A 56,456-nucleotide genomic window follows, 5' to 3' on the forward strand; every position below is an offset into this window, starting at 1 on the left:
AGCACCCTCCCGTCCTCGAGCAGGCCCAGGGAGCGGCGCCAGCCCGCCGCGATCGCGACGACATCGCGCCATCCGTCGACGTCGCACTGCCCGTCGTCGTTCCATCCCGTCGCCAGGACGCGCCCGTCGGCCCGCAGACCGAGGGTGTGGGATCTGCCCGTGTTCCTCGCGGTGTGCACGGAGCCCGCCGCAACGGCGACGACCCGCGCCCACGAGCCCACCCGGCGTTCCCCGGCGCCGTCCGCGCCGGCCGCGAGCACCGTGCCGTCGCGGCGCACCCCGACCGAGTGGCGGCGCCCCGCCGCCACGACCGTGCTCTGCTGACGCATGGTGCCTCCCCGTCCCCGAACTGGGAGATCCACGATAGCCACGGCACACTGGAGCCATGACAGATCTGCACGACCCCCGCGTCGCCGTCTATCTCGACTTCGACAACATCGTCATGTCCTGGTACGACCGCGTCCACGGCCGCAACGCCTACAGCCGCGACCGCCAGCGCATCATGGACGACGTCAGCGAGCCCGAGATCGCCGAGCGGCTCGAACGGGCCACCGTCGACGTCGGCGCGATCATCGACTACGCCGCCTCCTTCGGCTCCCTCATGCTCACCCGCGCCTACGCCGACTGGTCCTCCCCGGTCAACGCCGAGTACCGCTCGCAGCTGGTCGCGCGCGCCGTCGACCTCGTCCAGCTGTTCCCGGCCGCCGCCTACGCGAAGAACGGCGCCGACATCCGCCTCGCGGTCGACACAGTCGAGGACATGTTCCGCATCCCCGACCTCACGCACGTCGTGATCGTCGCGGGCGACTCGGACTACGTGCCGCTCGCCCAGCGCTGCCGACGCCTCGGCCGGTACGTCATCGGCATGGGCGTCGCCGGCTCCACGGCGCGCTCCCTTGCCGCCGCGTGCGACGAGTTCGGCTCCTACGAGACCCTGCCGGGCGTCACCGCGCCCGAGCCGGCGGCCAAGTCCCGGGGGCGTCGCGGGCACGGCTCCGCCGCCAAGGAGCGGACCCCCGAGCCCGTCGTCGAGTCGATGGAGACGCCGGGCGCCGGCATCGAGGAGGCGGCCGACGACCCGCAGGAGCAGGCGACCCGTCTGCTCGAGCGGGCGCTGCGCCTGAGCGACCCGGGCGACGCCGAGTGGCTGCACAGCTCGGCGGTCAAGACGTACATGCGCCGCATGGACCCCTCGTTCAGCGAGAAGACCCTCGGCTTCCGCTCGTTCTCGGACTTCCTCAAGGCCAACGACGACATCGCCGAGCTCGAGGAGACGGGCCACGAGCGCCTCGTGCGGCCGCGTGCGACCGGGAACGAGGAGCAGGCGCGCGCCACCTCCCGCCGTTAGGCGATCCCGAGCGGCGCGACCTTCGCCCCGCCTCGTCCGTCCGTCACATCGCCGAGCTCCGCGAGCACCGGACCACGACATCCCCGGTGCGGCGGGAACGGCGCCTGGCTCTGACTGCGATGCCTGGGGGGAAGCTGGTGCCCGCTCACCCGCCGTCCGCGGAGACCGGGACGGCGGGATCGAGCGACGGTGCCGGGCCCCGACGGCTGCCGCGCTGGGCTGCGGCCCCCGCGAGCACGACGAGGGCGATGCCGCCGAGCTGCACGAAGTGCGGCGCCTGCCCCAGGACCACAAGGCCGACGAGCACGCCGAAGCCCGGCTCGATCGCCAGCAGGGTGCCGAAGGCCGTGTGGTTCATGCGCCGCAGCGCGAGCATCTCGAGCCCGAAGGAGATCACCGGCGTGAGCAGCGCGATCCCCGCCGCCGCGAACAGCACCCCGGCGCTGAGGTGGCCGCCGACCACCTGGGGGAGACCGATGATCCCCGTGAACACCGCGGCGATCGGAATCGTGAGCGACAGCCCGCTGATCCCCGAGAAACGGTCCCCGATGCGCTGGGTGAACACGTTGTAGAGCCCCCAGCAGGCCCCGGAGGCGAGAGCGAAGACGACGCCGACGAGGTCGATCTCCCCGTGCCACGGCTCGGTCATCAGCACCACTCCGACGAGCGCGAGCGCGGGCCAGGCGAGGGCGCCGAGCCGTCTGCCGGCGATCCCGGCCACGGTCAGCGGACCGAGGAACTCGATGGCCACCGCGGTGCCGAGCGGGATGCGGCCGATCGCGACCAGGAAGAACACCGACATGAAGCCCGTGGCGAGTCCGAGGATGAGCAGCGCCGGCAGGTCCTTCAGACGGACCGACGACAGGCGCGGCCGCGCCACGAGCCAAAGGAGGAGCGTGCCGAAGCACATGCGCAGCCACGCCGTGCCCGCCGTGCCCACGGCGTCGATAAGGCCGACCGAGAGCGCGTTGGAGAGCTGGACCCCGAGCATCGCCCCGATCGCCATGGGCCACGCGGGCATGCGCGCGAGCACGTCGCCACCGATCACGGTGCGCCGATCGTTCGCCGCGCGATCGTCAGATCCGCTCCCAGGGGGCGCAGCGCGTCGATCAGGGCGCCGGCCGCCGCCTCGAGCGCCGTGTCGGGGAGCGGGGCGAGGGCGTCGAGGACGAAGAACGCGGTGCGCGTGGCACGGGTGAGCCCGGTGCGGCGGCACTGGCGCCAGTTCCACCTTCGGCACGTCACCCCGGTCTCGTCCGCCCACACCACCTCGCCCGGCTCGGGGTGCTCGATCGTCGTCTCGCCGCTCGCGACGGTGTCGAAGGGCTCCTCGCCGGTCGCCCGGTGCAGGCGGGCGGCGCCGCGGTAGGCGCTCAGGTCCTCTCCGCCGAGCGGGATCTGGTGGAGCACGGAGATCGCGTTGTAGGCGTCGGTGAGGGCGTTCACGCGAGGAAGGCCGCCGCCGGCGCGACGGGTGAGGGCCTCGAGGCTGTTGCGGGTGCGCTGCGGCTTGGCGCCGAAGGCCCGGTACGCCTCGCGCCATGCGGCGATGTGCGGGAGCTGATCGGCCGGAGAGCTCGCGAGCAGCTCGCGGGCGTGGTTCTCGGCCGCCGCCATGAGGGGATCGGTCGCGCCGCCGCCGTGGCGCGCGCTCGCCGCGGGGGCCAGCCCGTCGACGACGAGCAGCGCGGCCCGGTAGTCGGGACGCAGGGCGAAGACGGCGGGATCCACGGTGCACGCGGCGAGGAAGGCGTCGGCGTCGCAGGCCTGGGGCATCAGGGGGTCTCCGTTCGAGGGGCGGCTCCGACTCTGGGCTCGAAGACCGCGAGGACCAGACATACGGGGCGGGCGTGGGGATTGGCGTAGGCGTGGGCGACGTCGCCGCGGAAGGTGAGCGCGTCGCCCGCGGAGAGGTCGATCGCCTCGCCCTCGACGTCGATCGTGACGGTCCCGTCCTGGACCTGTAGCAGTTCGCGGGTGCCGGGGGAGTGGGGCTCGCTCTCGTGCCGCTCGCCCGGCAGCACCGTCCATTCCCACAGCTCGACGACATCGGGCCCTTCGGTGCCGGCCACGAGGATGCCGCGGCCCCCGTGCTCCCCGCTCCACAGGACGGCGCCCTCGCCGTGGCGGATCACGTGGGTCACGCGAGGCGCGGGCGGCTCGACCAGGGAGGGCAGGCCCACGCCGAGGGCCTCGGAGAGTCGCAGCAGGGTGCCGACGCTCGGGTTCACGGCGCCCTGCTCGACGCTCACGACCATGCGCCGGCTCACCCCCGCGGCCGCGGCCAGCTGGTCGAGAGTCCATGTGCGCGCCCGTCGCTCGTGCTTGACGCGCGCGCCGATCGCGCGGGCCAGGGAGTCGGTGGAGGAATCCATGGGTGCAGGATAGTGCACGATGAGTGCAGCGGCGAGGTGCCGCGTCAGAATCGGTCGCGCAGCACGGTGCGCGCCGCGTAGTAGCCGCTCATCCCGTGCACGCCGGGGCCCGGCACGGTGGCCGAGGAGCACAGGTAGGCGCCGTCGTCGGTGAGGCGCCACGGGTTCCAGGCCGCGCGCGGGCGGGCCACCATCGAGGCGAGCGTGACCGATCCGAGCGCGATGTCGCCGCCCACGAGCGCCGGGTCGTGCTCGTGCATGGCCGAGGCCGGGATCGCGCGCGAGGCGACGACGAGGTCCCGCACGCCTGGGGCGAAGCGCTCGAGCTGGCCGAGCACCCGCTCGGTCGGGTCCACGGGGCAGCCGAGCGGCACGTGCGCGTACGCCCACACCGGGCGGAGGCCGCCGACGACGCGGGAGGGGTCGGCGACGGCCGGGTCGCTCACGAGGACGAGCGGCCGATCGGGCAGGCGCCCGGCGAGCACGGCGTTCTCGGCCGCGGCCATCTCCTCGCGGCTGCCGCCCAGGTGCACCGTGCCGGCCCGCGCGACGTCCGGGGCGGCCCACGGGATCGGCCCCGACAGCACGAGGTCGACCTTGGCGGCCGCGCCCGCGTGGCCCAGCCGGCGCAGGCCGCCCGCGACGGCGGGGGTCAGGCGTCCCGCGAGCAGCCGCAGGGCGGTGTCCGCGCTCGTGTCGAGCAGCACGGCGCGCGAGCTCGGGAGCTGCGCGAGGCTCGTCACCGGCTCGTCCGTCGTGAAGGTCGCCCCGTGCGCGCGCAGCTCGTCCAGCAGGGCGTTGCTGAGGGCCTGGCTGCCGCCGATCGGGATGGGCCAGCCGACGGCGTGCGCGAGGGTGCCCAGGAACGTCGCGGTGCCCGCCGCGGCGAGCGACGGCAGGGGGCTGATGGCATGGGCCGCGACGCCCGTGAGCAGGGCCCGGGCGGCCTCGGTGCGCAGCGGGCGGTCCCACGCGCGCGTGCCCTGGGCGAGCAGCCGGGTCCCGAAGGCCGCCGCCGCGAGGGCGCCCCCCGGGGTGAGCGCCTCGGCCGGGAGCGAGCGCTTGTCGCCGAGCGAGAGCGCCGTGACCACGTCGGCGTGGCGCACGAGCGGCCCGAAGTAGCGCCGCCACGCGCTCGCGTCGGCGCCGAGGCCGTCGGCGGTGCGGTCCAGGTCCCGCCAGGCGATGCCCGCGCGGGCGCCGTCGAGAGGCTGCGCGTACGAGACCTCCGGGGCGACGAGCTCGACGCCGTGGGACGCGAGGTCGACGGTGCGCAGGAACGGGCTCGCGAGCGCCAGGGGGTGCACGGCCGAGCACAGGTCGTGCACGATCCCCGGGGCCAGGCCCAGGTCGAGGGTGCGCGCGCCGCCGCCGGGGGTCGGCTCGGCCTCGACCACGTGCACCTCGAGGCCCGCCCGGGCGAGGGTCAGTGCGGCGGCGAGCCCGTTGGGACCCGCGCCGACCACCACGGCGTCGACGGCCGTCCGCGTGCTGCGCATGCCCTCGAGACTAGTGCCGCCAGCTAGTGCCGCGCGGGCCGGCAGAAGACGGCGACCGTGCGTGCCGGCACGCGGATCTCGCCCTCGCTGCACACCGCCCGCTTCACGACCGGGTCGGCGCCGCGGCGCTGGACCTCCGACAGCTCGAGCCCGTCGGCCATGTCGCTTACCAGCGGGAGCGTCACGTCGCGGGGACCGGCGTTGAACACCGTGAGCACGGCGTCGAGGAGCGGGTCGATCCTGGGTCCTCGGGTGTCGTCGATGAGCATCGCGATCACGCCGGGCACGGCGTCGGGACCGCTGAACGGGAAGGAGACCTTGGCGTGGACGAGCGCGGCGGCACCAAGCGTGAACAGCGGGGTGGAGGCGCGCATGCGCAGCAGGTCGCGGCACATCTCGGCGGCGCCGACGATCCGCTCAGGCCCCATGCGCAGCGACGGGTCGGCGAGGAGCGGCCGCATCAGGTGCCACGACTGCTGGTTGCTCGGGGCGGGCGGCAGCCCTCGACCGAAGCCGTGACGGGCTCCGGTGGGGTCGAAGGCGTTGAAGTGGTCGCCGGAGTCGAAGGAGTCGCGGTCCATCGACTTCGATCTCAGCAGCTCGGTGCCGGCGTGCCAGAACGACGGCGACTGGCCCAGCGCCGTGGTCGCGAGCGCGAGCACGTTCATCCGCACCCGGTCGTCGGCGGAGATGTCCGCGGGCAGCTTCCAGACGAGCGTGTCGTAGAGGGTCTCGTTGTCGTGCGCGTCGACGTAGTTGACGGACTCCTCGGGGCTCGTCGCGAAGCCCGCCGCCTGGCCGGCGTAGCGCAGCTCGCCGCCCGTGATCGTGCGCCCGTCCGCGCCGCGCAGGCGGAGGTCGCGCAGGTTGCCCGCGAGCGACAGCCGCACGAGGTCGCTCTGGTGGGCCAGCAGCGCGCGCTGCTCCGCCTCGGAGCCGTGCTGGTGGCCGTTGGGCTCGAGCAGGCAGCCGGTCGCGAAACCCTGCTCGGCGCGCTTGTCGGCGTCCATCGGGCCCCCGCCGAGCACGGCGTCCCGCAGCCGGTCGTTGAAGGCGCCGATGCCCGTGCCGTCGAGCTGGCTCTGGACGGCCTGGGTGAAGCGGGCGTTGTCGGCCACCTCGCCGAAGTTCCAGCCCTCGCCGTACAGGTAGACGCCGCGGCCGTCCACGCCGTCGCGCTCGAGCGTGAGCGCGTCGAGGGCGGCGCGCACGGCGAGCATGTTCTCGCGGCTGTGGTGGCCCATCAGGTCGAAGCGGAAGCCGTCGACGCGATAGTGCCGCGCCCACAGCACGACCGCGTCGACCATGAGCTTGCCCGCCAGCGCGTGCTCGGTCGCGACGTTCTGGCAGCAGGTCGAGGTCTCGATGCGGCCCTCGCGGCACAGCCGGTGGTAGTAGCCCGGCACCACCTTGTCGAGCACCGAGGTGCGCGCGTGACCGGCCCCGTCGGTGTGGTTGAAGACCTGGTCGAGCACTACCTGCAGGCCGGCGGCGTGGAGGGCGCCGACCATGCAGCGGAACTCCGCGGTGCGGGCGCCACCGCTCTGGCGGCCCTCGCGCGCATAGCTGCCCTCGGGCGCGAGGAAGTGGAAGGGGTCGTAGCCCCAGTTGTAGCCGTCGTGGGCGGCGACCGCGGCGACCGCCGCCTGCTGGGTGCTCGAGTCGGGTCGCGCCCCCGGGGGGATGTGTGCCTCCTGCTGGGCCGAGCGGCGCTCCGGGATGCTCGCGACGTCGAAGCAGGGCAGGAGGTGGACGGTGGTCAGCCCCGCGTCCGCGAGCGAGCGCAGATGGCGCATGCCCGCCGAGTCCGTCCGCGTGAACGCGCCGTAGGTGCCGCGGTCGGCGGCCGGCACGGTCCGGTCCGCGATCGAGAAGTCCCGGATGTGCAGCTCGTAGATGGTCTGCTGGGCCTGTCGCTTGCAGCGCGGCGCGGGCGCCGACGCCCACTGCGCGTCGCTCCAGGCCGGATCGCACAGGTCCACGAGCACGCTGTGCTCGGAGTCCACCGTCAGCCCCACCGAGTACGGGTCGGTGACGCGGTGCGTGCACGGACGGATGCGGTCGACGTCGAGCACGTCGACCTCGAACAGGTACGCGCGATCCCGCCACGCGGCCGTGCCCGTCACCTGCCAGCACCCGTCGTCGCGCCGCGTCATCGCGATCAGCTCGGCCGCGCCCTCGCCGTCGCCGTCCTCGAACAGGACCAGCCGGACCGCCGTGGCCGTCGGCGCCCACACCGTCAGGGTGGGCACGCCGCGGGTGAACCGGGGTCCGAGGTCGTCGTGCGCCAGGACGCGCTCGGCATAGAGGTCGTCGAGCACCCCCGCGGTCTGCAGGCCGAGCACGGACACGATGCGGCCGGTGCCGTCGCGGCCGATGACGAGCAGCTGCCCGGTCAGGGCCGTCTCGAGCGTGGCCCGGGCCAGCGGCACGCCGTCGCGACGCACGTGCAGCGCGTCGTAGTCGACGAGGTGGCGGCGCACCCGCAGCTGCTCCTCCCGCAGCCCCGCGGCGTCGGGCACGAGCGCAGCGAGCAGACGACCGCCGTTCACGGCGCCGCGATGCAGGCGCATGCCGCCCGCGGGCGCGCCGTGCAGCTCCCACGCCACCGCCCCGTTGCGATGCTCCGGCGGGAGCGCGATCGTGTGCGCGTCGAGGAAGTGCGCGAGGCGCAGGGGGAGCGCGTCCTGCGCGCGCGTCGAGGTCTGGGCGGAGGGGGAGTGCGCCGCGCGGACGTTCGGCGCGGCGGCGGGCACGGTCAGGGAGGACAACGGACGGCTTTCTCGGGGCGGGACGGGACCCCTCGACCCTAGACGCCCTCGTGGACACCCACTCGACGTTTCCCCCACCTCGTCCCGTACCCTCGTGCCATGAGCTCCGATGCAGGACGCAGCACTCCCGGACACGATCCGCACCCTGACGCCACCCCCCGGCGCGACGCGGGCAAGGGCAAGGGCAAGCGCCCCCAGGTGGTCCTCGAGGTGCTCGGCAAGACGCGCGTCACCCCCAACCTCATGCGGATCCTGCTGGGCGGCGAGCAGATCGACCAGCTCGCGTACAACGACTCGACCGACAAGTACGTCAAGCTGCTCCTGGCCGACCCGTCGAGCGGCCTCACCCCGCCCTACGACCTCGACGCGCTGCGCGAGAGCTCCCCGGAGCTGCTGCCGGCGCTGCGCACCTACACGGTGCGCAGCTGGGACCGGCAGACCGGGAAGATCGCCCTCGACTTCGTGCTGCACGGCGACGGGGAGCTCGACGGCATCGCCGCCCGGTGGGCCGACAGCGCGCTCCCGGGCGACCTCGTCGCGATGCGCGGCGCCGGCGGCGGCTACGCACCGGATCCGGCCGCGACCTCCCACCTGCTCATCGGCGACCACTCCGCGTTGCCCGCGATCGCTTCGGCCCTCGAGGCCATGGCGGAGGACGCCCGCGGCCTCGCGCTCATCCACCTGGACCACGCCGAGGACTCCCTCAACCTCGCGGCGCCTGACGGCCTCGAGGTCCGCTACCTGATCGGGGAGCGCGAGCAGCTGGTCGAGGCCGTCACGGCCCTCGACGTGCCCGACCCCGAGGGGGTGCAGGTCTTCGCCCACGGCGAGCGCGGCATTGTCAAGCAGCTGCGCCGCGAGCTTGTGAAGGTCAAGAGGATCCCGCGGGACCGCGTGTCGATCTCCGCCTACTGGGCGCTCGGCCGCATCGAGGACCAGTTCCAGGCCGAGAAGCGCGAGCCGATCGGACAGATCGACGACTGAGCCCAGGAACCCGGCAGAGGGCGACCCGGTGGGGACCGCCGGGGACGCCCCCGCGCCCGAGCTCGTCACAGGGCCCGACGGCCTGGTCCGGCCGCTCTGGGCGAGCCGTCACGACGATCTGCGCGAGTACTACGACACCGAGTGGGGCATGCCGGTCCGCGACGAGCGGGGCGTGTTCGAGCGGCTGAGCCTCGAGGGCTTCCAGTCGGGCCTGTCGTGGGCCACGATCCTGCGTCGGCGCGAGGGCTTCCGCCGGGCCTTCGCCGACTTCGAGGTCGACGCGGTCGCCCGGTTCACCGAGCGCGACGTCGAGCGGCTGCTCGCCGACCCCGGCATCATCCGCCACCGCGGCAAGATCGAGGCGACGCTCGGCAACGCGCGCGCCGCCGTCGCCCTGCGCGAGGCCGAGGGTCTCGGCCCCCACGGCGCGCTCGGACCCGGCGCGACCGTGGCCGACCTTGTCTGGGCCTACCGGCCCGAGCGCACCCCGCGGCCCGTCTCCTTCGCCGACGTGCCCACCACGAGCGCGGAGTCCGCCGCCCTGGCCCGGGAGCTCAAGCGCCGCGGGTTCCGCTTCGTCGGGCCCACCACGATGTTCGCGCTCATGGAGGCGATCGGCATCGTCGACACCCACCTGCTCGGCTCCCACCACCGGGGCAGCTCCGGCGTCTGGAGCGAGGACGGCACCCCGCTCCTGCCGGGCGTCTGAGCAGGTGACGCCGCCACACGGCGTCACACTCCTTCGCGCGGGCCGCCGTGCGGTCGCACGCTGGCAGGGCACAGGTCCGCGAGCGGAGGAGACAGCAGGTGGGAACCCAGCACGTCCATGCCGGATGGAGGGCGCAGGACGCCCACGGTGCCGTGGTCCCGCCCGTCTACTCCTCGAGCGCCTACGCCCACCCCTCGCACGCACGGCTGAAGGCCCTGTTCGCCCGCGAGTGCGACGGCTTCGCCTACGCCCGGTCGGGCAACCCCACCACGCGCATCCTCGAGGAGCGGGTCACCGCCCTCGAGGGCGGAGCGGGCGCCATCGCCGTCGCGAGCGGCCAGGCCGCGACCACGATCGCCCTGTGCTCCCTGCTCGCGCCCGGCACCCACCTCGTCGCCTCCGAGCGCCTCTACGGCGGGACCACCGAGTTCCTCGACGACACGCTCGCCGACCTCTCCGTGGCCACGACCACCGTCGACCCGTGGGACCTCGACGCCTGGGCGCAGGCCATCCGGCCCGAGACCCGCGTGTTCCTGCTCGAGAGCATCGCCAACCCCGGGGCCGAGCTGGTCGACCTCGACGCCGTGTGCGCGCTGGCCCACGAGCACGACATCGCCGTGGTCGTCGACTCCACGCTCGCGAGCCCCGCGCTGTACCGCCCCGGCGACCACGGCGCGGACCTGATCGTGCACTCGGCGACGAAGTACCTGGCCGGCCACGGCACCACGATCGCGGGCCTCATCGTCGACACGGGGCGCTTCGACCCGCGCCGCCGGCCCGAGCGGTGGCCGCGCCTGACGGCACCCAACCCGCGCTTCGGGGTCACCTTCGCCGACGAGTACGACCAGGGCTGCTCGGGCCTGCTCGGATACGCGCGCGCCAAGTACATGACCGACTTCGGCGCGACCCTGCCGGGACAGAGCGCCCACACCGTGCTGCTGGGCATCGAGACCCTCGACCTGCGCATGGAGCGCATCAGCGCCGCCGCCGCCGAGCTCGCCGACTGGCTGCGCGAGCAGGACGACGTGGCCCGCGTGAACCATCCCTCGAGCCCTGATCGGCGCGACGCCGAGATCGCCGCGCGCGACTTCCCCCGCGGGACCTCCGGCGTGTTCTCGATCGACCTCGAGGGCGGGGAGGGCGCCGTCGAGGCGTTCTGCGACGCGCTCGAGCTGTTCACGCTCGCCGTGAACCTCGGGGACGTGCGCTCGCTCGTATGTCACCCGGCGACCACGACCCACTGCCACCTGACGCCCGCCCAGCGCGCGGCCTGCGGTGTCGGCGACGGCACCGTGCGCCTCACCATCGGGCTCGAGGACCTCGTGGACCTGCGCGAGGACCTCGCCCGCGGGCTGCGGGCGGCGCGGCGGGTGCGCGCCCAGGGGATCGTCGCCGTCTGAGGAGACCCCTCCCGGCACCGGCCGCGCTACCGTGGCCGGACCACTGCGCGAGGGAGGGACCATGACCGAGGCCCAGGATGCGACGCCCACGGGAGGAGAGGAGCGGCCCGACGCGCTCCCGCCCCTGCCCGAGGAGGGCGTCCGGCGTGTGCTGTGCGTGGTCGCCCACCCCGACGACCTCGAGTACGGGGCGTCCGCGGCGGTCTCGACGTGGACCCGCCGCGGCCTCGAGGTGACCTATCTGCTGCTGACCGCCGGCGAGGCCGGCATGGCCGATCCGCCCGAGGTGGTCGCCCCGTTGCGCGAGAGAGAGCAGAGGGCGGCATGCGCCGCAGTCGGGGTGAGCGACCTGCGGATCCTCGGTGAGCCCGACGGCATGCTCGAGCACGGGCTCGACCTGCGCCGCGCCATCGCCCGGGTGGTCCGCCAGGTGCGCCCGGACCTCGTGCTCACCACGAACTTCGACGTCGAGGCCTACGGCGGGCTCAACCAGGCCGACCACCGCGCAGCCGGGCTCGCGACGGTCGACGCGGCGCGCGACGCCGCGAACCCGTGGGTGTTCCGCGACCTCGTCGAGGAGGCATGGCAGGCGCGTGCCCTGCTCGTGGCGGGCTCCGACCGCCCGACCCACGCCGTGATCGTGGACACCGAGGCCGTCGAGGCGGCGGTCGCCTCCCTCGCCTCGCACCGGGCCTACCTCGAGCACATCGGCGACCATCCGGCCCCCGAGGAGTTCATCCCCGCGATCCTGCGCGACGGAGGACGGGTCGCGGGCGGCGAGCACGCCGTGGTGCTGCGGGTGTACGAGCTCGCGGGGCTCGGCGCCGAGAGCGCCGACGCGGGGGAGTGAGCCCGCTCGGCCTCCGTCAGGCGCGGCGCACCTGCTCCGCGTAGGCGTCGAGCACGCGCAGGATCCCGTCGTGCTGCCAGACACGGTCGCGGGACCTCCCCGTGCGCTCGGTGAGAACGCCGGCCTCGCTCAGCTGCGCGAGGGCGCGCTGTGCCGTCACCGCGTTCGTCGACAGCATCGCGCGCACGTAGGAGGCGTTGACGATCGGCTGGCCCACCAGGAGGGGGAGCAGCGCCCACCCGCTCGCCTGCGGGCGCAGCCCGGCGAGGCGCTCCCGGGAGGCCGCGAGCTCGCGGGCGAGATCGTCGACGAGCGCCCTCCCGGTCACCGCGCCGTAGCGGGCGGCCCGGGCGAACTGCCCGATGATCGGGGCGGCGTCGCCGGCCCGATACGCCGTGAGGGCGTGCGTGTACCCCTCGACGTCGGTCAGCAGACCGGCCGAGATCGGCGCCGTCGTACGGGACACAAGCCCCTTGCCGTGCACCATCGCGTGGACGAGGGCGCGCCCGGTGCGGCCGTTGCCGTCCGTGAAGGGATGGATGGTCTCGAACTGGGCGTGCGCGATCGCCGCCTGCAGCAGGACCGGCAGGTCCTCGCGGGCGATGAAGGCCAGCAGGTCCTCCATCGCCCCGGGCACGTCCTCGGCCTCCGGCGCCACGTGCACCGCCCCGAGCGGGCTCGAGCCGTGGCGCCCGATCCAGACCAGACGGGTGCGCAGACGCCCGGCCTCGCGGCGGTGCGTGGGATCCGCCGAGAGCAGTGCCGCCTGCATCGCGAGCACCGCCTCGAGGTCGAGCCGGTCGGCGAGGTCGAGGGCGGCCTCCATCGCCCGCACGTTGCCGATCACGAGGCGGGCGTTGGCGCTCGAGGACTCCTCGAGCTCGGCGAGCGCGAGCTGACGCGCCCCCACCGTGAGGTCCTCGATCTGGGACGAGGACGCGGACTCGGTGCGCAGCAGGATCGAGCTCATGGGCCCCAGGCCCAGATGGTCCGGGCCCAGGGTCGACGCGCCGTGGGCGTCCAGCCGGCCCAGCGCCGACTCGGCGTCGGCGGCGTCGGCGGCGATCTCGCCCGGGATCGACAGGTCGAGGCCGGCGATCCGAGCGGGGACGGCGGCCCGATACGTGCCGGTGCCGCGGCGCCGGGCCTGGCGCGAGGCGAGGCCGTCGTCGGGCACGTGCCACGTCCCCTCGCGGTGGCCGAGAGGGGGCACGGGCAGGCGGGGACCGGCGGGATCGGTGATCACGGAGACCACTCTAGTAACAGTTCTTCAAGAAGTGTTACTAGCCGGAGCGGTGACCCTCGGGTTCGACATCGCCCGACGCCTCAGCGGTGACGGCCGAACCACGCGGCGGCGAACGCCACGAGCGCCCGGGCGGGCAGCAGCCGGGCGGCGGCCTCGCCCACGTGGCCCGTCCGCACGAGCCCCGTGTCGGCCGCGAAGGCCGCGGCGACCTCCTCGAAGTCCTCGTCGTGCACGTCGAGCTCCTCCCATGTGACCCACTCGCGCCGTCCGTCGACGAGCAGCGCCGCCCCGTTGGGCACGGTCCGCTGCCCCGGGCAGCTCGCGCGGTGCTCGGCGAGATGGAGCACGGTGGCCTTGGCCGCCGTGACGCCGAGCAGGAGGATCTGTGCGTCGAGGTCGACGAGCGCGCTCAGCGGGGACTCCTCGCCGGCGGGGGAGTCGAGCCGATGGCGGGCGGTGATCCGCCGCGCATGCGGCCCCGCCGCCGCGATCGAGCGATGGGGGTGCGGACTGCGGAGGGCGCCGGGGGTGGTGCGGAACAGCTCGGCGACCGCGCCCATGGTCTGGCTGGGGGTGGTGGCCGGGTCGTACAGCGGGAGGTTCTCGCGGATCGTCGGCCACCAGGCGGCCGGGGCCTGCTGCAGCATCGCGGGGTCGCACAGCTGCCACGACTGGGCGGGCATCACGAGCGTGCCCTCGGCGCCGACGGTCTCGCGCAGGGCCTCGAGCACCGCCTGCGCCCCGCCGACCACCCATCCCAGGGATCGCAGCGACGTGTGCACCATGACGGTCGCGCCCTGTGGCACGCCCAGGGCGTGCAGGTCCTCGACGAGACGCTGCGTGGTGACGGGGCCCGGGGAGCCGGGTGCGGAGGAAGAGGTCATGGTGGTGCCTTCCGAGTGTGGTCAGGGCTGGACGATGCGACGGATTCCCTCACGGACGTCGGCGACGGCCGCAGGTTCCCGATCAAGGGCCTGATGGATGCTGAGCCCCTCCATGAGGGCGTCGAGCAGGCGGGCGGTGAGCGGGTCGAGACGACGCTCGAACGATGCCCGGGTGCGGGCCATCCAGCGCTCGGTGATGTCCCGGAAGGTCGCGTCCCGAGCTGCGAGCGTGGAGAGCTCGTGGGTCAGGACGAGGTCGTCGTGACCCGTCTGCCCGATGATCGCGCGCGTGACGAGGTCGAGCACCTGGGCCGCGTCCTCGGCCTGCGAGAGCCGGTCGTCGAAGGCGTCGGCGCCGCGCTCGGCAAAGCGGCTGAACGCGTCGTGGAGGAGCTGCTCCATGCCGGTGAAGTAGTACGTCATGGATCCGAGCGGGACCTGCGCCGCCGCGGCGACCTTGCGATGCGAGGTGCCGGCGACACCCTGGGCGGCGATCACGTCGAGCGCCGCCTCGATGATCCTGTCGCGCCGGCCGGGGTCGACCTGTCCGCTCGTCCTCTTGCCCCTGGCTCCCACATGTACGATCGTACCAATCGATGCGTGATCTGCCGCGCATCCATCTCCGCCGACGACGAGGATCCCCCTCGCCTCTTCGAAGGGACCGACGATGACCCGCGACGAGCAGCGCGCCAGGATCCTGTCCGGCGCGGTCTACGACGATCTCACCGCGGAGCTCGTCGACGCCCGCGAACGCGCCGTGCTGGCCACGAACCGGTACAACGCGAGCTTCGGGCAGAGCGCGGAGGTCCGCGAGGAGATCCTGCGCGGCCTGCTCGGGCATGCCGGGCACGGCGCGTTCTTCGAGCCCACCTTCCGCTGCGAGTTCGGCGACACCATCACGGTCGGCGAGAACTTCTACGCCAACTTCGACTGCGTCATGCTCGACGGCGGCGGCATCACGATCGGGGACGACGTCCTGCTCGGTCCCCGGGTCAGGATCTATACCACCAACCATGCCCTCGATCCGGCGGAGCGGGCGGCAGGAGCATGCGTCGCGGGGCCCGTCGTCATCGGCGACACGGTCTGGATCGGCGGCGGGGTCACGATCAATCCGGGCGTCACGATCGGCGAGGGCGCGGTGATCGGCTCCGGGAGCGTCGTGACGAAGGACGTGCCCGCACGGACCATCGCCGCGGGCGTCCCCGCGCGGCCGATCCGGGCCATCACCGAGGCCGACCGCACCGGCTACCTCGACGCGCGCGGCGGGCGCCCCCTCCTCTAGCCCGGATCGGCCGACGTGCTCGTGCGCGCCTCCTGCACCTCGATCGTCCGGATGACGCGCGCCGGGACGCCGCCGACGACCGTGCGCGGCGGCACGTCCTTCGTGATCACCGCCCCCGCCGCCACGGCGGCTCCGTCGCCGATCGTGACGCCGGGCAGGATCGTCGCGTTCGCGCCCACCCAGACCCGCTCGCCGATGACGACCGGGCGAGGCACCGTGGTGGCACGCGTCTGAGGGTCGAGATCGTGGTTGAGGGTGGCGATCACGACGTTGTGCCCGATGAGGGCGTCGTCGCCGAGGGTGATGCCGCCCTGGTCCTGGAACCGGCAGCCGCTGTTGAGGAAGACCCGCTCGCCGAGGCGGATGTTCTTGCCGCAGTCGGTCGTGAAGGACGGGAAGATCCGGAACGACGACGGGACCGGGCGGCCCGTGATCCGGGACATGAGGTCCACGCGCTCCTCGGGCGTCGTGTACCGGGTGTTGAGCTCCATGAACAGGGCGATCGCCTCGTTCGCGAGGTCGTCCATCGCCTGGGCTAGGTCGGTGCCGGGCAGGGCGGGCTCCCCGGCGTCCATCCGGGCCACGAACTCGTCGGTCTCCATGCGCGTCTCCTTCTCGAGGGTCCTCGGAACCGGCGAGCGAGCCGGTGGTCGAGCCCATCATGCCCGGAGGCGCCCGTCAGAGCATGCCGACGAGCTGCTCGACGAGGATGCCCCCGCCGAGCAGGATCATGAGCACCCCGGACACTCGGGTCACCGCCGCGCTCGCCCGCGGCCGCGCGCTCAGCAGTCGCCGGCCGCCGAGGGCCACGCCGAAGTAGATGACGGTGATGTCGAGGACGTGCAGGCCGCCGAGCACGAGCATCTGCGCCGCCGACGGCCAGCCCGTCGCCGAGGTGAACTGCGGCAGCAGCGCGATGAGCAGCAGCACGCCCTTGGGGTTGATGATCGCGACGCCCGCCCCGCGCGCGAACTGCACGGCCACGTCGTCCCCGAGCGCCCGATCGCTCGCCCGCAGCTGCTCGGCCCGGCTCAGCAGGGCGCCGCAGCCCAGCAGGATCAGGTAACCCGCCCCGGCGAGGGTGAGAGCCGTGAGCGCGACCGGACAGGCGGTCATGAGCGCGCCGATGCCGACCGCGACCGCCACGACCACGACCACGTAGCCGCAGGCCATGCCGAGCACCGAGGGCGCGGCCGACCTCGCGCGCAGGCCCGACGCGATCGCGTACGCCCAGTCCGCGCCCGGGGTGAGGGCGAGCGCGAGGGCGATCGCCCAGAACTGCCCGACCAGTGACCACTCCATCCCTGCCCCTCTCTCTGTCGTGCGGGAAGAGCCTAGGAAGGATCGCGTGAAATGTGCTTCGCTTCGTGCGCGAACCGTTCCACCTGGGTGGCAGGATGACGCGCATGGACGCGTTGAACCGGGAAATCCTCTCCCTGCTGCAGGAGGACGGGCGGATGAGCGCCACCGATGTCGCCCGCGCGGTCGGCCTGAGCCTGTCCTCGTGCCACCGTCGGGTGAAGGAGCTCGAGGCGAGCGGTGCGATCGAGCGCTACCGCGCCGTGGTCGCGCCCGACGCGGTCGGCCTGAGGTTCGAGGCGATCGTGTTCGTCATGATGAACAGCTCCGCACCCGACGTCCTGGAGGAGTTCGAACGGGCGATCCTTGAGCTGCCCGACGTCGTCACCGGACACCGGCTGTTCGGCGATCCCGACTACATGCTGCGGGTCCTCACCCGTGACCTCGCCGCGTACCAGGAGCTCTACGACCGCACGCTCAGCGCCCTGCCGGGGGTGCAGCGACTCACCTCGACGATCGTCATGAAGCGGATCGGCGTCGAGGGCACCGTGCCGATCCCGTGAGGGGACGCGTCGTGCCTGCTCAGCCGGCGTCCTGTGCACGGGGCCGGTCGCGCATCCTGCGCGGCTGCAGCACGCCGGCGAGCAAGATCACGGCGACGCCCGCGAGCGGGATCGCGAGCAGACCCGCGCGGAGGCCGGCTGCGTCGGCGACCATGCCCACCACGGGCGGCGACAGCAGGAAGCCCAGGCGCATGAGCCACGAGACGACGGTGAGCCCCGTGCCGTGACGCAGCCCCGGCAGGTCGTCGGCCTGGTTCATGGCGGCGGGGACCAGAGTGGCGACCCCGAAGCCGGCGGCGGCGAACCCGAGGATGCTGCCCGGGACCGTCGGCACGGCGAGCGCGAGACCCATGCCCACGGCGGCGATCGCGCCGCCGGCGCGGGCGACCGCCCGCTGTCCGAAGCGGTCGACCATGCCGTCCCCCAGGAGCCGGCCGATGAACTGCGCGCCGACGAGGGCGATCAGGCCTGTCGCGGCGATCGCGCCCGGCGCGTCGAGCGAGGTCAGGTAGAGGGTCGCCCACGTGAACCCGGCGTCCTCGACGATGGTCCCGGCCATCGCGATGACGACGAGGGCGACGAGCGTGAGCACGATCCGCCACGAGATGCCGGAGCGGAGCGCCGTACCCCTCTCCTCGGCATCGGCGACCGCCTCCTCGTCCCGCTCGCCGTCGCGCCCGGTCAGGCAGAACCGCAGCGCGGTCAGGGACACGACGGAGAACAGGGCGGCGGAGATCGTCAGATGCACCCCGATGGGCACGTCCAGGGCGATCGCGGCCGCGGCCATCGCGCCGCCGAGCACGGCGCCGATGGACCACACGGCATGGAACGAGTTGATGATCGAGCGGCCGTAGCGGCGCTGCACGCGCAGGCCGTGGGCGTTCTGCGCGACGTCGGTGATCGCGTCGAAGCCGCCGCCGACGAGCAGGCACAGCGCGAACAGCCACACGTTCGGGGCGAACCCGGCGGTGAGCAGACCGAGGCTCGTCAGGATCGTGCCGGCGACGGCGGCGGCTCCGGAGCCGAGCCTGCGGATCACGGACGCCGCGCCGAGACCGGCGAGGATCGCGCCGATCGGGAAGGCGATCACGGCCAGGCCGTAGGCGGTGTTGTCGAGGCCGAGCGCATTCTTGATCTCGGGGTAGCGGGGAAGGATGTTCGCGTAGAGGGCGCCGTTGGTGAGGAACAGCGCCGAGACGGCGCCGCGGGCGCGGCGATCGGTCTGCGAGGCGCGAGGTGGGCGAGTGGCACGCATGCGCGCACGGGTCCTTTCGGCAGGGGGGAGGGGGTGGCGTCCGCGGAGCAGAGGCGATCAGGCGTCTGCGGCGGTGATCCGGGCGACCGCGAGCGCGACCTCGCCGCGGTCGCGCGACGTGTCGTCGAGGGCAAGGTGGATGGTGAGGCCCTCGATGAGCGCATCCAGGGCGCGCGCCGTCTCGGGGTCGAACCAGCGCTCGAGCGCGGCGCGGCTGCGCGCCATCCACGCAGTCGTGAGGTCGCGATAGGAGGCGTCGCGGGCAGCCAGGGTGTACAGCTCATGGGTGAGCACGAGATCCCGCGCACTGCCGAACACGTCCTCGAGGATGATCGCGACGACCGCCTCCCGCGCTTCCTGGAGACTCGTCGCTGCGGTCATGCGCCGCTCGAAGCCTTCGCTGACGGAGGTCGAGAAGCGCGTGAACGCGTCGTGCAGGAGGCTGTCGATGCCCTCGAAGTGATAGGTCATCGACCCCAGGGGAACGCCGGCGGCGGCCGCGATGCGACGGTGGGACGCCCCGGCGACACCGTGCTCGGCGATCACGTCCAGGCAGGCGTCGATGATGCGGTCCCGTCGCTCCGGGTCGTTGCGACGCCCACGACGGGTGCCGGGTTCAGCGGTCGTCATCGCTCTCTCCGAGGGTGCGGATCACGCGGGCGGGGTTGCCCACGGCGACGACGTCCGCGGGAATGTCCTTGGTGACGACGGACCCAGCGCCGATCACCGTGTTGTCGCCGATCGTGACGCCGGGGCACACGATCACGCCGCCGCCGAGCCATACGTTGTCGCCGATCGTGATCGGTTTCGCCGCCTCGAGCTTGTCCCGACGCGGCTGAGGGGCGAGCGGATGGGTGGGCGTCAGGAGCTGGACGTTGGGGCCGATCTGGCAGTCCGCACCGATCGTGATCGCGGCGACGTCGAGCGCGGTGAGGTTGTAGTTGGCGAAGGTGCGAGCCCCGATCGAGATGTTCTCGCCATAGTCCACGAACAGCGGCGGCTTGATGTACGCGTCCTCGCCGACCGAGCCCAGCAGCTGCGCCATCACCTCGCGGCCGTTGCCCGTCCCCGTGGTCTCCAGGCGCTCGTAGAGGTCGGTGAGTTCGACGGCGCGTCGGGCGAGACGGCCGTTCTCCGGATCGTCGGCGATATAGAGGTCTCCGGCGAGCATGCGTTCCCGGTTCGTACGCGTGTCCCCCGCGAAGTAGTCGATCATGCGGCTGACCCTAGCATCACTGCGTACGAACGTCCGCATTAGTGGGTACGAGTGTCCGCACCGTGGCGATGCCGTTCCACCGAGGCCGTGTCCGCCCCGGGCGACCAGCCTCTACGCTCGTCCCATGTCACCTGCCCTGCTCCGTCGGCTCGCCGGCGCCTACCTGCTGGTGCAGGGCGCCGGCGTGGTCGCCTGGTGGATCGTGCTCGCGCTCGCGCCTGCCGCCCGGGCACCGTTCCGGGCGGCGACCGCTCCGGATGCGACGCTCCTGGCCTTCGCCGTCGGCGACCTGCTGATGGTCGGCGTCCTGTCGGCCCTGACCGGCATCGGCGTGCTCCGCCGCCGGCGCTGGGCCGGCCCCGCCCTCCTGGTGCATGCGAGCGCGTGTCTCTACGCGGGGCTGTACTGCCTGTCGCTCCCGCTGCTCGGCGACGGCTCCGGATGGGCCGCCGCCCTCGGCATGGTCCCGGTGCTCGCGGTGCCGCCGCTCATCGTGCTCGCCTGGTTCGGCGGACTGCTCACGCCGGCGGCGCCTGCCGCCCTTGCCGAGGTCACGATGCCGTCGAGCCGAGAGCTGCCGTGAACGGGCGCCGGCTGCGCCTCCAGATGTTCCGACCGGCGCGCCCCGCCTCCCCGGGCCGCCACCTCGTCATGAGCGCCCTGCAGTGCGCGGGGCTCTCGGCTGCCTTCCTGGTCACGGCGCCGCTCATGGTGCGTCGTCTCGAGGACCGTCTCGGCCTGCCGCGCCCGTCCGGGCGGATCGGGGCCGCGGCCCGCGCCGCCGGGAGCGGCCTGCTGCTGGCCTCGACCACGCTCAACATGGCCTCGGCGGCGACGATGGCGGTGCAGGGCGACGGCACGCCGCTCCCGCTCGACACCGCGCGCCGACTCGTGATCCGCGGCCCCTACCGGTGGGTGCGCAACCCCATGGCGATCGGCGGGATCGGCCAGGGCGTCGCCGTCGGCCTGCTCCTGCGCTCACCGCTCGTGGTCGCCTACGCCCTGGCCGGGGCCGTACTGTGGCAGGGCGCGTTCCGGCCCTCCGAGGAGCAGGACCTCTTGGAGCGCTTCGGTGCGCCCTACGCGGCCTACCGCGAGCAGGTCCGGTGCTGGATCCCCCGGCGCACGCCCGTCGAGCCGCTCGGCCCGACGGGCGCCACGGGCGCCGTCAGCGCTCGACGCCGAGGCGGTCGAGCTCCTCGTCGATGATCTTCGGGTCGAGCTTGGTGAAGATGCCCGTGGGCTTGGAGACGGGCGCCCCGACCTCGACGGCGCGGTGGGCCCACGCGGGAGCGTCCGAGTACTCGCCCGTGATGATCGGGTAGCTCGGCCCCCCGTCGAGATCCTCGACCTCGCGCAGCTCGGGCATGGGCGCGATCTGGCGGCGGCCGCCGAGCGCCTTCTCGACCTCGTTGGCGGAGAACGGCAGGAACGGCGCCAGGATCGTGTTGAGGTCCGTCACGGCCTGGGCGAGCACGTGCAGCACCGTGGCCAGGCGCTCACGCTGGTCCTCGCCCTTCATGCGGAACGGCTCGGTGCGCGAGACGTACGCGTTGGCCTCGCTCACCAGGCGCATCGCCTCGGCGATCGCGGCGCGCTGGCGGTGCACGCGGATCAGGGAGCCGACCGACTCGAAGCCCGCCTCGATCTGGCCGAGCAGGTCGCGGTCGACATCCTCGAGCTCACCCGCCGCAGGGATCTCGCCGAAGTTCTTGGCGATCATCGCGGCGGTGCGGTTGACGAGGTTGCCCCAGCCGGCGACGAGCTCGTTGTTCGTGCGCGAGACGAAGTCCGCCCACGTGAAGTCGGCGTCGTGGGTCTCGGGGCCGGCCGCCGAGATGTAGTAGCGCAGCGCGTCGGGCTGGTAGCGCTCGAGCACGTCGCGCACGTAGATCACGACGCCCTTGGACGAGGAGAACTTCTTGCCCTCCATCGTGAGGAACTCCGAGGAGACCACCTCGGTGGGGAGGTTCAGCTCGCCGAACCGCCCCGGCTCGCCGCCCCGCTCGCCCTTGCCGTTGTGGCCGATCAGCTCCGCGGGCCAGATCTGGGAGTGGAAGACGATGTTGTCCTTGCCCATGAAGTAGTAGCTGAGCGCCTCGGGATCGTTCCACCAGTCGCGCCAGCGCTCGGCGTCGCCCAGACGGCGCGCCCACTCGATCGAGGCCGACAGGTACCCGATCACGGCGTCGAACCACACGTACAGGCGCTTGGCGGGCTGGTCCTCCCAGCCCGGCACGGGGATGCCCCAGTCGATGTCGCGCGTCATCGCGCGGGGCTTGATCTCCTTGAGGAAGTTCTGCGAGAAGCGGATGACGTTGGGTCGCCACAGCCCCGTCGCCTCCCGCTCGTCGAGCCACCGGCCGAGCTCGTCGGCGAGCGCCGGCAGGTCCAGGAAGTAGTGCGTGGTCTCCACGAACAGCGGCGTCTCGCCGTTGATGCGCGAGACCGGGTCGATCAGGTCGGTCGGGTCGAGCTGGTTGCCGCACGTGTCGCACTGGTCGCCGCGCGCCCCCGGGGCGCCGCAGATGGGGCACGTGCCCTCGATGTAGCGGTCGGGCAGGGTGCGGCCCGTCGACGGCGAGATCGCGCCCGACGTGGTCTGCTCGATCATGTAGCCGTTGTCCCGCACGGTGCGGAACATCTCCTGCACCACGGCGTAGTGGTTGCGGGAGGTGGTGCGGGTGAACAGGTCGTAGGACAGGCCCATCGCGACCAGGTCCTCGACGATGACGCGGTTGTTGCGGTCCGCGAGCTCGCGGGCGCTGACCCCCTCGGCGTCGGCCGCCACGAGGATCGGCGTGCCGTGCTCGTCGGTGCCCGAGACCATGAGCACGTCGTTGCCCGCCATGCGCATGTACCGCGAGAAGACGTCCGCGGGGACGAAGGCGGCGACATGGCCGATGTGGCGGGGACCGTTGGCGTACGGCCAGGCGACGGAGGTCAGGACTCTGCTCATGGGGCATGAGTCTACGGTGGGCGCGCGACGGCACGACCCGAGGGGAGCCCCGATACCCTGAGCGCATGAGCACCGAAGGACTTGCCGCAGCCCAGCAGAAGATGCGCGACGAGGGCGTCGCCCAGACCGCGATCGACGTCTTCACCCGCTACTACGACCAGCTCGAGCAGGGCGTCACCGGGTCCATCCCGGAGGACACGATCGACCCGTACCTCGACCCGCCGACGCTCGACGACGTGCGCATCGACCCGTACCGGGCCAAGGACGCGTTCGACAAGCTCGTCGTCATCAACCTCAACGGCGGCCTCGGCACCTCGATGGGGCTGGACCGGGCCAAGACCCTGCTGCCCGTGCGCGACGGCAAGAACTTCCTCGAGATCCTCGTCGAGCAGGTGCTCGCGGCCCGCGCCGCGACCGGCGCCCGCCTCCCGCTGCTGTTCATGAACTCCTTCCGCACCCGGGCGGACACCCTCGCCGTGCTCGAGCAGTACCCGGACCTGCCCGTCGGCGACCTGCCCCTGGACTTCCTGCAGAACAAGGAGCCCAAGCTGCGGGCCGACGACCTCACGCCCGTGCAGTGGGACGCCGACCCGTCGCTCGAGTGGTGCCCCCCGGGCCACGGGGACCTCTACACGGCGCTGCAGACCTCCGGGGTGCTGCGCGCCCTGCTCGACGCGGGGTTCCGCTACGCCTCGGTCTCCAACTCCGACAACCTCGGCACCCTGCCCCACCCCGTGCTCGCCTCGTGGTTCGCCGAGAGCGGCGCCCCGTACGCCGCCGAGCTGTGCCGCCGCACCGCCGCCGACCGCAAGGGCGGCCACCTCGCCGTGCGCAGGAGCGACGGCCGGCTGATCCTGCGCGACACCGCGCAGACGCCCGCCGAGGAGATGGACTACTTCACCGACGAGCACCGCCACCCGTTCTTCCACACCAACAACCTGTGGTTCGACCTCGAGAAGCTCGACGAGGTGCTGCGGGCGAACGACGGCGTGATGCCGCTGCCGCTCATCCGCAACGAGAAGACCGTCGACCCCTCCGACAAGACCAGCACGCCCGTCTACCAGATCGAGTCGGCGATGGGCGCCGCCATCGAGGTGTTCGACGGGGCCACCGCGATCGTCGTGCCCCGTGACCGGTTCCTGCCCGTCAAGGCCACGAGCGACCTGATGCTGATCCGCTCCGACGCGTACGCGCTCGACGAGCGGTGGGCGCTCGTGCGACAGGTCGACGAGGTCCCGACGGTGAGCCTCGACGCCGACCACTACAAGCTGATCGACGACTTCGAGGCCCGCTTCCCGGCCGGGGTGCCGTCCCTCAAGGAGGCCCGCTCGCTCGCCGTCGAGGGCGATCACCGCTTCGGCGCGCACGTGGTCGCGCGCGGCGACGCGGTCGTCGGCCCCGAGGACCCGGCCGAGATCCCCGAGGGCACGGTCATCGACCGCTGATCGCGCGCCCTTGCGGGTGACGCGACGTCAACTCCTAGCGTCGGAGGCGCCGACGCGCCGGGACCCCCGGTGCCCGGCGAGCGACACCTCGGCGGCAGGAGACGACATGGTCCAGGACAGGCACGGACGCGGTGACCGGGGTGCGGGTGTCCCCATCGGGGAGCTGGCCCGGCGGGTCGGCGTGTCGACCCGCACCCTGCGCCACGACGACGCGATCGGCCTGCTGCCGCCCTCGTCGACGGACCACGCCGGCCGGCGGTTCTACGACGACGCGGCCGTGGCGGCCCTGCTGCGGATCGTCGCCTACCGGAGCCTCGGCCTGTCCCTCGAGACCATCGGGGGGCTGCTGGCCCAGGACACCCCGGCCGCCGAGGCGCTCGCCGAGCATGCCCACCTGCTGCAGGAGCGCATCGCGCTCCTGCGGCGGCAGCTCGCGTCGGTGACCACCACGCTGGAGTCACTGCGCGAAGGAGCAGACATCATGACCAGTTCGACGTTCGACGGATTCGATCCCGAGGTCTTCGAGGAGGAGGTCACCGAGCGGTGGGGCGCCGAGGCGTACCGCAGCTCGATGGCGACCTGGACCTCGATGAGCCCCGAGGAGAAGGAGGCCGAGCTCGCCCTGCAGCAGTCGCTGGTCGGGGCCTTCGCCGCGGCGGCCGAGCGCGGCCTCGACCCGGCGAGCGACGAGGTCGCGGGCATCTGCCGGCGCCACGTCGCGTGGCTGGGCCGGTACACGACGCCGACCGCCCCCTACGTGCGGTCGCTCGCGGCGATGTACGCCGAGGACCCGCGCTTCGACGCGACCTACCGCGGCCACGGCGCCTTCGTGCGCGACGCGCTCGTGGCCTTCGTCGACGCGGGCGGCATGGAGCCGCCCCGCTGAGCCGCGCGACCGGCCGCGTGAGAGGGGCCCGGGGCACGCTGTGCGTGCTCCGGGCCCCTTGTGCGATCGGGCCCCTGTGCTATCAGGCACCTGTGCGATCGGGCGCGTGTCAGTCCCGGCCGCGCGCGTAGCCGCCGTGTCCCACGAGGTCCAGCTGATGGGGCAGCGGGTTGCCGAAGCGGTGGTTCGTCGCGCTGATCGCCTGCTCGTGCAGGAACGACAGCAGCTCGACGCGCCCGCTCGCGACCACGGGCCCCGTGAACAGGGCCACCTCGACGCGCTCGGAGATCGCCCGCAGCAGCGCCTCGTCCGCCTCGCCGATCAGGCGCACCCGCTCGCGGCCGAGCGAGGCGATGCGACCGGCGAACTGCTCGGCGGTCTCGACCGAGACGGGCACGTCGGCCCCCGCGGCCTCGGCGACGACGTCGCGCAGGGCCGCGTCCGCGACCGAGACCTCGATGTCGGCGCCGACCGTCGCGGCGGCGTGCAGCACGCGCCGCAGGGCCGCCTCGCCCGTGCCCGCCGCGCCGCGCACGACGGTCGGGACCGGCAGGTGGCGCAGCACGTTGATCTCGCCGTGCAGGTCCTGCGGGTCGCGCGGCGCGAACGTGGTCGCGAGGTGCTCGCGATCGCTGTGGCGCGCGTCGGCGAGCCAGGTCTCGTCGTCGCGGTCGGTGCGCGCGTCGGCCGCGTCGACCAGGTGGACCAGGTAGTTCGGGCCGCCGGCCTTCGCGGTCTGCCCGATCGCCGAGCGCTTCCAGCCGCCGAAGGCCTGACGCTCGACGATCGCGCCGGTGATGCCGCGGTTGACGTAGAGGTTGCCGGCCTCGACGTGCGCGGTCCAGTGGGCGACCTCGTCGGGGTCGAGCGAGTGCAGCCCCGCCGTCAGGCCGTAGGCGGTCCCGTTCTGCATGCGGATCGCGTCGTCGAGCGTGTCGGCGTGCATGATCCCGAGGATCGGGCCGAAGTACTCGGTCAGGTGATACTCCGAGCCCTCGCGCACGCCCTCGCGCACGCCGGGCGACCACAGGCGGCCGGTCTCGTCGAGCTGCACGGGCCGGGAGAGCCACTGCTCGCCGGGGCCGAGCGTGGTCAGCCCTGCGGCGAGCTTGCCGGCGGCGGGCTCGATGATCGGCCCCATCTGCGCGGTGGGATCGGTCGGGTAGCCGACCGGCAGGCTGAGCACGGCGTCGGCGAGCTGGCTGCGGAAGCGCCGCGAGCGGCTCACCGAGCCGACCGTGATCACGAGCGAGGCCGCGGAGCACTTCTGGCCCGCGTGGCCGAAGGCGCTCAGCGCGACGTCCTTGGCCGCGAGGTCGAGATCGGCCTGCGGCGTCACGATGATCGCGTTCTTGCCGCTCGTCTCGGCCTTGATGCGCAGACCGGGACGCCAGCGGGCGAACAGCGAGGCGGTGTCGTAGGCGCCGGTGAGGATCAGCTGGTCGACCCGCTCGTCGGAGACGAGGGCCTGCCCCACTTCGTTCTCGGGCGCGTCGAGCAGGATGAGCACGTCCTCGGGCACGCCCGCCTCGTGCAGCAGGCGCACGAGCACGGCGCCCGTGCGGCGGGCCTGCGGGGCCGGCTTGACGATCACGGCGCTGCCCGTGACGAGCGGCGCCGCCATGCCGCCCGTCGGGATCGCGATGGGGAAGTTCCAGGGCGGGGTCACGAGCGTGAGCGGGCGGGGCGTGACCGCCAGATCGTCCTGGGCCTCGAGCGCCTCCATCTGGTCGGCGTAGAACAGCAGGAAGTCCATGCCCTCGGAGACCTCGGGGTCGCCCTGCTCGAGCATCTTGCCGGTCTCCGAGGCGGCCACCTCGAGCAGCTCGTCGCGGCGGGCTGCATACAGCTGCGCGGCACGGCGCAGCACCCCGGCGCGCTCGGCGACGGGACGGGCGGCCCACGCCGGCTGCGCGTCGAGCGCCCGCCGGATGGCGGCGTCGACCTCGTCGGTCGTGGAGATCACGGCGGCGTCGGCCTCCGCCTGCCCGAGGCGCGAGGTGCGGATCCGGTGGGTGATCTGCTCGGCCCACTCCTGGTTGGCGCGGGTCGACAGGTCCGTGTCCGGGGTGTTGACGAAGCGGCCGGGCACGGCCGGCAGCACCTCGCTCCCGAGCTCGGGCAGGGCGTCGCCGACGGTCTCGGCGGCGCGGTCCTGGGTGCGGTGGGTGGCGGCGGGCTGCTCGCCGAGCGCCCGGTCGAGGGCCCGCTGGAAGCGTCCCTGCTCGCGCTCGAAGAACTCGCCGCTCGAGGCGAGCTCGAAGACGGCCGACATGAAGTTCTCGGACGAGGCGTTCTCCTCGAGGCGGCGCACGAGATAGGAGACGGCCACGTCGAACTCGCGGGGGGAGACCACCGGCACGTACAGACGCATCGACCCGACGGACTCGCGCACGACCTGCTGCTGGCCGGGGGCCATGCCGGCGAGCATCTCGAACTCGACCCGCTCGTCACCGGGGCGCACGCCGCGCGCGCCGAGCAGCAGGTGCGTGAAGGCGATGTCGAAGAGGTTGTGGCCGGCCACGCCGATGTGCAGCGCGTCGAGGGAGTCGGGCTCGAGCGCCGCGAGCAGCACCCGCTTGTACTGGGCGTCGGCCTCCTCCTTGGAGTGGAAGGGCGCCTGGTCGATGCCGTGGAGCGCGGCGTCGACCTGCTCCATCGCGAGGTTCGCGCCCTTGACCACGCGCACCTTGACGGGCGCGCCGCCGCGGGCCACCCGGTCGGCCGCGAAGGCCTGGAGCCGGCGCAGCGCCCCGAGGGAGTCGGGCAGGTAGGCCTGCAGCACGATGCCCGTGCGCAACCCCATCAGCTCAGGACGGTCCAGGAGTCGCTCGAACACGTCGAGGGTCAGCTCGAGGTCGCGGTACTCCTCCATGTCCATATTGATGAAGCGCGGGGTGTCCGAGCGCGCCGCGTCGAGGTAGAGGGGGAGCAGGGTCTCGACCACATGGTCGGCCGTCTCGCGGGCGCCCCACAGCGCGAGGTGGTCCACGATCGAGGAGACCTTGATCGAGGCGTAGTCGACGTCGGGGCGGGCGATCAGCTTGCGCACGCCCTCGAGGCGCCTGCTCGCCTCGCGGGCGCCGAGCACGGCCTCGCCGAGCAGGTTGATGTTGAGCTCGGTGCCGTCGGCCCGCAGCCGCGCGATCGAGCGGCCCAGATGGGCGTCGCGCGCGTCGAGGATCAGATGCGAGACCATGCGGCGCATGACCGCCTGGGCGGCGGGCACCACGACGTGGGGCAGGGTGGGCGCGAGGGAGCCCCCGAAGCCGAGCACGCGACGCAGCGGGGCGGGCAGGAAGGCGGGCGGATCAGCGGCCAGACGCCGCAGCTCGACGGCGGCGGCCTGCGGGTCCTCCGGCCGGATCACCCGGTCGACGAAGGCGACCGTGAAGTCGAGCCCGCGCGGATCCTTGAGCAGATCCGCGAGCATCGTCGCCTGCCGGGGGGTGGGCCGCTGCGCGGCGGCGGCCACCCACGCGCGGACCTGGGCGACGACGGCCTCGGCGGTGACGGACGAGGGGAGCGAGGGGGCGGCGGGAACACGGGTCGACAACGGCGTCTCCTGGAGAACGGCATGGGGCGCAGGGCGCCTCGTGGGCGCGGGAGCTGCTGGATGCGGTGGCGGGCCCGCGGTGGCGAGGCCCTCCGGCGATTCTAGGGCCGCGCCGCGCCGAGAGGGCGGGGCCCGGGAGGTCGGCCGCGTCCGCCGTGTGACTCACGGCACCCGGTGTGCCACGATGGGTCGGTCCGGTACCCCACCCCAGGAGGTCCTCATGAAGAAGCTCATCCTCGTCATCGGTCTGGCCGTCGGCTTCGTGCTCGGCTCGCGCATGGGCCGCGGCCCCTACAACAAGCTCGAGCAGACCGCCCGCCAGTTCGCCGACGACCCGCGGGTCCAGGAGAAGGTCGAGCAGGCGCGCGACACGGCCGCCACCACGGCCCGGGAGGTCGCGAGCACCGTCAAGGAGAAGGCGCCCGAGGTCGCGGAGACCGCGAAGAAGAAGGCGGGCGACGCCGCCGACGCCGCGAAGGACAAGGCTGGCCAGGCCGCCGGGACCGCGAAGAAGGCCGCGTCCTCGCACGGCGACGCCTCGACCGCTCCGGCCGCCGACACCGAGGGCCGCGAGGCCGCCTCGTCGGGCGGCGACGCCCAGGTGGGCGAGGGCAAGGTCGAGAGCTGAGCACCTCGCCCGCGCGACGACGGGCCCGCATCGCCTCGGCGATGCGGGCCCGTCGTCATGCGAGGCCGGCGCCGATCACGGCGGTCCCCGCGGCCGCCTGCTCGCGCATGAAGCACGCCCCGCACAGCGACTCGTAGGTGACGGCCGCCCCGTCGTCGATCGCGACCTGATCGCCCTCGAACACGTGGCGCCCGTCGACGAGGCGGCAGTTGAACTCCGCCTGCGAGCCGCAGCGGCACATGGTCGGGAGCTTCTCGAAGTTGTCGGCCAGCTCGAACAGGCGCCGGGAACCGGGGAACACGTGGGTCAGGAAGTCGGTGCGCAGCCCGTAACAGATCACCGAGATGCCGTCGACCTTGGCGACGAGGAAGAGCTGGTCGATCTGGTCGGCCGTGAGGAACTGCGCCTCGTCGACGAGCACGCACTGCAGGGGCGCCGACCCCTGCGCGGCGGCCGCGTCGCCGATGCGCGTCCGCAGGTCCTCGTCGGGCTCGACGAGCACGTCCACGCGCCGCCGGGCGCCCCCGCGCGCGACCACCCAGTCCTCGCCCTTGGAGTCCACGGCGGGCTTGACGGTGAGGGTCGGCAACCCCCGTTCGGCGTAGTTGTACGCGGTCTTGATGAGGGTGTCGGACTTGCCCGAGTTCATCGCCCCGTACTTGAAGTGCAGCTTGGCCATGGGTCAGGTCTCCGGTGCTCGGCAGGCGGTGGGGCTCGGGCGCGCGGGATGCCACGGCGCCCCGAGGAGTCTACGGCGCGCGAGGAGGACGGACCGGATCGCCGAGGGCGAACACGGGCCCGGGGTCCCCCGTGTCCTGCGCCATACTTGCCGTGGTGCGCCCCAGCCCGCACCGTCGAGGAGGAACCGTGAGCCACGAGCGTCACCGGGCATCGCGAGACGCGTCGCCGAGGAAGCCGTACACGCGCAAGAACCACGCGATGAGGAGCGGTCGCGACCATCTGAGCCGGCGGCTGTCGGCGGGCGACCCGCTGAGCGAGCAGCTCCCCGCCCGCCGCATCCCCGTCGGCGTGTCGAGCTCCTCCGTGTTCCCGCTGCCCGTCGAGGACTGCTTCCGCCTGGCCGACCACATCGGCTACGACGGCGTCGAGATCATGGTCTCGGTCGACAAGACCAGCCGCGACGTGAAGACCCTCGCCGCGTTCTCGACCGAGTACCGCCAGCCGATCCTCTCGCTCCACGCGCCCACGCTGTTCCTCCTGCAGCACGTGTGGGGCTGGGACCCCTGGAACAAGGTCGAGAAGACGCTGCAGATGGCCGTCGACCTCGCCTGCCCCACCGTCGTCGTGCATCCGCCGTTCCGCTGGCAGGGCTCGTACGCCAAGGAGTTCGTCCAGGGTGTCGCCGCGCTCGAGGCCGAGTACGGCGTCCAGATCGCCGTGGAGAACATGTACCCGTGGCGCCTCGGGGTGCGCGAGGCGATGATCTACCTGCCCGACCACGACCCGACCGACGAGGGCTACGCGAACGTCACCGTGGACCTCTCGCACGCCGCGACCGCGGGCGACGACGCGCTCGCGATGATCGACCGGCTCGGCGACCGGCTCGCGCACGTGCACATGTGCGACGGCTCCGGCTCGACGACCAAGGACGAGCACCTGCCGCCGGGGGAGGGTAACCAGCCGTGCGCCGAGGTGCTGCGCCGCCTGTCCAACCGCGGCTGGAGCGGCTCGATCGTGCTCGAGGTCTCCACGCGGGGCCGCCGCGGCCCCACCGCGCGCGAGGACATCCTGCGCCAGTGCCTCATGTTCACGCGCTCCCACCTGGGTCACCAGCTCGAGGCCGACGAGGGCTGAGCCCGGCGGGTGCGCCCGAGGGACCTCCGTCACGCGCCCAGGCGCCGAGCAGGTTGGGGATGGAACAATGGTCCGGGCCCTGCTGCCGGAGGGCTGAGCGACGAGAGCACGGACGAAGGTACAGGCTTGAACGGGAACACCACATTCGTTCATCGGAACACGGCCCTGCTGGCGGTCGAGGCGACCGAGGCGCAGGTCCCCGTGTCCTCCGATCAGATCGACGAGTGGCTCACCCCGGCCCGACGCCGCCTGCGCCTGCCCAAGGGCGTGCTCCAGCGCGTCGCCGGCGTGTACGAGCGCCGCTGGTGGAAGGACCCCGTGAACGGCTGGCGCCAGGGCATCGTGCTCGCCGCCGAGCGCGCCATGTCCAAGGCCGGCATCACCCGTGACCAGGTGGGCCTCATGATCAACGCGTCGGTCTCGCGCCAGCACCTCGAGCCCGCGGTCGTCACCTCCGTGCACGACGCGCTCGGCATGCCCACCTCGTGCATGGACTTCGACATCACCAACGCCTGCCTCGGCTTCGTCAACGCCATGACGATGGCGGCCGGCATGATCGACGCGGGCCAGATCGAGTACGCCCTCGTGGTCGGCGCCGAGGACGTCGAGGAGGTCCAGCGCACCACGATCGACAAGCTCAACGCCAAGGGCTCGACCAAGGCCGACTTCACCAACATGTTCGCCTCGCTCACGCTCGGCTCGGGCGCCGCCGCGGCCGTGCTCGGCCGGGCCGACACGCACCCCGAGGGGCACCGCCTCACGGGCACCCAGGCCCGTGCCGGCACCCAGCACCACGAGCTGTGCATCGGCGACATGGACGACATGCGCACCGACAGCGCCGGGCTGCTCGAGAACGGGATCGAGCTCATCATGGACACGTGGCGCGCCGCCAACGACGCGGGCCTGGACCTGCGCAGCGTCGACCACGTCATCCCGCACCAGGTCTCGATGGTCTACACCCGCAACTTCGCCAAGATCAGCGGGGTGGGCATGGAGAAGATCCCCGTCACCTTCCCCGACTGGGGCAACGTCGCCGCCGAGGCCGTCCCCATGACCCTCGCCAAGCACCAGAGCAGCATCGAGCGCGGCGACCGCGTGCTCCTGCTCGGCGTCGGCTCCGGGTTGAACACCGCCTTCATGGAGGTCCAGTGGTGAACGAGACGACCCGCGACGAGATCCCCGCCCTGCCCGGGGTGGACCCGCGCGCCTCGCGCCGGGTGACGGTCCGCGACCACGCGGGCATCGAGCGCACCTGGCACCTGCTGGACTCCGCGCCGCTCCTGGCCGAGCGCGGCGTCGAGCCCGAGGGCACCCTGCTGTGCGTGCACGGCAACCCCACCTACTCCTTCCTCTACCGCTCCCTCGTGCGCGACGACATCCCGTGGCGCGTGATCGCCGTCGACCAGCTTGAGATGGGCTGGTCCGAGCGCACCGGCACCACGCGGCTGCTGCAGGACCGCATCACCGACCTCTCCCTGCTGACCGACGCGCTCGGGCTGCGGGGACCGGTGGTCTCCGTCGGCCACGACTGGGGCGGCATCGTCTCGGTGGGCTGGGCGCTCGACAACCGTCACGACGTGGTCGGCATGGTCCTGACCAACACCGGCATCCATCAGGAGCTGGGGGAGTCGCTGCCGCGCGCCCTCGAGCTCGCGACCTCCCCGGGCTTCCTGCCCGTCTCGACCTCGCTCACCGACGCGTTCCTGCGCACCACCCTCGCGCTCTCGGACCCGCCGCTGACCCCCGAGGTGCGCGCGGCCTACCTCGCGCCGTATCGCACGCGCGCCCGCCGCGCCGGCATCGAGGCCTTCGTCGCGGACATCCCCGCCGACGCCCACCATCCCAGCCGCGCGACGCTCGAGCGCCTCGCGAGCGGCATCCGCGAGCTGACCGTGCCCACCCTGTTCGCCTGGGGCCCGCGCGACATCACCTTCTCCGACCGCTACCTGCGCGACCTCATCGAGCGCGTCCCCCACGCCGACGTGCACCGCTTCGAGGGCGCCTCCCACCTCGTGTGGGAGGACGCCGACGTCGCCGGGCTCGTCGCGACCTGGCTCGCGACGACCTTCGGGAGCGGTCGCGACGCCGAGGCCGAGGCCGCGCACACGACCGGCGCGGACGACGAGCGCCCGCGCCTCGGCGCCCCGATCTGGGAGCTCGCCGCCGATCCGCGGCACGCCCACGAGGCCGCCGTGGTCGAGATGGGCGGTCGTGGCCGCGACGGCCGCGAGGTGACCTGGGGCATGCTCGCCGGGCGGGTCGACGACATCGCCGCCGGGCTGCTCGCCCACGGCCTGCGGCCGGGGGAGCGGGCCGTGATCCTGGTCCCGCCGGGGGCGGACCTCACGGCGATCCTGTACGCGTGCCTGCGGGTCGGCATCGTCGCCGTGGTCGCCGACGCGGGGCTCGGCGCCGACGGCCTCACGCGCGCCGTCGTCGGCTCCCACGCGGACGCCGTGATCGGCATCCCCAAGGCCCTCATGGGCGCGCGCGCCCTGGGCTGGCCGGGACGCCGCATCTCCGTCGAGACGCTGCCCACCGTGGACCGCACCCTGCTCGGCGTCGACACCTCGATCACCCGCCTGGCCGCCGAGGGGCGCCAGATGCGCGAGCTCGGCGCGCCGCTCGCCGCCGCCTGGCCCCAGGCCGACGACGACGCCGCGGTGCTGTTCACCTCGGGCTCGACGGGCCCGGCCAAGGGCGCCGTCTACACCCATCGGCAGCTCGCCGCGATGTTCGCGGCCGTCGGCGCGACCCTCGGGCTCGACCCGAGCCGCGGCCTCGTCGCCGGCTTCGCGCCCTTCGCCCTGCTGGGCCCGGCCCTCGGCGCCCCCTCGGTCGTGCCCGACATGGACGTGACCCGGCCCGGCGAGCTCACCGCGACAGCCCTCGCGGGCGCCGTCGCCGCGCTCGGCGCGCCCGCCGTGTTCACGGCTCCCGCCGCGCTGCGCAACCTCCTGGCGACCGCGGGCGCCCTCGACGCGGACGACCGTGCGGCCCTGGCCCGGGTGCCCAGCTACTTCTCGGCCGGCGCCCCGATCCCCGCCCCGCTGCTGCGGGAGCTGCGCACCCTGCTGCCCGCCGCGCACGCCCTCACCCCGTACGGCATGACCGAGTGCCTCGCCGTGACCGCGATCGACCTCGAGGGCATCGACGCCGCGGGCACCGGCTCCGGCGTGTGCGTCGGCACCCCCGTGCCCGGCGTCGAGGTCGCGATCGCCCCGATGGACGCACAGGGCACGGCGACCGACGACGTCACCACCGCGCCCGGCCGCACCGGCGAGATCCTCGTCCGCGCCCCCCACGTGCGGGACCGCTACCTCATGCTGTGGGGCACGACCCACCGCTCCCGGCGCTTCCCGACCTGGTACGCGACAGGCGACGTCGGCCATCTCGACGACGCCGGCCGGCTGTGGGTCGAGGGCCGGGCGGCCCACGTGCTCGCCACCGCGCGCGGCCTCGTCACGCCCGTCCAGGTCGAGTCGGCGGCCGAGTCCGTGCCCACCGTGCGCCGTGCGGGGGCCGCGGCGGTCGGTCCGCGCGGCACCCAGCAGATCGTGGTCGTCGTCGAGCTCGAGGACGGCTACCGTCCCGGCCGCACCGGCACGCCGCGCCCGGCGGCGCCCGCGCTGCAGGAGGCCGTGCGCCGCGCCGTGCGCGAGGCCGACGGCGCCGAGGTGGTCAGCGTGTTCACGACCCGCTGCCTGCCCACCGACATCCGCCACAACTCCAAGATCGACCGGAGCGCCCTGTCGGCCTGGGCGGAGACGACGCTGCAGGGCAAGCGGGCGGGACGGCCGTGAGGGTCCTCGTCACCGGCGCCTCCGGCATGCTCGGCGGGGCCGTCGCCACGGCCCTGCGCGACCGCGGCGACCACGTGCGCGCCTTCCAGCGCCGTCCCGCGGGCCTGACCGGTGTCGAGGACCACCTCGGCTCTCTCACCGAGCCCGACGAGGTCCGGCGTGCCGTCGACGGGATGGACGCCGTCGTGCACCTCGCGGCGAAGGTGTCGATCTCCGGCCCCGAGTCCGAGTACGAGGACATCAACATCGGGGGCACCGCCCACGTGCTCGACGCCCTGCGCGCCGCGGGCGGCGGGCGGCTCGTCAACATCTCCTCGCCCTCGGTCGCGCACCTGGGCACGTCGATCGTCGGCCTCGACGCGACGCCCGCCGACCCGGCCCACGCGCGCGGCCCCTACGCGCGCACCAAGGCCGCCGCCGAGCTGCTCGCGATGGGGGCCGACGGCGCCGACGGCCTGCTCGTCACCTCGATCCGGCCCCACGTGGTGTGGGGCCCGGGGGACACCCAGCTCGTCCAGCGCATCGTCGAGCGCGCCGCGCACGGCCGCCTGCCCCTGCTCGACCAGGGCCTCGCCCTCATCGACACGACGTACGTGACCAACGCGGCCGAGGCGATCGTCGCGGCCGTCGACCGCATCGACGACGTGCACGGCGAGAGCTTCGTCGTGACCAACGGCGAGCCCCGCACGGTGCGCGACGTGCTCGGCGGGATGTGCGACGCCGCCGGCGTCCCGCGCCCCGCCCTGCGCGTCCCCGGGAGCCTGGCCCGCTGGGCGGGCCGCGTCATCGAACGGGTCTGGGACGTCCGCCCCGGCGGCGACGAGCCGCCCATGACGGAGTTCCTCGCGGAGCAGCTCTCGACGGCCCACTGGTTCGACCAGCGCCGCACCCAGGAGCGCCTGCGCTGGACGCCCCGGGTGAGCATGGACGCCGGGTTCGACGAGCTCGCCCGCTACTTCGCCCTCCACCCCGTCGCCCGCTGACGCGGCGCCCATCCAGGGAGACCACACGCCATGAGCACCCGAGAGCCCGCCCCCGACGACGCGCTGCTCGCCGAGATCGACGCCGAGCTCGCGGCCGAGGAGTCCAGCCGTCGCCTCGCCTCGTCCCGCACGACGGGCGCCGTGCTGCTGATCGGTGGGGCCGTCGCGTGGATCGCCGCGCTCGCCCTGCTCGTCGACAAGCTGCGGCTGCTCGCCGATCCCGGCGCGACGCTCGGCTGCGACATCAACCCGTTCATCTCGTGCGGGGACGTGATGATGACGTGGCAGGCCGAGGCCTTCGGCTTCCCCAACATGGCGCTCGGGCTCGCCGGCTTCGCCGTCATGGGCAGCGCCGGCTCGCTGCTGCTGTCCCGCGCCGCGCTCCCGCGCTGGTACCGCTGGGCGGTCCTGGGCGGCATGACCTTCGCCTTCGCCTTCGTGCACTTCCTGGCGATCTCCGCGATCTTCGTGATCGGCGCGCTGTGCCCGTGGTGCATGGTGGTGTGGGCCATGACGGCGCCCATGTTCTTCTCGACCCTCGCGCACGTGATCGAGGAGGGGGATCTGCGCCCGCCGCGCGCCCTCACCGGCGTGCTGCGGCACTGGGCACTGTGCACGCTCGCGTGGTACCTGCTCGTCGTGGTCGTGATCTTCCTGGCGTTCCTGCCGCAGTGGATGGGCATGCTCGGCGTGTGAGAGGGCCCAGGAGGGCAGCGGGTCCTCCCCATGTCGGCGTCGTCCACCGTGCCGGTCGGGGCGGGGACGCCGAAGGCACCGCCTCCCTAATGTCGCCGCATGGGCAGGCACGAGGCACGCACACGCACCGAGGGTTCCCGCGGCCGCGAGCCGCTCGCCGAGGTGATCGACCGGCGCCCGCGGCCGCGGCGCCGCTCGTGGCGTGACCTTCCGCGTCCGAGCCGCCCCGCCCTGCTCGGGGTGGCGGTGCTCGTCGCCGTGGGGGCCGGTGCCGTGCACCTCTCGACGGCCGGGACCGCGCTGCCGGACGCCGAGCGCGCCGGGACCACCGTCGCCGCGAGCGCCCCGGCGGAGGCGGTCGCCGAGGAGGCGCCCGAGGCGGACGTCGCGGCCACCTCCGCGGCGCCGACCGCCGACCCGCACGCGGCGCCGGCCGCGGCGTCGAGCGCCGGCACGGTCGTCGTGCACGTGACCGGCGCCGTGAACGCGCCCGGCGTCGTCGAGCTGCCCGCCGGGTCCCGCGTGGACGATGCCGTGACCGCGGCAGGCGGCGCACGGGACGACGCCGACCTCGCGGCCGTGAACCTCGCGCGCCCCGCGACGGACGGCGAGCAGATCCACGTGCCCGTGCCGGGCGAGGAGGCGCCCACCGCCGCACCGGCCGACCCGAGCACGCCGGGCGCGCCGGGCGCCGACGGGGCGGCGCAGGGAGCGGAGGCGGCGGGCGCCGGGCTCGTCGATCTCAACACCGCCGATGCCGCCGCCCTCGACGCGCTCCCCGGCGTCGGTCCGGCGATCGCCCAGCGCATCATCGATCACCGCGAGGCCAACGGCCCCTTCACCCGTGTCGACGACCTCGAGCAGGTGCCGGGCATCGGGCCCGCCACGCTCGAGAAGATCCGCGCGCACGCGACGGTCTGAGGCCCGACACGTGCCCGGCCGCCCCGACCTGCGCCTGCTCCCGGCCGCGTGCGTGCTGTGGGTGCTCGCCGCGATCGGCACCGCCCAGGGCGTGCAGGGCGCCCTCGCGGCGCTCGGCCTGCTCACCGTCGCGGCGCTCGTGCCGGTCCTGCTCACCGGGCGGCGCGAGGCCCTGCGCCTCCTGGCCGGGCATGCGGCCCTCGTCGGGGTCGGGCTGTGCCTCCTGCTCCCGGCCCTGGCCCGTGAGGAGAGCGCCCGCGAGCAGCTCGAGCACGCCGCCGACGAGCACCTGGTCGTGACGCTCACCGTGCGCCCCGTCGCCGACGCCGAGGCCCCGCGCAGCGCCCGCCCCTGGGACGACGGCACGGTGCAGTTCTCCGCTCAGGCCCGACGCGGCGAGATCCGGCTCGGCCGGGACCGCGCGCACCTCGCCACCGGTGTGCGTGTGCTCGTGCGCGGCGACGCCGACGAGCCCGCCCGCGACGGCGCAGCGGGCACGCTCGGCACGGTGCGGACGGGGGACACGGTCCGCGTGACCGGCACGATCGCGGTGGACGGCTCGCTCGTGGTGGTGCGGGTCGGCGCCCTCGAGTCGCTCGTCCCGGCCGACGGGGTGCGGGCCGGGCTGCGCGCCCGCGCCCGCGAGGCGACCGCCTCCCTCCCGCCCGACGAGGCGGCCCTCGTGCGCGGCATGACCTCGGGGGACACCACCGGCATGTCCGAGGAGGCCGAGGACGCGATGCGTTCGGCGGGCCTGTCCCATCTGGTCGCGGTCTCCGGCGCCAACATCCTGCTGGTCCTCGGCGCGGTGCTGGGACCCCTGCTCCTGCTCGGCGTGCCCCGCCGCCCCCGGATCGTCGCCGCGGCGGTCGTCGGCGCCGCCTACGTGAGCCTCGTCGGCGACCAGCCGAGCGTCGCGCGCGCCGCGACGATGGCCGTGCCGCTGCTCGCCGCCCGCCTCGCCGGCGTGCGCGCGTCCCCGGTCGCGGCGCTCGGCGCGACCCTCGCGGTCTGGACGACGCTCTCGCCGCAGACCGCCTCGTCGATCGGCTTCGTGCTCTCGGCGCTCGCGACCGGCGCGATCCTCATCCTCGCCCCGCCCGCCGCGCGCGCCCTCGTCGAGCTCAGCCGCGAGCGCCTGGGCGAGGGCGCCGCGCTCGTCATCGCCGTGCCGCTCGTCGCGCAGCTCGCCTGCACCCCCGTCCTGATCCTGCTCGCGCCCGAGATCTCCCTGTGGACGGTCGCGGCCAACATCGTGGTCGCCCCGCTCGTCGCGCCCGCCACCGTCCTCGGCCTGCTCGCCCTGCTCCTCGGGCCCGTCGCGCCCGGGGCGGCGCACGCCCTCGACACGGTGGCCGCGGGCGGGGCGCACCTGATCCTGCTGGTCGCCCGCCGCGCGGCGACGCTGCCCGGCTCCCACCTCGCCGTGCCCGAGGGACCTGCCGGCATGCTGCTCGGGGCGGTCGCCGTGCTCCTCGTCATCGCCGGCACGGCGGCGCGCCACCGTGCGGTCGTCCGCTGGATCGCCGCGGCCGTGCTCGTCGCCCTGCTCGCGCCCGTCGCCGTGCGCCACCTGCCCGGCACGCGCGGCGACGACGACTGGACCGTCGCCGCCTGCGCCGTCGGCCAGGGCGACGCCATCGTGCTGCGCAGCGCGCCGAGTCCCGACGCGGAGCGCCGCGTGATGCTCGTGGACACCGGCCCCGACCCGGCCGTGCTCACCACCTGCCTCGATGCGCTCCGCATCGACCGGATCGACCTGCTCGTGCTCACCCACCCCCACGCCGACCACATCGGCGGCAACGCCGCCCTCACCGGGCGGCGCCTCCCCGCGCGGCAGTGGGCGTGCCCGACCGTCGAGGGGCAGCGGGGCACGATCGGCGAGGCCCCCGTCGAGGCGGCGGTGCGCGGACGCACGCTCGATCTCGCCGGGCTCGCGGTCGAGGTGCTGTGGCCCGTCTCCGTCGAGCAGGTGCGCGCGGTCGCCGCACGCGAGACCTCGTCGCCCGAGCAGGCCGAGGCCAACGACTGCTCCGTCGTGATCGCCGCGACCTGGGCCGACGGCACCCGCTACGTGGGCCTCGGCGACCTCGAGCCCGAGGCCCAGGGCGAGCTCGCGGCCCTCGACCCCGGGCCCGCCGACATCGTCAAGGTCGCCCACCACGGCTCGCGCCGCCAGGACCCCGCCCTCTACACCCGGCTCGCGCCCCGCCTGGCCCTCATCGAGGTGGGACAGGACAACTCCTTCGGCCATCCCGCGGCGGCCACCACCACGATGCTCGGCCTGCTCGGCGCCCCGATCGTGCGCACCGACCGGGACGGCACAGCCGTGCTCGCCCCGGCCGGCGACGGCACGGCCCTCGGGGAGGTCCGGCGTGTCGGACCTCCCCGTTAGGATCGGATGCGGTCCCGACGGGACCCGGCGGGGCCCGTCCGCGTCGAGCAGCCGCCCCGCCCGGGGCGAGGAGGGAGATCGGTCATGGTCGATGTCGCGTGGCACTCCGTGGACCTCGCCCCGCTCGTCCTGCTGCACGGCTCCGAGCCGCTCCTGGCCCAGCGCGCCCTCGAACGGCTGCGCGAGCAGGCACGCCACCGGGACCCCGAGACCGCCTTCCACGAGATCCGCTCGGAGGCCGCGACCGCCGGCTCCCTCGCCCAGGTCGCGAGCCCCTCCCTGTTCGGCGAGTCGCGCTTCGTCGTCGTCCCGGACCTCCAGTCCGCCCCGGAGACCCTCGTCGCCGAGATCGACGCCTACCGCTCGGCCCCCGAGCCCGACGTGACGCTCGTCCTCATCCACCGCGGCGGCAACCGCGGCAAGCGCCTGCTCGACGCCCTGCGCCGCTCCGACGTGCCCCGCGTCCCGTGCGATCCCATCAAGCGGCCCGCCGACAAGCAGACCTTCGTGACCGCCGAGTTCACGCGGCACGACCGCCGGATCCAGCCCGACGCGGCCGCCGCGCTCGTCGACGCCTTCGGCGGCGACCTGTCCGAGCTCGCCGCCATCGCCCGGCAGCTCCTCGAGGACACGGTCCCCGACGACCCCTCGGCGGCCCCGCCCCCCGTCACCCTGGCCGCGGTGCGCACGCTGACCGCCGGGCGGGTCGAGTCGACCGCCTTCGCCGTCGCCGACGCCGCGATCGCCGGACGCGAGGGGGACGCCCTCGTGCTGCTCCAGCAGGCGAGCCTCGCCGGCGTGGACCCCGTGCCCCTGGTCGCCGCGGTCGCCTCGAAGATGCGCTCGCTGGCCAAGGTCACCGTGCCCGGGGCGAGCGCCCGCACCCTCGGCATGCCCGACTGGATGCTGCGCAACCTCTCGCGCGAGGCCCGCGCCTGGAACGACCGCTCGCTCGCGCGAGCTCTCGACGCGGTCGCGCGCGCCGACCACGAGGTCAAGGGCGCCGGCCGCGACCCGCAGTGGTCCGTGCAGCGCATGGTCACCGAGATCTGCCGCGCGCGCCGCGCGCGCTGAGGCCCCGCCGACGACAGCGCCCCCCTCCGGATCATCCGGAGGGGGGCGCTGTCGGGATCAGCGGGCGTCGCGCGCGGGCGACGCCCCGACGATCACTTGTCGAGAGAGGCGACGAGGCTCGCGAGACCCGACTTGCGGTTCGCGGCCTGGTTCTTGTGGATGACGCCCTTGGAGACGGCCTTGTCCAGCTTGCGGGAGGCGGTCTGCAGGGCGGTGCCCGCGGTCTCGGCGTCACCGGCGGCGACGGCCGTGCGCACCTTGCGCACGTAGGTCTTCAGCTCGCTCTTGACGGCCTTGTTGCGCTGACGAGACTTCTCGTTCGTCTTGATGCGCTTGATCTGGGACTTGATGTTTGCCACGTAAAGGACTCTTCTCTTGTGCTGCGAGTGGATCTCCCGCGCCGCCGAGGCTCGCTGCCGACGGGGACGGGCGGTGGGGATCGCCTGGAGACGTCGGTCGCGGTTCGCGGCCACGGACTACACGAGCGGCTCGCACGACCTCCCGGACCCGGACACGGAGGGGATGGGCGTCCTGCGCACACCGATCGGTATGTCACACATACGAGAGCCGACACTACCAGAGCGCGAGCACGTCGTCCCCGGCCCGGGTCCGTGTCATCGCTCCCATCCGTGCACCGCCCGTGTGGCATCGACCACACGCGCGAAACGGGCGGCGTCGAGGCGCGAGCCCTCCCGTCGTACGGCGTCCGCGGGGATCCTCAGCAGCCGGTCCGCACGCACCTCCGAGGGCCGGCCCTGCCGGTCCCACGCCCCCGTGCCGATGTCCACCCAGGTGTGGCCGTGCTCGTCGACATGGGTGCCCTCCCCGCGGTCGTGCGAGGTGAGCATGAGCGCCAGGAGCACCTCCCCGCGCCCGTCGCGTCCGCCCACGGCGGCGTCCTCACGGGCCAGGACCAGCACGGGCCGGTCCTTGCCGCGATGCAGGTCCTCCTCGAAGGGCACCCAGGCCCACACGATCTCGCCGGGGTCGGCGCGGTCGTCGTCGACGGGCGCGTAGCGCAGCACCGGGGCGGGCCGCGAGGGCCGGTCGCGCAGGGCCGGCGCCGCGCCGGGAGCGCCCGCCGTGGCCGGGGGCCGTCGCGCGCCCTCGGGCGTCCGGCGCCGCTCCGGCGCCGGCGTGCCCCGCAACGCCTCGCCGGCCCGCCGCGCCACCTGCCGCGCGGTGCGCCGGGCCTCGGGGGAGCGGGCGATCGAGCCGAGCAGAGCGGACAGACGGGAGGTGAGGGACATGACCGCGATCGTAGCGAGGGTGCCCGCCGGCACCGCCGCATGAGACGATGGTGCGTCGTCCGCCCGCGCCGCGTGGCGCGACCCCTGACCCGAGGAAAGGACGGATGCCGGTGACGCCCAGGATCGCCGATGCCGATGCCGCGACGATCACCCCGGCCGCGACCCCTCCGGAGCGCATCCGCAACTTCTGCATCATCGCCCACATCGACCACGGCAAGTCGACCCTGGCCGACCGCATGCTTCAGCTGACCGGCGTGGTCGACGAGCGCGCCATGCGCGCCCAGTACCTCGACCGCATGGACATCGAGCGCGAGCGCGGCATCACCGTGAAGTCGCAGGCCGTGCGCATGCCCTGGAAGGTCGACGACGAGGTCTTCGCCCTCAACATGATCGACACCCCCGGGCACGTCGACTTCACCTACGAGGTGTCCCGCTCCCTCGCCGCGTGCGAGGGGGCGATCCTGCTGGTCGACGCCGCCCAGGGCATCGAGGCCCAGACCCTCGCGAACCTCTACCTGGCCCTCGAGAACGACCTCACCATCATCCCGGTGCTCAACAAGATCGACCTGCCCGGCGCCGAGCCCGAGAAGTACGCCGCGGAGATCTCCCAGCTCGTCGGCGTCGCCCCCGAGGAGGTCCTGCGCGTCTCCGGCAAGACCGGGGTGGGCGTGCCCGAGCTGCTCGACCACGTCGTGCGCACCGTGTCGGCCCCGACGGGCGACGCCGAGGCCCCGTGCCGCGCCATGATCTTCGACTCCGTGTACGACACCTACCGCGGCGTCGTCACCTACGTGCGCGTCGTCGACGGCGAGCTCGCGTCCCGCGAGCGCATCGAGATGATGTCGACGGGCGCCCAGCACGAGCTGCTCGAGATCGGCGTCATCTCCCCGGAGCCGGTGCCCACGCGGGGCCTCGGCGTGGGCGAGGTGGGCTACCTCATCACGGGTGTCAAGGACGTGCGCCAGTCCAAGGTGGGCGACACCGTGACCCTCGCGCGCCACGGCGCGACGACGGCCCTGTCGGGCTACTCCGACCCCAAGCCGATGGTCTTCTCGGGCCTGTTCCCGATCGACGGCTCGGACTACCCGGCGCTGCGCGACGCCCTCGACAAGCTCAAGCTCAACGACGCGGCCCTGCACTACGAGCCCGAGACGTCGACCGCGCTCGGCTTCGGCTTCCGCGTCGGCTTCCTGGGGCTCCTGCACCTCGAGATCATCCGCGAGCGCCTCGAGCGGGAGTTCGACCTCGACCTGATCGCGACCGCCCCGAGCGTGATCTACCACGTCACGATGGAGGACGGCTCCGAGGTGGACGTGCTCAACCCCTCGGACTTCCCCGAGGGCAAGGTCCGCGAGATCCGCGAGCCCGTCACGCGCGCCACGATCCTCGCGCCGAGCGACTACATCGGCGCGATCATGGAGCTGTGCCAGTCCAAGCGCGGCCAGCTGCAGGGCATGGACTACCTCTCCGAGGACCGGGTGGAGCTGCGCTACACCCTGCCGCTCGCCGAGATCGTCTTCGACTTCTTCGACCAGCTCAAGTCCCGCACCAAGGGCTACGCGAGCCTCGACTACGACGTCGAGGGCGAGCAGGCCGCCGACCTGGTCAAGGTCGACATGCTGCTCCAGGGCGAGCCCGTCGACGCCTTCAGCGCGGTCGTGCACCGCGACAAGGCCTACGGCTACGGCGTCGAGATGGCCGGCAAGCTCAAGAACCTCATCCCGCGCCAGCAGTTCGAGGTGCCGATCCAGGCCGCGATCGGCTCGCGCATCATCGCGCGCGAGAACATCCGGGCCATGCGCAAGGACGTGCTGTCCAAGTGCTACGGCGGCGACATCTCGCGCAAGCGCAAGCTGCTCGAGAAGCAGAAGGAGGGCAAGAAGCGCATGAAGAACATCGGCAGCGTCGAGGTGCCCCAGGAGGCCTTCATCGCGGCCCTGTCCTCCGACGGCGGCGACAGCGGCAAGGACGGGAAGAAGAAGTGACCGCGCCCGCCATCACGGCCGGGTCCACGGGCCGCATCGACGCCGTCTGCGTCGTCCATCAGCTCGTCGACGACCCCGGCAGCGTGGGCACCACGGCGATCGACAAGCGGCCCGCGACCGGACCCGTGCGCGTGGGCGCCCTCGGGCTGTACGCGGACGTCCAGGCCGATCGCGCCCACCACGGCGGGCCCGACCAGGCCGTCTACCTCTACGACGCCGCCGAGGCCGAGCACTGGGCCGGCGAGCTCGACCGCGCCGTCCCCGCCGGCTCCTTCGGCGAGAACCTGCGGACCTCGGGACTGCCGATCGACGACCTCGAGATCGGCGCGCGGCTGCGGGCGGGCGGCGCGCTGCTCGAGGTGACGGCGCCGCGCACCCCGTGCGCGACCTTCGCGCGCTGGGTCGGCGCCGACGACTTCCGCGCCCGCTTCCACGCGCGCGGCCGCACGGGCGTGTACTGCCGCGTGGTCGAGGCCGGCGAGGTGCGGGCGGGCGACGCCCTCGAGGTGGCCTCGACCCCCGGGCACGGCATGAGCGTCGCCGTGGTCTACGCGGCCCAGCGCGACGCCGACGTGGCGCGCGCCCTGCGCGACTGGTCGCGAGAGTCCGGGGTCGCGCTGCACCGGGAGATCGTGGCGCGCTCCGCCCGGCTGCTGAAGAACGAGGCATGACCACGGCCGATCACGTCGGGGGCCGGGAGCTGTCGGCCTACATCCACGTCCCCTTCTGCGCGGTCCGCTGCGGCTACTGCGACTTCAACACCTACACCGCGACCGAGCTCGGCGGCGGCGGGTCCCAGCGGGAGTACCCCGACGCCGCGATGCGCGAGATGGACCTCGTGCTCGCCGACGACCACGCCGCCGGCTACGACTACGAGCACGTGTCGACCGTGTTCTTCGGCGGCGGCACCCCGACCCTGCTGCCCTCGGGCGACCTGGTGCGCATGCTCGCGCATCTGCGGGCCCTCGTGCCGCTCGCCCCCGACGCCGAGGTCACGACCGAGGCCAACCCCGACTCGGTCACGCGGGACTCGCTGCGCGAGCTCGCCGACGGCGGCATCACGCGCGTCTCCTTCGGCATGCAGTCGGCCGTGCGCTCGGTGCTCGCGACCCTCGATCGCACGCACGACCCCGAGCGCGTGCCGCAGGCCGTGGCCTGGGCGCGCGAGGCGGGGCTCCAGGTGAGCCTGGACCTCATCTACGGCACGCCGGGGGAGCGCCTCGAGGACGTCGAGGCCTCGGTGCGGGCGGCCCTCGCGTGCGCGCCCGACCACGTCTCGGCCTACTCGCTCATCATCGAGGGCAACACGGCGATGGCCCGTCATCTGCGGCGCGGGGAGATCGCGGCGCCCGATCCCGACGACATGGCCGACAAGTACGAGCTGATCGACGATCTGCTCGCCGACGCCGGCTTCTCCTGGTACGAGGTGTCCAACTGGGCGCGGGGCGAGCAGTTCCGCTGCCGCCACAACCTGGCGTACTGGCGCGGCGGCGACTGGTGGGGGATCGGCCCCGGCGCCCACCGCCACCGCGACGGCCTGCGCGCCTGGAACGTCAAGCACCCCTCGCGCTACGCGGGCCTGCTCGCCACGGGGACCCTGCCCCGCGAGGGCGCCGAGGAGCTGGACGCCGCCGACCGCGCGCTCGAGCGCATCCTGCTCGAGCTGCGCATCGCCGACGGGCTACCCGTCGAGGCCGTGCCCGCCGCACGGCGCGACCAGATCGCCGTGCACGTCGAGCGGGGCCACCTCGAGTCCGCCGCGGCCGGGGCCGGGCGCCTCGTGCTGACGCGCGAGGGGCGGCTGCTCGCCGATGCCGTGGTCCGCGACCTCACCCTCTGAGCCGCGCAGCGGCGGCGACGGCGCTCAGCTGAACAGGCGCAGGTTGACGGGGTAGTTCCACCACTGCCGGTCGTTGGCCTTGACCGCCGCGATGATCGCGAAGATCACCTGCAGGACCTGCGGGACGAGCATGAGGAACATCGACAGTCCGAAGGTGAAGAGCGCGAGGATCGCGCCGATGATCCCGAGCACGATCGACGCGATGATGTTGAGGATGGTCCCGGACAGCGCCTCGGCCGCGTAGTAGCGCACGAAACGGTTGCGGTCGCGGAAGATGAGGTAGACCAGGAGCGGGCCGAGCAGCGGGATCACGAGCACCGACAGCTGGGCCAGGAGCGACCACAGCCGGGCGTCGGAGTCCGTCATGGGCTGGCCGGGCAGCGGGCCCCGATAGACCCCCTGCACCCCGGGCGGCGGCACGTCGGACCACGAGCCGGGGCCCTGCGGCTGCTGCTGGGGAGCGCCCTGGCCGTACTGCTGCTGATACTGCTGGCCCTGCTGATACTGCTGGCCCTGCTGGTACGGGCCGCCCTGCTGGCCCTGCTGGTACTGGCCACCCTGCTGGTACGGGCCGCCCTGCGGGTGCTGCTGGTGCTGGCCGTCGCCGTGCGGGTAGGGACCCTGCGCGTTCGTCATCTGGCGTCCTCCGTCTCGGGCCCGCCGCCGGGCGGCCGGGCGTCGCTCGTGTCGCGCCGAGACTACAGGCCGTAGAGCCCCTCAGGCCTCCTGCGTCACCCAGTCGATGAGCTCCTCGATGCGCCCCGAGAGGGTCGGCTCGACGTCGGCGTAGCTGCGCACGGTCGCCAGGATCCGCTTCCAGCCCTCGGCGATGTCGATCTGGTCGGAGCACGGCCAGCCGAGCGCCCGCAGGGTGCCGACCTTGATGTCGGTGCCGCGCGGCACATGCGGCCACGCCTCGAGGCCGACCCGGGCGGGCCGCACCGCCTGCCACACGTCGACGTACGGGTGGCCCAGGATCAGCACGTTGCCCCGTGCACCGGGCAGGCGCATGACCTGCTCGGCCAGGCGGGTCTCCTTCGAGCCCGCGACGAGGTGGTCCACGAGCACGCCGAGCCGGCGGCCCGGCCCGGGCCCGAACGCCTCGACGCGCTCGGGCAGGTTGTCGGCGCCGTCGAGCATCTCGACGACGACGCCCTCGACGCGCAGGTCGTGACCCCACACCTTCTGGACGAGCTCGGCGTCGTGCTTGCCCTCGACCCAGATCCGGGAGGCGCGCGCGGTGCGCGCGCGGGCGCCCTCGACGTAGACGGAGCCGCTCGCGCTGCGCAGCGGGCCCGAGGCGGCGGGCCGTCGCTGGGGCCGGGTCAGGACCACGGGGCGGCCGTCGATCATGAAGCCCGGGCCGAGCGGGAAGGACCGGGTGCGTCCGCGCGCGTCCTCGAGCTCCACGAGGACCCCGCCCGCGGTCTTCTCGACCCGCGTGATCGCGCCGGTCCACCCGGTCGCGGCGTCCTCGACGACGAGGTCGCGGCGCGCGGGCACCTCGGTCGCCGCGGGGCGGCGGCGGTGCAGGTCCGGCGCCCCGGAGGCGAGGACGTCACGGCCGTAGCGATCGGGGAAGGAGCTGGGCACGGCCGTCACCGTACACCGGGAGCGAACAGCGCCGGGGGATGTCGCGGACCGCTTGTAGACTTGGCACTCGCGGCGCTGAAGTGCCAGCGGCGTGGGATGGGCACGGGAGGTGAGGGCATGGACGAGCGCAAGCTGCAGATCCTCGGCGCGATCGTCGAGGACTACGTCTCCACGCGCGAGCCCGTGGGCTCGAAGTCTCTCCTGGACCGCCACGACCTCGGGGTCTCGGCGGCCACGGTGCGCAACGACATGTCGGTCCTCGAGGAGGAGGGGCTCATCGCCCAGCCGCACACCTCGGCCGGCCGCGTGCCCACCGACAAGGGGTACCGCACGTTCGTCGACCAGATCGCCCAGGTCAAGCCCCTCTCGGGGCCCGAGCGGCGGGCCATCGAGTCGTTCCTCGCGGACGCGGGGGACCTCGACGACCTGCTCGAGCGCACGGTGCGCATGCTCGCCCAGCTCACCCACCAGGTCGCGCTCATCCAGTACCCCGTGCGCCGGCAGGCGACCGTGCGCCACATCGAGCTGGTGCGGGTCGCCGAGACCATGCTCCTGCTCGTGCTCATCACCGAGTCCGGCCGTGTCGACCAGCGCACGATCGGCCTCGCGGCACCGCGCTCGATCGAGTTCTACGAGCAGCTGCGCGGCACCCTGCACGCGGCCGCGATCGGGCGGCAGGTCACCGACCTCGCGGACGCCCTCGACACCCTGGTCGCCGCCTCCTCGCCCGAGGACCGGGCGTCCGTGGCCGAGGTGGTCGACGCCCTGCGCGTCATGCTCGACGCGCGCCGTGAGGAGCGCCTCGTGATGGCGGGGACCGCGAACCTGGCGCGGGCGGCTCTCGACCGCACCCGCGACGTCGAGCCGCTGCTCGACGTGCTCGAGGAGCACCTCGTGCTGCTGCGCCTGCTCGCGGACTTCAGCCCCGAGCCCGGCGGGGTGGAGGTGCGCATCGGCGAGGAGATCCGCGGCGTCGCCTTCCAGCGCGCCGCCCTCGTGGGCGCCGGCTACGGCGAGAGCTCGCATCTGGCGATCCTCGGCCCGAGCCGCATGGACTACGTGCACGGGATCTCGAGCGTGCACGCCCTGGCCCGCTACATCTCCCGCTTCATCCCATGACCCGCGGTTCCCTCCGCTGACCACCGGGGACGCCGCGCCGCCCCGCGCCCCCTCCGACGACGACAGGAAGCCCACCTCGTGAACGACGACTACTACGACCTTCTCGGCGTGTCCCGCGACGCCTCCACCGAGGAGATCAAGAAGGCGTATCGCAAGCTGGCCCGCACCCTCCACCCGGACGTGAACCCCGATCCGGAGGCGGGGGAGCGGTTCAAGAAGGTCTCCCAGGCGTACGAGACGCTGTCGAACCCCGACAAGCGCCGGATGTACGACATGGGCGGCGGCCCGGGCAATCCGATGGGCGGCGGCTTCGGCGGGGCGGGCTTCGACTTCTCCGACATCTTCGACATGTTCGCCGGCGCCTCGGGCATGCGGGGCCGCTCGCAGGGCCCCGTGCCCCGCCAGCGACGCGGCGGCGACATCCTGCGCCGCACCCAGATCTCCCTGCGGGACGTCGTGTTCGGCAGCGAGCAGCAGCTGAGCTTCCGCACGGCGGCGCGCTGCGAGGTGTGCGGCGGCTCGTGCTGCGCCCCCGGCACCTCGCCCACCCCGTGCACCGTGTGCGGCGGCTCGGGCCACGTCCAGCGGGTCGCGCAGTCGCTCCTGGGGCAGATGGTCACGATGGTGCCGTGCTCGGCCTGCCAGGGCCACGGCGACATCATCTCGAGCCCCTGCCAGGAGTGCTCGGGCCACGGCCGCGTCCAGAAGGAGCGCACCGTGACCGTGCGCATCCCCTCGGGCGTCGAGGCCGGCACCCGCATCCAGCTGCGGGGCGAGGGCGAGGTGGGCGAGGCCGGCGGCCCGTCCGGCGACCTCTACGTCGAGCTGTCCATCGCCGCCGACGAGCTGTACGAGCGCGCGGGGGACGACCTCATCACGCGGGTGCGGATCCCGATGACGTCCGCGGCGCTCGGCACCTCCGTGCCCATCACGACCTTCGACGGCGAGCGCACGCTCGACATCCGGGCGGGAGCCCAGCCGGGCGACGTCATCACCCTGAAGAACCTCGGCGTGACGGCGCTGCGCTCCGAACGCCGCGGCGACATCAAGGTCGAGCTCGACGTGGTCGTGCCCCGCAACCTGAGCGGGGAGCAGAAGGAGCTGCTCGAGCGCTTCGCCTCGGTGCGCGGCGAGGAGGCGCCCCAGCACGCCGGTCGCGAGACCGACCGGGGCGGCATGTTCTCCAAGCTGCGCGACCGCTTCCGGGAGCGCTGAGCCCGATGCCGTCGACGCGGCCCAGCTTCCTGCTGCTCGACGCCGACCTCGAGGGCCTCGCGGCGGGCGACGCCGCCGTGCTCGCGGGCGAGGAGGGTCGGCACGCCGCGAAGGTGGCCCGGATCGGGGTGGGGGAGGAGCTGCTGCTGACCGACACCGCAGGGCGTCAGGCCGTCGCGCGCGTGACGACCGCGGCCAAGGAGTCCCTCGGGCTCGAGCTGCTCGAGGCCCCGCGTCCGGCCCCCGTCCGCGTGCCCCGGCTCGCGCTCGTCCAGGCCCTCGCGACGGGCGGCCGCGACGAGCAGGCCGTCGAGTCGGCGACCGAGCTCGGCGTCGACCGCGTGACGCCGTGGATCGCGCGCCGCTCCGTCTCGGTGTGGAAGGGGGAGCGACGCGCCAAGGGGCGTGCGAAGTGGGAGCAGACCGTGCGCACGGCCGTGAAGCAGTGCCGGCGCCCGGGCATCCCCGTCGTCGACGTGGCCGAGGACACGACCGCGCTCGTCGCCGACGTGCGCGACCGCGTCGCCTCCGGCGCCCTCGTACTCGTGCTGCACGAGCAGGAGAGCAGCCCGCTGCTCGCGGCGGCCGAGGAGCTGCGCACCGCGGCCGAGCGCCAGGTCCCCGAGATCACGGTGATCGTGGGTCCCGAGGGCGGGATCGCCGAGGACGAGCTCGCGGCCCTGCGCCAGGCCGGGGCGCGCAGCGTGCTGCTGGGCCCCGAGGTGCTGCGCTCGTCGACCGCGGGCCCTGCCGCGCTCGCGGTCATGAGCGCCCTCGTCGGCCGCTGGGGCTGAGCGGCGCCGGCTCCGTCCGTCCGGGGCATCGATCGATGCGCGGGGCGTCAGCAAGATCACGAGGAGACCGCCGTGGGTCCCGCCGAGATTCCTCCGAATTGAATATAATTCTCCCCAACGGACGGCGCCCACGGCCCCGTTCCATGATCTGTCGCACCCGTATCCCCCCATTCCCCCCGCCACGGGTCGCGACCGGGACGGCGCACGAGTCTGCAGCCGCCCGCGACCAGAGGAAGGAGCCCCGTGGTCGTCCGACGTGCCTTGACGAAGGATCTCTCCGCGCTCGCGCAGCGCTCCGTCGACGGACTGCAGATCGCGCTCCTGGTCGGCCGCGCCGGCGTGGGCAAGTCGATGCTGGCCGGTGACGTCGCGAAGGCGACCGGGCTCCGCCAGATCCGCCTCGACCTGTTCCCCGAGGACGCCGCGACCCCCGGCCGGTCCGTCCGTGCGCTCGCGCGCATGCTCCGGGTGCCGCGCTCCGAGGACGGGGACGTCGTCGACGACCTCCTGGCCGGCTTCGAGCGCATGGGCCGCTGCCTCCTGCTCGTCGAGGACGTGCAGTGGATGGACGAGGTCTCCCAGCGCACGATCTGGCAGGTCGTGCGCCGGGCCACCGAGCTGCCGCTCATGCTCGTGATGACGTGCGTGGACACGTCGGGACCGCTCGCCGAGGGCGTCGCGCTCATGCTGCGGACCCTCGAGCGCGGGCGCCTCGTGGACGTCGTGCCCTTCAGCGAGACCGAGGTCCGCGACTACGTCGAGGAGATGTTCGGGATCCAGCTCGGCGCCGAGACCCTGCGCCGGGTGTACGAGTCGACGGACGGCGTGCCCGCCCTGCTCGCCTCGGTCGCCCAGCAGCTGCGCATGACCGAGAGCATGGACCTCGACCGCGCCCTGCGCTCGATCGTCGACCGCAGCCGCAGCAGCGGTCTGCTGGTCCAGCAGGTCGGGGACGTGATGGACGAGGCGAGCACGCAGCTGCGCGCCGCCCTCATCGCGCTCTCCCTCGCGGGCCGCCTGACCTCCGACCAGCTCACGCGCGTGCTCGACCTCCAGGGACTGCCGGACGTGAGCGCCCACGAGCTCGTCGCGACCACGCTCGTGAGCTCCGACGACGAGTACGCGCTCCGGCTCGCCCATCCCCAGTACCCCTCGCCGATCCTCGCGTACGCGACGGGCGCCGACCGCCGCGACTCCCACCTCGCGCTCGCGCGCGTCCTGCGCGGCGTGGAGTCGCTCGAGCACCGGGCGGCCGTGGCGACGGTCCGCACGGTCCCCGAGCTCCTCCAGGAGATCGACGACCGCCTGCACGACGCCTACGCCCAGGTCGAGCTCGACCTGGCCTACCGTCTGGCCCGGATCGGGGCGCGGATCGACGAGAGCTATGCGATCGAGGTGGTGCTCGCGGCGCTGCGGACACGACGCCCCCAGCTCCTGCGCGACCTGCGCGAGCGCCTCGTCGACACGCGGCCCTCGGTCACCCGCACCGTGGCCCTCGCGGTCATCGAGGACGACGTCGAGGGGCTGCGCTCGGCGAGCCGGCGCCTGGCCCGCGTCGACCCGCGCGAGATCACGGACGTGCGCGAGCTGCTCGCCCTCGCCTACGCGTTCCAGTACATCGCGCTGCGCCTGGTCGCCGAGGTGGTCCCGCCCGCCGTGCCCGACGCGCGCCGCCTGATCGACGAGATGGCCGACCGCCAGGCCGAGATCGCCGACATCGACCCCGCCTGGGGCCGCGAGCTCGAGATGCTCGAGCTGGGCCTCCAGCTGTTCGTCGCGGCGACGGACTTCCAGTACACGACCGACGTCCGGCTCCAGCACCTCGACGAGCTGCGCGAGCGGATCGAGAGCTCGAGCCGGCCCGAGGCGATGGCCACGACGGTCGCGGCGATGAAGGGCATCATCCACCACCTCCACGGCGACCTCGGCCCTGCGCGCACCGAGCTGCTGCGCGCCGTCTCGGGGCGCACGCTCGCCGGGCCCGACCTGTCGATGCAGGCCGCGTCCGCGCTGATCGACATCGAGTTCCAGCGCGGCGCGTGGGACACCGCGCACGTGCAGGCGCATCGTCAGCTGACCGGGGTGCTCGACGCGATGCGCCCGCCGCAGTGGGGCAAGCCCTTCGTGCTGGCCTCGCTCGTGCCCGCGTGCCGCGGCGACGAGTCGCTCATCACCAAGTCCTCCATGACGAGGTCCATCATCGAGGCCGATCATGTCGGCCTCGCGGCCCGGGCCCAGTGGGCCGCGTGGCGCAGCGTCGCCGTCGGCGGCCCTGCCGGGACGGCCGCGCCGGAGCTCGACGCCCTGGCCGACGCCGGACGGGGCCTCGGCCCCGGGGCCTACCTGCTCACCGTGCTGCGGGTCCGCGACCACCTCGCGGCCGGGGCACGGCACCGCGCCCTCGAGGCGCTCGGCGCCTTCGCCGACGAGGACTTCGCCCCGCACGCGATCGCCTACGCGCGCCATCACGTCGACGCCCTGCTGGCCGCCGACGTGCACGACGACGAGGCCGCCGAGCGAGAGTTCGCCGCGGCGGCCGAGGAGTACGCGGCGTATGCCGCCCAGAACACCTCGGCGCCGCCCCGCCTGTACGGCGCCGTCCTCGCCGAGGACTGGGCTCTCCATCGAGCCCGCCTCGGCGAGGGGACGCCCTCGCGGCTGGCCGCGCTGCTCGCCGACGCCGTCCTCGTGACCGAGAACTGCGGCGCCGAGCTGTGGCGCGACCGCCTGCGCGCCCTGCACGGACGGATCGAGCCCGAGGCCCCCCTCCTGCTTGCCCCGGGAGGCGATCCGCTGTCCGTGCTGACCGCTCGGGAACGGGAGGTGGTGACGCTCGCGGCCGGTGGCCTGAGCAATCGCGACATCTCCCGCGCCCTCTTCGTGACCGTCCGCACCGCGGAGTATCACGTGCACAACGCCCTGACGAAGCTCGGGCTCAGCTCTCGCGCCCAGCTGCGCGAGGTGATCGGCGAGCCTCAGGACTCCGCCGCGTAGTCCCCTCCCGCGAGCGGCACGACGAGGGAGTCGTTGCCGACCGCGTCGACCTGTGCGGACCCGCTCCCGCTGCTCACGCCGTAGACGATCGTGAACCGCAGCGCGCTCGCGTCCTTGTCGACCCCGGCCACGAGCACGGTCAGCCCTGCGCTCGAGGGTGCGGCGATGTCCGGGGAGGCGCCGCCCAGGGTGGGCGGGGTGACCGCGTCGGCGGGCACGGCGACCCAGCCGTCGGCGGTGAGCGCCTCGACGCTCACGACCACCGAGTCGAGGTGCAGCGTGTCCCCGCCGGTCGCGGACAGGCCGATCGTGAGGGGCTTGACGCTCTGTGCGGTCCAGTCGCGCAGGTCGCGCTCGGACCAGTACTTCGCGGTGAGCGTCATGGCCCCCGCCGGCAGCTCGTGCTCGGCGCTGCCCGTCGCGAGGTCGTTGGCCACCGCGGGGGCGGTGGGCGTCGCCGCGGGCGATGCCGTGGCGGCCGTGCTCGCCGAGCTCGCGGCGGCGGGGACCGTGGCGGCCTCCGTCGGCGCCGCCGAGGCGCTCGTCGACGTGCTCGTGGCCGCCTGGTGCGCCGCGTCGGCCGTCTGCCACGGCGGCGCGCTGCACGCGGCGAGCGCGAGGACGGCGCACGCCACGCCGAGCGGCGCGGCGCGGCGCAGTCGGGATCGCCGGGTCGCCGTGGGCCTGCGTCGTGCAGTGGTCATGTCCGCATCCTGATCTCGTGGGGGGTGGTCGGCAGTGCGTGCCGCTCACCGAGAAGTCTGCTGTCGGGAGGGGCCCGTGTCGCCGTTCGCCGCTACCAGGACCGCGACTCCGGTAGTGCGGGGGCGCGGCCCCGTAGTGCGGGCCGCGCGGGCCCTGGTAGTCGCCCCCCGAGCGCAGTGACGGGGTGCACACCACCTGCGCTGTCGACCCGTCGCCGTCGCCGCGAGGGGTGCGCTATCCCGGTGGTGCCCTGGTGGTGCGACCCCTTCCTTCCTGGTGGCGCGGACGAGCAGGCTGATGCCCGAGCCGCTCACCGCCCAGGCTCTCGACCGATCAGGAAGCAGGAACCACGATGTCGCAGGTACTCGAGACCTCACCGCTCGTCACCACGGAGCCCGAGGGCGTGCTCGCCCCGGGCGCCGGCCACGCGGCCACGCATCGCGGCGACTTCGCGGAGATGGACAAGTACGCGCCGCGGTTCGTGCCGGTCCAGCGCCAACACGCCCGGATCGGCTGCGTCATCCCCGCGTACAACGAGGAGGGCTCGATCGGACAGGTGCTGGGCTCGCTGCTCGAGCAGACGCACGTGCCCGACGAGATCCACGTCGTCGTCAACAACTCCTCGGACGACACCTTCTGGGTGGCCCGCGAGTTCGCGGGGCGCCACGAGCGCTGGTACCGCGACGAGCTGATGGTCAGCGAGGTCTACGTGCACGACGCCGGGTCGGTTCCCGACCGCAAGGTGGGTGCCCTCAACATCGGCTTCGCCTACGTCGAGGACTGCGACTACCTGCTCGGCGTCGACGGCGACGCGATCCTGCGGCGCGACACGGTCGAGCGCCTGCTCGCGGAGATCGAGTCGGACCGGCGCATCGGGGGGATCAGCGCGATCTACACGATGGACTACGCGGAGGGGCGGACCGCGGGGGCCAAGTACCTCATCAGCGGCCAGCGCCAGCAGTTCGCGAGCTTCAACATGCAGAACCTGCTGCGCGGGCGCAACATGGCCGTGATCGGCGGCCAGTGCTCCATCTTCTCCGTCGAGGCGCTCCAGGGCGTGCGCGACGCCTACCGTCAGGCGGGCCCGTGGGTCGCGGACTCCGAGGTCGAGGACTCGCTGCTCTCGCTCCAGCTCAAGAAGCTCGGCTTCGCGACCAAGATCAGCGCGACCGCGCGCGCCTCGGTCGGCGCCATGACCACGCTCAAGGCGCTCGACGCCCAGCAGGTCAAGTGGAGCTACGGGGCGATCGACCTGATGTGGCCGGGCCAGCGCGGCAACACCTCGGGCCAGCCGTTCCACCCCAACCTGCGCCTGCGGTGGATGGAGAACGGCTCGATGCTGCTGAACCTCGTCGCCCGCGTCGGCTTCGTGCTGCTGCTCGTGGCCTCGCTCAGCATCGGCGCCTGGGTGTTCTCGCCCTGGTGGCTCGTGCCGCCGGTCGTCTCCGTGCTGCTGAACCTGCGCGTCGCGATGTCGATGCACGACCGCAGCTGGCGCGACATCCTGTTCGCGGCGCTCTACGTGCCGGGCGAGGTCTACATGTGGATCAAGCTCGGGCACTTCATCCGCGCGTGGACCAAGTTCTTCTCCCGCACCGAGGTCGACAACTGGGGCGCCCAGGCGGCGGCCGAGCAGGGCCGCGGCGGCTACGCCTACCTGCAGCCCGTGCTGTACCTGCTGGCCTTCACGGCCACCCTCGTGGTCGGCTGGATGGCCGCGCCGCTCCTGGTCAAGGAGTCCGTGCTGTGGGTGACGTGGCCGCTGCTCGCGGGCGTCACCGTGATGCAGACCCTCGGCATGGCGATCCGGCTCGTGCGGCGCCAGCGCGGCTTCACCGTCTGAGCCCTGGACGCCGAGCGCCCCGCCCCCTCATCCGGGGGCGGGGCGCTCGCACGTGCGCGGCCGGCGCGTCAGGAGACGGCGGCGGGGGTCTCGGCCTGCAGGGCCGCGACGATCTCGCCGAGGCGGGTCGCGGTGTCCTCCCGCACGAACAGCTCGCCCTCGACCAAGAGGTCCTCGCGGAAGCCGAGGCCGACGCTGCCGACGACGTCGGCGCCGACCCTGCCCATCAGGGTCTCGAGCAGGGGCAGGACCTCGTTCGCCGCGCCCCAGCCGTAG

Annotated in this window: 51 protein-coding genes (2 of these 51 only partly in view); 28 read left to right on the plus strand and 23 right to left on the minus strand. The window is 73.7% G+C overall.

Going from position 1 to position 56,456, the window contains the following annotated elements; translation table 11 throughout:
- Positions 1–329 carry the start of an RCC1 domain-containing protein gene (locus BRM3_RS10900; RefSeq protein ID WP_263593337.1) on the minus strand. 550 nt of this gene lie to the left of the window's left edge, so only the first 329 of its 879 coding nucleotides appear in the window; it begins with the start codon at positions 327–329; the stop codon falls past the left edge of the window.
- Positions 330–385: 56 nt separating this feature from the next.
- Between BRM3_RS10900 and BRM3_RS10905 the strand changes: the two genes are divergently transcribed.
- The gene (locus BRM3_RS10905; RefSeq protein ID WP_263593338.1) at positions 386–1,348 is read left to right on the plus strand and encodes an NYN domain-containing protein; all 963 of its coding nucleotides are present in this window, start codon (positions 386–388) and stop codon (positions 1,346–1,348) included.
- Between the two features lie 145 nt (positions 1,349–1,493).
- Here BRM3_RS10905 and BRM3_RS10910 read toward each other — a convergent pair whose 3' ends face one another.
- The 5 genes from BRM3_RS10910 to pulA are packed head-to-tail and all read right to left on the minus strand — an operon-like array spanning position 1,494 to position 7,993.
- A complete protein-coding gene (locus BRM3_RS10910) occupies positions 1,494–2,396 on the minus strand; it encodes an EamA family transporter (RefSeq protein ID WP_318152403.1) in 903 nt (300 codons plus the stop codon).
- A complete protein-coding gene (locus BRM3_RS10915) occupies positions 2,393–3,124 on the minus strand; it encodes a B3/B4 domain-containing protein (protein ID WP_263593339.1) in 732 nt (243 codons plus the stop codon). The genes BRM3_RS10910 and BRM3_RS10915 overlap by 4 nt, the downstream gene beginning before the upstream one ends.
- Positions 3,124–3,723, minus strand: a complete 600-nt coding sequence (locus BRM3_RS10920) for a helix-turn-helix domain-containing protein (protein WP_263593340.1) — start codon at positions 3,721–3,723, stop codon at positions 3,124–3,126. The genes BRM3_RS10915 and BRM3_RS10920 overlap by 1 nt, the downstream gene beginning before the upstream one ends.
- 44 nt (positions 3,724–3,767) lie before the next feature.
- A complete protein-coding gene (locus tag BRM3_RS10925; protein ID WP_263593341.1) occupies positions 3,768–5,222 on the minus strand; it encodes a phytoene desaturase family protein in 1,455 nt (484 codons plus the stop codon).
- A gap of 23 nt (positions 5,223–5,245) precedes the next feature.
- Positions 5,246–7,993, minus strand: a complete 2,748-nt coding sequence (pulA, locus tag BRM3_RS10930; RefSeq protein ID WP_263593342.1) for a pullulanase-type alpha-1,6-glucosidase — start codon at positions 7,991–7,993, stop codon at positions 5,246–5,248.
- A 99-nt stretch (positions 7,994–8,092) separates the two neighbouring features.
- On the opposite strand from pulA, the gene BRM3_RS10935 reads away from it, so the two are divergent.
- From BRM3_RS10935 to BRM3_RS10950, 4 genes are all read left to right on the plus strand, one after another.
- A complete protein-coding gene (locus BRM3_RS10935) occupies positions 8,093–8,977 on the plus strand; it encodes a siderophore-interacting protein (RefSeq protein WP_263593343.1) in 885 nt (294 codons plus the stop codon).
- A 28-nt stretch (positions 8,978–9,005) separates the two neighbouring features.
- Positions 9,006–9,686 carry a DNA-3-methyladenine glycosylase I gene (locus tag BRM3_RS10940; protein WP_263593344.1) on the plus strand — a complete coding sequence of 227 codons (681 nt, stop codon included), beginning with the start codon at positions 9,006–9,008 and terminating at the stop codon, positions 9,684–9,686.
- Positions 9,687–9,784: 98 nt separating this feature from the next.
- Positions 9,785–11,086 (plus strand): O-acetylhomoserine aminocarboxypropyltransferase/cysteine synthase family protein, encoded by a 1,302-nt coding sequence (locus BRM3_RS10945; protein WP_263593345.1) that lies wholly within the window; start codon positions 9,785–9,787, stop codon positions 11,084–11,086.
- A gap of 61 nt (positions 11,087–11,147) precedes the next feature.
- Positions 11,148–11,936, plus strand: a complete 789-nt coding sequence (locus BRM3_RS10950) for a PIG-L deacetylase family protein (RefSeq protein WP_263593346.1) — start codon at positions 11,148–11,150, stop codon at positions 11,934–11,936.
- 16 nt (positions 11,937–11,952) lie between these two features.
- On the opposite strand, the gene BRM3_RS10955 is transcribed toward BRM3_RS10950, so the two are convergent.
- From BRM3_RS10955 to BRM3_RS10965, 3 genes are all read right to left on the minus strand, one after another.
- On the minus strand, positions 11,953–13,182 hold the full coding sequence (locus tag BRM3_RS10955) for a Fic family protein (protein ID WP_263593347.1): 1,230 nt from the start codon (positions 13,180–13,182) through the stop codon (positions 11,953–11,955).
- Between the two features lie 80 nt (positions 13,183–13,262).
- On the minus strand, positions 13,263–14,066 hold the full coding sequence (locus tag BRM3_RS10960) for an aminoglycoside N(3)-acetyltransferase (protein ID WP_263593348.1): 804 nt from the start codon (positions 14,064–14,066) through the stop codon (positions 13,263–13,265).
- Positions 14,067–14,087: 21 nt separating this feature from the next.
- A complete protein-coding gene (locus BRM3_RS10965) occupies positions 14,088–14,642 on the minus strand; it encodes a TetR/AcrR family transcriptional regulator (protein WP_263593349.1) in 555 nt (184 codons plus the stop codon).
- A gap of 91 nt (positions 14,643–14,733) precedes the next feature.
- On the opposite strand from BRM3_RS10965, the gene BRM3_RS15080 reads away from it, so the two are divergent.
- Positions 14,734–15,348 carry a sugar O-acetyltransferase gene (locus BRM3_RS15080; protein WP_318152404.1) on the plus strand — a complete coding sequence of 205 codons (615 nt, stop codon included), beginning with the start codon at positions 14,734–14,736 and terminating at the stop codon, positions 15,346–15,348.
- Here the strand turns inward: BRM3_RS15080 and BRM3_RS10980 are convergent.
- The gene (locus BRM3_RS10980; RefSeq protein ID WP_263593350.1) at positions 15,345–15,950 is read right to left on the minus strand and encodes a DapH/DapD/GlmU-related protein; all 606 of its coding nucleotides are present in this window, start codon (positions 15,948–15,950) and stop codon (positions 15,345–15,347) included. The two genes, BRM3_RS15080 and BRM3_RS10980, sit on opposite strands and share 4 nt — an antisense overlap.
- A gap of 76 nt (positions 15,951–16,026) precedes the next feature.
- A complete protein-coding gene (locus tag BRM3_RS10985) occupies positions 16,027–16,650 on the minus strand; it encodes a LysE family translocator (protein WP_263593351.1) in 624 nt (207 codons plus the stop codon).
- Positions 16,651–16,754: 104 nt separating this feature from the next.
- On the opposite strand from BRM3_RS10985, the gene BRM3_RS10990 reads away from it, so the two are divergent.
- On the plus strand, positions 16,755–17,210 hold the full coding sequence (locus BRM3_RS10990) for an Lrp/AsnC family transcriptional regulator (RefSeq protein ID WP_263593352.1): 456 nt from the start codon (positions 16,755–16,757) through the stop codon (positions 17,208–17,210).
- 19 nt (positions 17,211–17,229) lie between these two features.
- On the opposite strand, the gene BRM3_RS10995 is transcribed toward BRM3_RS10990, so the two are convergent.
- The 3 genes from BRM3_RS10995 to BRM3_RS11005 are packed head-to-tail and all read right to left on the minus strand — an operon-like array spanning position 17,230 to position 19,681.
- The gene (locus BRM3_RS10995) at positions 17,230–18,465 is read right to left on the minus strand and encodes an MFS transporter (RefSeq protein WP_263593353.1); all 1,236 of its coding nucleotides are present in this window, start codon (positions 18,463–18,465) and stop codon (positions 17,230–17,232) included.
- 57 nt (positions 18,466–18,522) lie between these two features.
- Positions 18,523–19,095 carry a TetR/AcrR family transcriptional regulator gene (locus tag BRM3_RS11000; protein WP_263593354.1) on the minus strand — a complete coding sequence of 191 codons (573 nt, stop codon included), beginning with the start codon at positions 19,093–19,095 and terminating at the stop codon, positions 18,523–18,525.
- Positions 19,082–19,681, minus strand: coding sequence for a sugar O-acetyltransferase (locus tag BRM3_RS11005; RefSeq protein ID WP_263593355.1), 600 nt, complete (start codon positions 19,679–19,681; stop codon positions 19,082–19,084). The genes BRM3_RS11000 and BRM3_RS11005 overlap by 14 nt, the downstream gene beginning before the upstream one ends.
- A 124-nt stretch (positions 19,682–19,805) precedes the next feature.
- Between BRM3_RS11005 and BRM3_RS11010 the strand changes: the two genes are divergently transcribed.
- Together BRM3_RS11010 and BRM3_RS11015 are read left to right on the plus strand one after the other, a co-directional pair.
- Positions 19,806–20,264 carry a hypothetical protein gene (locus BRM3_RS11010; protein ID WP_263593356.1) on the plus strand — a complete coding sequence of 153 codons (459 nt, stop codon included), beginning with the start codon at positions 19,806–19,808 and terminating at the stop codon, positions 20,262–20,264.
- Positions 20,261–20,890: a methyltransferase family protein gene (locus BRM3_RS11015; protein ID WP_263593357.1), complete on the plus strand. Its 630-nt coding sequence runs from the start codon at positions 20,261–20,263 to the stop codon at positions 20,888–20,890. The genes BRM3_RS11010 and BRM3_RS11015 overlap by 4 nt, the downstream gene beginning before the upstream one ends.
- On the opposite strand, the gene metG is transcribed toward BRM3_RS11015, so the two are convergent.
- Positions 20,850–22,640, minus strand: coding sequence for a methionine--tRNA ligase (gene metG, locus BRM3_RS11020; RefSeq protein WP_263593358.1), 1,791 nt, complete (start codon positions 22,638–22,640; stop codon positions 20,850–20,852). The two genes, BRM3_RS11015 and metG, sit on opposite strands and share 41 nt — an antisense overlap.
- A gap of 65 nt (positions 22,641–22,705) precedes the next feature.
- Here metG and BRM3_RS11025 point away from each other — a divergent pair, with 65 nt between their 5' ends.
- Together BRM3_RS11025 and BRM3_RS11030 are read left to right on the plus strand one after the other, a co-directional pair.
- Complete coding sequence (locus BRM3_RS11025) at positions 22,706–24,085, plus strand: UTP--glucose-1-phosphate uridylyltransferase (protein ID WP_263593359.1); 1,380 nt, start codon at positions 22,706–22,708, stop codon at positions 24,083–24,085.
- 106 nt (positions 24,086–24,191) lie between these two features.
- Positions 24,192–24,971 carry a MerR family transcriptional regulator gene (locus BRM3_RS11030; protein WP_263593360.1) on the plus strand — a complete coding sequence of 260 codons (780 nt, stop codon included), beginning with the start codon at positions 24,192–24,194 and terminating at the stop codon, positions 24,969–24,971.
- A gap of 109 nt (positions 24,972–25,080) precedes the next feature.
- On the opposite strand, the gene BRM3_RS11035 is transcribed toward BRM3_RS11030, so the two are convergent.
- Positions 25,081–28,527 carry a bifunctional proline dehydrogenase/L-glutamate gamma-semialdehyde dehydrogenase gene (locus BRM3_RS11035; protein ID WP_263593361.1) on the minus strand — a complete coding sequence of 1,149 codons (3,447 nt, stop codon included), beginning with the start codon at positions 28,525–28,527 and terminating at the stop codon, positions 25,081–25,083.
- 220 nt (positions 28,528–28,747) lie between these two features.
- Here BRM3_RS11035 and BRM3_RS11040 point away from each other — a divergent pair, with 220 nt between their 5' ends.
- Positions 28,748–29,155 carry a hypothetical protein gene (locus BRM3_RS11040; RefSeq protein WP_263593362.1) on the plus strand — a complete coding sequence of 136 codons (408 nt, stop codon included), beginning with the start codon at positions 28,748–28,750 and terminating at the stop codon, positions 29,153–29,155.
- 55 nt (positions 29,156–29,210) lie between these two features.
- On the opposite strand, the gene BRM3_RS11045 is transcribed toward BRM3_RS11040, so the two are convergent.
- A complete protein-coding gene (locus BRM3_RS11045; RefSeq protein ID WP_263593363.1) occupies positions 29,211–29,834 on the minus strand; it encodes a thymidine kinase in 624 nt (207 codons plus the stop codon).
- A gap of 188 nt (positions 29,835–30,022) precedes the next feature.
- Here BRM3_RS11045 and BRM3_RS11050 point away from each other — a divergent pair, with 188 nt between their 5' ends.
- From BRM3_RS11050 to holA, 8 genes are all read left to right on the plus strand, one after another.
- On the plus strand, positions 30,023–30,970 hold the full coding sequence (locus BRM3_RS11050) for a sugar phosphate isomerase/epimerase family protein (RefSeq protein WP_396126912.1): 948 nt from the start codon (positions 30,023–30,025) through the stop codon (positions 30,968–30,970).
- Positions 30,971–31,096: 126 nt separating this feature from the next.
- Positions 31,097–32,125 (plus strand): 3-oxoacyl-ACP synthase III, encoded by a 1,029-nt coding sequence (locus BRM3_RS11055; RefSeq protein WP_263593365.1) that lies wholly within the window; start codon positions 31,097–31,099, stop codon positions 32,123–32,125.
- A complete protein-coding gene (locus BRM3_RS11060; RefSeq protein WP_263593366.1) occupies positions 32,122–34,773 on the plus strand; it encodes an alpha/beta fold hydrolase in 2,652 nt (883 codons plus the stop codon). Before BRM3_RS11055 ends, BRM3_RS11060 begins: the two co-directional genes overlap by 4 nt.
- Positions 34,770–35,756, plus strand: coding sequence for an NAD-dependent epimerase/dehydratase family protein (locus BRM3_RS11065; RefSeq protein ID WP_263593367.1), 987 nt, complete (start codon positions 34,770–34,772; stop codon positions 35,754–35,756). Before BRM3_RS11060 ends, BRM3_RS11065 begins: the two co-directional genes overlap by 4 nt.
- 30 nt (positions 35,757–35,786) lie before the next feature.
- Entirely contained in the window at positions 35,787–36,452 is a 666-nt protein-coding gene (locus tag BRM3_RS11070) for a vitamin K epoxide reductase family protein (protein ID WP_263593368.1), read from the plus strand.
- 99 nt (positions 36,453–36,551) lie between these two features.
- The gene (locus tag BRM3_RS11075; protein WP_263593369.1) at positions 36,552–37,373 is read left to right on the plus strand and encodes a ComEA family DNA-binding protein; all 822 of its coding nucleotides are present in this window, start codon (positions 36,552–36,554) and stop codon (positions 37,371–37,373) included.
- A 10-nt stretch (positions 37,374–37,383) separates the two neighbouring features.
- A complete protein-coding gene (locus tag BRM3_RS11080; RefSeq protein WP_263593370.1) occupies positions 37,384–39,768 on the plus strand; it encodes a ComEC/Rec2 family competence protein in 2,385 nt (794 codons plus the stop codon).
- 84 nt (positions 39,769–39,852) lie between these two features.
- Positions 39,853–40,842: a DNA polymerase III subunit delta gene (gene holA, locus BRM3_RS11085; protein WP_263593371.1), complete on the plus strand. Its 990-nt coding sequence runs from the start codon at positions 39,853–39,855 to the stop codon at positions 40,840–40,842.
- A 92-nt stretch (positions 40,843–40,934) separates the two neighbouring features.
- On the opposite strand, the gene rpsT is transcribed toward holA, so the two are convergent.
- Together rpsT and BRM3_RS11095 are read right to left on the minus strand one after the other, a co-directional pair.
- Positions 40,935–41,201 carry a 30S ribosomal protein S20 gene (rpsT, locus tag BRM3_RS11090; RefSeq protein ID WP_263593372.1) on the minus strand — a complete coding sequence of 89 codons (267 nt, stop codon included), beginning with the start codon at positions 41,199–41,201 and terminating at the stop codon, positions 40,935–40,937.
- A 255-nt stretch (positions 41,202–41,456) separates the two neighbouring features.
- A complete protein-coding gene (locus BRM3_RS11095; RefSeq protein ID WP_263593373.1) occupies positions 41,457–42,092 on the minus strand; it encodes a type II toxin-antitoxin system PemK/MazF family toxin in 636 nt (211 codons plus the stop codon).
- Positions 42,093–42,196: 104 nt separating this feature from the next.
- Here BRM3_RS11095 and lepA point away from each other — a divergent pair, with 104 nt between their 5' ends.
- From lepA to hemW, 3 genes are read left to right on the plus strand one after another with little or no spacing between them, the layout of a single operon-like run.
- Positions 42,197–44,077: a translation elongation factor 4 gene (gene lepA / locus BRM3_RS11100; RefSeq protein ID WP_263593374.1), complete on the plus strand. Its 1,881-nt coding sequence runs from the start codon at positions 42,197–42,199 to the stop codon at positions 44,075–44,077.
- Positions 44,074–44,748 (plus strand): MOSC domain-containing protein, encoded by a 675-nt coding sequence (locus BRM3_RS11105; RefSeq protein WP_263593375.1) that lies wholly within the window; start codon positions 44,074–44,076, stop codon positions 44,746–44,748. Before lepA ends, BRM3_RS11105 begins: the two co-directional genes overlap by 4 nt.
- Entirely contained in the window at positions 44,745–45,917 is a 1,173-nt protein-coding gene (gene hemW, locus BRM3_RS11110) for a radical SAM family heme chaperone HemW (protein ID WP_263593376.1), read from the plus strand. The genes BRM3_RS11105 and hemW overlap by 4 nt, the downstream gene beginning before the upstream one ends.
- A gap of 24 nt (positions 45,918–45,941) precedes the next feature.
- Here hemW and BRM3_RS11115 read toward each other — a convergent pair whose 3' ends face one another.
- Positions 45,942–46,553, minus strand: a complete 612-nt coding sequence (locus BRM3_RS11115; RefSeq protein ID WP_263593377.1) for a DUF4870 domain-containing protein — start codon at positions 46,551–46,553, stop codon at positions 45,942–45,944.
- 81 nt (positions 46,554–46,634) lie between these two features.
- Positions 46,635–47,510 (minus strand): DUF3097 domain-containing protein, encoded by an 876-nt coding sequence (locus BRM3_RS11120; RefSeq protein ID WP_263593378.1) that lies wholly within the window; start codon positions 47,508–47,510, stop codon positions 46,635–46,637.
- A 117-nt stretch (positions 47,511–47,627) separates the two neighbouring features.
- Between BRM3_RS11120 and hrcA the strand changes: the two genes are divergently transcribed.
- The 4 genes from hrcA to BRM3_RS11140 all read left to right on the plus strand — a co-directional run bounded on the left by hrcA (position 47,628) and on the right by BRM3_RS11140 (position 53,632).
- Positions 47,628–48,629: a heat-inducible transcriptional repressor HrcA gene (hrcA, locus tag BRM3_RS11125; RefSeq protein ID WP_263593379.1), complete on the plus strand. Its 1,002-nt coding sequence runs from the start codon at positions 47,628–47,630 to the stop codon at positions 48,627–48,629.
- Between the two features lie 78 nt (positions 48,630–48,707).
- Positions 48,708–49,844, plus strand: coding sequence for a molecular chaperone DnaJ (gene dnaJ / locus BRM3_RS11130; RefSeq protein ID WP_263593380.1), 1,137 nt, complete (start codon positions 48,708–48,710; stop codon positions 49,842–49,844).
- A gap of 5 nt (positions 49,845–49,849) precedes the next feature.
- On the plus strand, positions 49,850–50,638 hold the full coding sequence (locus BRM3_RS11135; protein WP_263593381.1) for a 16S rRNA (uracil(1498)-N(3))-methyltransferase: 789 nt from the start codon (positions 49,850–49,852) through the stop codon (positions 50,636–50,638).
- Between the two features lie 261 nt (positions 50,639–50,899).
- The gene (locus tag BRM3_RS11140; protein WP_263593382.1) at positions 50,900–53,632 is read left to right on the plus strand and encodes a helix-turn-helix transcriptional regulator; all 2,733 of its coding nucleotides are present in this window, start codon (positions 50,900–50,902) and stop codon (positions 53,630–53,632) included.
- On the opposite strand, the gene BRM3_RS11145 is transcribed toward BRM3_RS11140, so the two are convergent.
- Positions 53,614–54,336: a hypothetical protein gene (locus BRM3_RS11145; protein WP_263593383.1), complete on the minus strand. Its 723-nt coding sequence runs from the start codon at positions 54,334–54,336 to the stop codon at positions 53,614–53,616. The two genes, BRM3_RS11140 and BRM3_RS11145, sit on opposite strands and share 19 nt — an antisense overlap.
- A gap of 353 nt (positions 54,337–54,689) precedes the next feature.
- On the opposite strand from BRM3_RS11145, the gene BRM3_RS11150 reads away from it, so the two are divergent.
- Entirely contained in the window at positions 54,690–56,180 is a 1,491-nt protein-coding gene (locus tag BRM3_RS11150; protein WP_263593384.1) for a glycosyltransferase family 2 protein, read from the plus strand.
- 68 nt (positions 56,181–56,248) lie between these two features.
- On the opposite strand, the gene BRM3_RS11155 is transcribed toward BRM3_RS11150, so the two are convergent.
- On the minus strand, positions 56,249–56,456 hold the final stretch of the coding sequence (locus tag BRM3_RS11155; protein WP_263593385.1) for an NADPH-dependent FMN reductase. 332 nt of this gene lie beyond the right edge of the window; the window shows 208 of its 540 coding nt (coding positions 333–540); its start codon lies off the right edge, out of view; its stop codon occupies positions 56,249–56,251.

Source organism: Brachybacterium huguangmaarense (genome assembly GCF_025725725.1).
Lineage (GTDB): Bacteria > Actinomycetota > Actinomycetes > Actinomycetales > Dermabacteraceae > Brachybacterium > Brachybacterium huguangmaarense.

What these genes read in the sequence shown, in the direction of transcription:
- BRM3_RS10905 (WP_263593338.1), top strand. Translation starts at nt 386, where the DNA reads ATGACAGATCTGCACGACCCCCGCGTCGCCGTCTATCTCGACTTCGAC.
- BRM3_RS10915 (WP_263593339.1), bottom strand. Translation starts at nt 3,124, where the DNA reads ATGCCCCAGGCCTGCGACGCCGACGCCTTCCTCGCCGCGTGCACCGTG.
- BRM3_RS10920 (WP_263593340.1), bottom strand. Translation starts at nt 3,723, where the DNA reads ATGGATTCCTCCACCGACTCCCTGGCCCGCGCGATCGGCGCGCGCGTC.
- BRM3_RS10925 (WP_263593341.1), bottom strand. Translation starts at nt 5,222, where the DNA reads ATGCGCAGCACGCGGACGGCCGTCGACGCCGTGGTGGTCGGCGCGGGT.
- BRM3_RS10935 (WP_263593343.1), top strand. Translation starts at nt 8,093, where the DNA reads ATGAGCTCCGATGCAGGACGCAGCACTCCCGGACACGATCCGCACCCT.
- BRM3_RS10950 (WP_263593346.1), top strand. Translation starts at nt 11,148, where the DNA reads ATGACCGAGGCCCAGGATGCGACGCCCACGGGAGGAGAGGAGCGGCCC.
- BRM3_RS10960 (WP_263593348.1), bottom strand. Translation starts at nt 14,066, where the DNA reads ATGACCTCTTCCTCCGCACCCGGCTCCCCGGGCCCCGTCACCACGCAG.
- BRM3_RS15080 (WP_318152404.1), top strand. Translation starts at nt 14,734, where the DNA reads ATGACCCGCGACGAGCAGCGCGCCAGGATCCTGTCCGGCGCGGTCTAC.
- BRM3_RS10980 (WP_263593350.1), bottom strand. Translation starts at nt 15,950, where the DNA reads ATGGAGACCGACGAGTTCGTGGCCCGGATGGACGCCGGGGAGCCCGCC.
- BRM3_RS10985 (WP_263593351.1), bottom strand. Translation starts at nt 16,650, where the DNA reads ATGGAGTGGTCACTGGTCGGGCAGTTCTGGGCGATCGCCCTCGCGCTC.
- BRM3_RS10990 (WP_263593352.1), top strand. Translation starts at nt 16,755, where the DNA reads ATGGACGCGTTGAACCGGGAAATCCTCTCCCTGCTGCAGGAGGACGGG.
- BRM3_RS10995 (WP_263593353.1), bottom strand. Translation starts at nt 18,465, where the DNA reads ATGCGTGCCACTCGCCCACCTCGCGCCTCGCAGACCGATCGCCGCGCC.
- BRM3_RS11000 (WP_263593354.1), bottom strand. Translation starts at nt 19,095, where the DNA reads ATGACGACCGCTGAACCCGGCACCCGTCGTGGGCGTCGCAACGACCCG.
- BRM3_RS11005 (WP_263593355.1), bottom strand. Translation starts at nt 19,681, where the DNA reads ATGATCGACTACTTCGCGGGGGACACGCGTACGAACCGGGAACGCATG.
- BRM3_RS11010 (WP_263593356.1), top strand. Translation starts at nt 19,806, where the DNA reads ATGTCACCTGCCCTGCTCCGTCGGCTCGCCGGCGCCTACCTGCTGGTG.
- metG (WP_263593358.1), bottom strand. Translation starts at nt 22,640, where the DNA reads ATGAGCAGAGTCCTGACCTCCGTCGCCTGGCCGTACGCCAACGGTCCC.
- BRM3_RS11025 (WP_263593359.1), top strand. Translation starts at nt 22,706, where the DNA reads ATGAGCACCGAAGGACTTGCCGCAGCCCAGCAGAAGATGCGCGACGAG.
- BRM3_RS11030 (WP_263593360.1), top strand. Translation starts at nt 24,192, where the DNA reads ATGGTCCAGGACAGGCACGGACGCGGTGACCGGGGTGCGGGTGTCCCC.
- BRM3_RS11040 (WP_263593362.1), top strand. Translation starts at nt 28,748, where the DNA reads ATGAAGAAGCTCATCCTCGTCATCGGTCTGGCCGTCGGCTTCGTGCTC.
- BRM3_RS11045 (WP_263593363.1), bottom strand. Translation starts at nt 29,834, where the DNA reads ATGGCCAAGCTGCACTTCAAGTACGGGGCGATGAACTCGGGCAAGTCC.
- BRM3_RS11070 (WP_263593368.1), top strand. Translation starts at nt 35,787, where the DNA reads ATGAGCACCCGAGAGCCCGCCCCCGACGACGCGCTGCTCGCCGAGATC.
- BRM3_RS11075 (WP_263593369.1), top strand. Translation starts at nt 36,552, where the DNA reads ATGGGCAGGCACGAGGCACGCACACGCACCGAGGGTTCCCGCGGCCGC.
- holA (WP_263593371.1), top strand. Translation starts at nt 39,853, where the DNA reads ATGGTCGATGTCGCGTGGCACTCCGTGGACCTCGCCCCGCTCGTCCTG.
- BRM3_RS11095 (WP_263593373.1), bottom strand. Translation starts at nt 42,092, where the DNA reads ATGTCCCTCACCTCCCGTCTGTCCGCTCTGCTCGGCTCGATCGCCCGC.
- lepA (WP_263593374.1), top strand. Translation starts at nt 42,197, where the DNA reads ATGCCGGTGACGCCCAGGATCGCCGATGCCGATGCCGCGACGATCACC.
- hemW (WP_263593376.1), top strand. Translation starts at nt 44,745, where the DNA reads ATGACCACGGCCGATCACGTCGGGGGCCGGGAGCTGTCGGCCTACATC.
- BRM3_RS11115 (WP_263593377.1), bottom strand. Translation starts at nt 46,553, where the DNA reads ATGACGAACGCGCAGGGTCCCTACCCGCACGGCGACGGCCAGCACCAG.
- hrcA (WP_263593379.1), top strand. Translation starts at nt 47,628, where the DNA reads ATGGACGAGCGCAAGCTGCAGATCCTCGGCGCGATCGTCGAGGACTAC.
- BRM3_RS11135 (WP_263593381.1), top strand. Translation starts at nt 49,850, where the DNA reads ATGCCGTCGACGCGGCCCAGCTTCCTGCTGCTCGACGCCGACCTCGAG.
- BRM3_RS11145 (WP_263593383.1), bottom strand. Translation starts at nt 54,336, where the DNA reads ATGACCACTGCACGACGCAGGCCCACGGCGACCCGGCGATCCCGACTG.
- BRM3_RS11150 (WP_263593384.1), top strand. Translation starts at nt 54,690, where the DNA reads ATGTCGCAGGTACTCGAGACCTCACCGCTCGTCACCACGGAGCCCGAG.